The sequence below is a fragment of the Blautia marasmi genome (assembly GCF_900258535.1).
Classification (GTDB): Bacteria; Bacillota; Clostridia; order Lachnospirales; family Lachnospiraceae; genus Blautia; species Blautia hominis.
Window position 1 is genome coordinate 1065172 of sequence record NZ_OIWX01000001.1, and the last position, 57671, is coordinate 1122842.

Annotated in this window: 48 protein-coding genes and 2 pseudogenes (2 of these 50 only partly in view); 12 read left to right on the forward strand and 38 right to left on the reverse strand. The window is 46.0% G+C overall.

The features are described from left to right. The 3 genes from C6P39_RS04760 to C6P39_RS04770 all read right to left on the reverse strand — a co-directional run. Nucleotides 1–699, reverse strand: partial view of a carbohydrate ABC transporter permease gene (locus tag C6P39_RS04760; protein WP_158661460.1) — the 5' portion only. Its footprint begins 135 nt before the window's first position; 699 of the gene's 834 nt are visible here — the first part of the coding sequence; the start codon lies at nucleotides 697–699; its stop codon lies beyond the left edge, outside the window. Between the two features lie 12 nt (nucleotides 700–711). Then, complete coding sequence (locus C6P39_RS04765; protein ID WP_095176125.1) at nucleotides 712–1602, reverse strand: carbohydrate ABC transporter permease; 891 nt, start codon at nucleotides 1600–1602, stop codon at nucleotides 712–714. 64 nt (nucleotides 1603–1666) lie between these two features. Next, nucleotides 1667–2971 (reverse strand): ABC transporter substrate-binding protein, encoded by a 1305-nt coding sequence (locus C6P39_RS04770; RefSeq protein ID WP_104802991.1) that lies wholly within the window; start codon nucleotides 2969–2971, stop codon nucleotides 1667–1669. A 218-nt stretch (nucleotides 2972–3189) separates the two neighbouring features. Between C6P39_RS04770 and C6P39_RS04775 the strand changes: the two genes are divergently transcribed. Beyond that, the gene (locus C6P39_RS04775; RefSeq protein ID WP_104802992.1) at nucleotides 3190–4959 is read left to right on the forward strand and encodes a sensor histidine kinase; all 1770 of its coding nucleotides are present in this window, start codon (nucleotides 3190–3192) and stop codon (nucleotides 4957–4959) included. Between the two features lie 330 nt (nucleotides 4960–5289). Here the strand turns inward: C6P39_RS04775 and C6P39_RS04785 are convergent, their stop codons facing one another. From C6P39_RS04785 to deoC, 3 genes are read right to left on the reverse strand one after another with little or no spacing between them, the layout of a single operon-like run. Continuing rightward, nucleotides 5290–6108 (reverse strand): purine-nucleoside phosphorylase, encoded by an 819-nt coding sequence (locus tag C6P39_RS04785; protein WP_104802994.1) that lies wholly within the window; start codon nucleotides 6106–6108, stop codon nucleotides 5290–5292. A gap of 16 nt (nucleotides 6109–6124) precedes the next feature. Then, nucleotides 6125–6853, reverse strand: a complete 729-nt coding sequence (locus tag C6P39_RS04790; protein WP_095176120.1) for a Crp/Fnr family transcriptional regulator — start codon at nucleotides 6851–6853, stop codon at nucleotides 6125–6127. Continuing rightward, nucleotides 6853–7518: a deoxyribose-phosphate aldolase gene (deoC, locus tag C6P39_RS04795; RefSeq protein ID WP_095176119.1), complete on the reverse strand. Its 666-nt coding sequence runs from the start codon at nucleotides 7516–7518 to the stop codon at nucleotides 6853–6855. Before deoC ends, C6P39_RS04790 begins: the two co-directional genes overlap by 1 nt. Nucleotides 7519–7883: 365 nt before the next feature. Between deoC and C6P39_RS04800 the strand changes: the two genes are divergently transcribed. The 3 genes from C6P39_RS04800 to C6P39_RS04810 are packed head-to-tail and all read left to right on the forward strand — an operon-like array spanning nucleotide 7884 to nucleotide 8861. Continuing rightward, nucleotides 7884–8117, forward strand: a complete 234-nt coding sequence (locus C6P39_RS04800) for a helix-turn-helix transcriptional regulator (protein WP_104802995.1) — start codon at nucleotides 7884–7886, stop codon at nucleotides 8115–8117. Then, nucleotides 8101–8514, forward strand: coding sequence for a hypothetical protein (locus C6P39_RS04805; RefSeq protein WP_104802996.1), 414 nt, complete (start codon nucleotides 8101–8103; stop codon nucleotides 8512–8514). Before C6P39_RS04800 ends, C6P39_RS04805 begins: the two co-directional genes overlap by 17 nt. A 29-nt stretch (nucleotides 8515–8543) precedes the next feature. Next, nucleotides 8544–8861 (forward strand): DUF6442 family protein, encoded by a 318-nt coding sequence (locus C6P39_RS04810; protein ID WP_242986932.1) that lies wholly within the window; start codon nucleotides 8544–8546, stop codon nucleotides 8859–8861. 32 nt (nucleotides 8862–8893) lie between these two features. On the opposite strand, the gene greA is transcribed toward C6P39_RS04810, so the two are convergent. From greA to C6P39_RS04840, 6 genes are all read right to left on the reverse strand, one after another. Continuing rightward, nucleotides 8894–9397 carry a transcription elongation factor GreA gene (greA, locus tag C6P39_RS04815; protein WP_104802998.1) on the reverse strand — a complete coding sequence of 168 codons (504 nt, stop codon included), beginning with the start codon at nucleotides 9395–9397 and terminating at the stop codon, nucleotides 8894–8896. A gap of 30 nt (nucleotides 9398–9427) precedes the next feature. Then, nucleotides 9428–9952: a transcription repressor NadR gene (locus tag C6P39_RS04820; RefSeq protein ID WP_104802999.1), complete on the reverse strand. Its 525-nt coding sequence runs from the start codon at nucleotides 9950–9952 to the stop codon at nucleotides 9428–9430. 95 nt (nucleotides 9953–10047) lie between these two features. Next, on the reverse strand, nucleotides 10048–10905 hold the full coding sequence (nadC, locus tag C6P39_RS04825; protein ID WP_104803000.1) for a carboxylating nicotinate-nucleotide diphosphorylase: 858 nt from the start codon (nucleotides 10903–10905) through the stop codon (nucleotides 10048–10050). Continuing rightward, nucleotides 10902–12215 carry an L-aspartate oxidase gene (locus tag C6P39_RS04830; RefSeq protein ID WP_104803001.1) on the reverse strand — a complete coding sequence of 438 codons (1314 nt, stop codon included), beginning with the start codon at nucleotides 12213–12215 and terminating at the stop codon, nucleotides 10902–10904. Before C6P39_RS04830 ends, nadC begins: the two co-directional genes overlap by 4 nt. Before the next feature lie 63 nt (nucleotides 12216–12278). Then, complete coding sequence (gene nadA / locus C6P39_RS04835) at nucleotides 12279–13187, reverse strand: quinolinate synthase NadA (RefSeq protein ID WP_095176111.1); 909 nt, start codon at nucleotides 13185–13187, stop codon at nucleotides 12279–12281. Nucleotides 13188–13320: 133 nt separating this feature from the next. After that, nucleotides 13321–13902, reverse strand: a complete 582-nt coding sequence (locus C6P39_RS04840) for a TetR/AcrR family transcriptional regulator (RefSeq protein WP_104803002.1) — start codon at nucleotides 13900–13902, stop codon at nucleotides 13321–13323. Between the two features lie 159 nt (nucleotides 13903–14061). Here C6P39_RS04840 and C6P39_RS04845 point away from each other — a divergent pair, with 159 nt between their 5' ends. Further along, nucleotides 14062–15093, forward strand: coding sequence for an NAD-dependent epimerase/dehydratase family protein (locus tag C6P39_RS04845; RefSeq protein ID WP_104803003.1), 1032 nt, complete (start codon nucleotides 14062–14064; stop codon nucleotides 15091–15093). Between the two features lie 128 nt (nucleotides 15094–15221). Here C6P39_RS04845 and purM read toward each other — a convergent pair whose 3' ends face one another. From purM to C6P39_RS04880, 7 genes are all read right to left on the reverse strand, one after another. Continuing rightward, nucleotides 15222–16472, reverse strand: a complete 1251-nt coding sequence (purM, locus tag C6P39_RS04850) for a phosphoribosylformylglycinamidine cyclo-ligase (RefSeq protein ID WP_104803004.1) — start codon at nucleotides 16470–16472, stop codon at nucleotides 15222–15224. Nucleotides 16473–16608: 136 nt separating this feature from the next. Continuing rightward, the gene (locus C6P39_RS04855; RefSeq protein WP_104803005.1) at nucleotides 16609–17937 is read right to left on the reverse strand and encodes an MATE family efflux transporter; all 1329 of its coding nucleotides are present in this window, start codon (nucleotides 17935–17937) and stop codon (nucleotides 16609–16611) included. A gap of 109 nt (nucleotides 17938–18046) precedes the next feature. Beyond that, nucleotides 18047–18754, reverse strand: a complete 708-nt coding sequence (locus C6P39_RS28235; protein ID WP_330407017.1) for a metallophosphoesterase family protein — start codon at nucleotides 18752–18754, stop codon at nucleotides 18047–18049. Between the two features lie 186 nt (nucleotides 18755–18940). Beyond that, complete coding sequence (locus tag C6P39_RS04865; protein ID WP_104803006.1) at nucleotides 18941–19225, reverse strand: hypothetical protein; 285 nt, start codon at nucleotides 19223–19225, stop codon at nucleotides 18941–18943. 6 nt (nucleotides 19226–19231) lie between these two features. Beyond that, nucleotides 19232–20002, reverse strand: a complete 771-nt coding sequence (locus tag C6P39_RS04870) for an ABC transporter permease (protein ID WP_104803007.1) — start codon at nucleotides 20000–20002, stop codon at nucleotides 19232–19234. After that, nucleotides 19999–20721 (reverse strand): ABC transporter permease, encoded by a 723-nt coding sequence (locus C6P39_RS04875; RefSeq protein ID WP_104803008.1) that lies wholly within the window; start codon nucleotides 20719–20721, stop codon nucleotides 19999–20001. The genes C6P39_RS04870 and C6P39_RS04875 overlap by 4 nt, the downstream gene beginning before the upstream one ends. Next, complete coding sequence (locus tag C6P39_RS04880; protein WP_104803009.1) at nucleotides 20718–21473, reverse strand: ABC transporter ATP-binding protein; 756 nt, start codon at nucleotides 21471–21473, stop codon at nucleotides 20718–20720. Before C6P39_RS04880 ends, C6P39_RS04875 begins: the two co-directional genes overlap by 4 nt. A gap of 180 nt (nucleotides 21474–21653) precedes the next feature. On the opposite strand from C6P39_RS04880, the gene C6P39_RS04885 reads away from it, so the two are divergent. Both C6P39_RS04885 and C6P39_RS04890 read left to right on the forward strand, forming a co-directional pair. Continuing rightward, nucleotides 21654–22361 carry a response regulator transcription factor gene (locus C6P39_RS04885; RefSeq protein WP_104805851.1) on the forward strand — a complete coding sequence of 236 codons (708 nt, stop codon included), beginning with the start codon at nucleotides 21654–21656 and terminating at the stop codon, nucleotides 22359–22361. Then, nucleotides 22358–23752: a sensor histidine kinase gene (locus C6P39_RS04890; protein WP_095176102.1), complete on the forward strand. Its 1395-nt coding sequence runs from the start codon at nucleotides 22358–22360 to the stop codon at nucleotides 23750–23752. Before C6P39_RS04885 ends, C6P39_RS04890 begins: the two co-directional genes overlap by 4 nt. Here the strand turns inward: C6P39_RS04890 and C6P39_RS04895 are convergent. Together C6P39_RS04895 and C6P39_RS04900 are read right to left on the reverse strand one after the other, a co-directional pair. Further along, nucleotides 23740–25485 (reverse strand): hypothetical protein, encoded by a 1746-nt coding sequence (locus C6P39_RS04895; RefSeq protein ID WP_104803010.1) that lies wholly within the window; start codon nucleotides 25483–25485, stop codon nucleotides 23740–23742. The genes C6P39_RS04890 and C6P39_RS04895 overlap by 13 nt on opposite strands. A 166-nt stretch (nucleotides 25486–25651) precedes the next feature. Beyond that, on the reverse strand, nucleotides 25652–26341 hold the full coding sequence (locus tag C6P39_RS04900; protein WP_095176100.1) for a YoaK family protein: 690 nt from the start codon (nucleotides 26339–26341) through the stop codon (nucleotides 25652–25654). Between the two features lie 227 nt (nucleotides 26342–26568). On the opposite strand from C6P39_RS04900, the gene C6P39_RS04905 reads away from it, so the two are divergent. Next, nucleotides 26569–27483, forward strand: coding sequence for a LysR family transcriptional regulator (locus C6P39_RS04905; RefSeq protein ID WP_104803011.1), 915 nt, complete (start codon nucleotides 26569–26571; stop codon nucleotides 27481–27483). Here C6P39_RS04905 and C6P39_RS04910 read toward each other — a convergent pair. The 10 genes and pseudogenes from C6P39_RS04910 to C6P39_RS04955 form a co-directional block, all read right to left on the reverse strand. After that, the gene (locus C6P39_RS04910) at nucleotides 27458–30157 is read right to left on the reverse strand and encodes a translation factor GTPase family protein (RefSeq protein ID WP_104803012.1); all 2700 of its coding nucleotides are present in this window, start codon (nucleotides 30155–30157) and stop codon (nucleotides 27458–27460) included. The genes C6P39_RS04905 and C6P39_RS04910 overlap by 26 nt on opposite strands. 226 nt (nucleotides 30158–30383) lie before the next feature. Then, complete coding sequence (locus C6P39_RS04915; protein ID WP_104803013.1) at nucleotides 30384–31187, reverse strand: helix-turn-helix domain-containing protein; 804 nt, start codon at nucleotides 31185–31187, stop codon at nucleotides 30384–30386. A 90-nt stretch (nucleotides 31188–31277) separates the two neighbouring features. Continuing rightward, nucleotides 31278–33323, reverse strand: coding sequence for a DUF4118 domain-containing protein (locus C6P39_RS04920; protein WP_104805852.1), 2046 nt, complete (start codon nucleotides 33321–33323; stop codon nucleotides 31278–31280). Nucleotides 33324–33333: 10 nt separating this feature from the next. Continuing rightward, complete coding sequence (gene kdpC / locus C6P39_RS04925; protein ID WP_104803014.1) at nucleotides 33334–33981, reverse strand: potassium-transporting ATPase subunit KdpC; 648 nt, start codon at nucleotides 33979–33981, stop codon at nucleotides 33334–33336. 13 nt (nucleotides 33982–33994) lie between these two features. Next, nucleotides 33995–36061: a potassium-transporting ATPase subunit KdpB gene (kdpB, locus tag C6P39_RS04930; protein WP_104803015.1), complete on the reverse strand. Its 2067-nt coding sequence runs from the start codon at nucleotides 36059–36061 to the stop codon at nucleotides 33995–33997. Nucleotides 36062–36088: 27 nt separating this feature from the next. Beyond that, on the reverse strand, nucleotides 36089–37819 hold the full coding sequence (gene kdpA, locus C6P39_RS04935; RefSeq protein WP_104803016.1) for a potassium-transporting ATPase subunit KdpA: 1731 nt from the start codon (nucleotides 37817–37819) through the stop codon (nucleotides 36089–36091). Nucleotides 37820–37924: 105 nt separating this feature from the next. After that, the gene (locus tag C6P39_RS28685; RefSeq protein WP_104805853.1) at nucleotides 37925–38002 is read right to left on the reverse strand and encodes a potassium-transporting ATPase subunit F; all 78 of its coding nucleotides are present in this window, start codon (nucleotides 38000–38002) and stop codon (nucleotides 37925–37927) included. A 343-nt stretch (nucleotides 38003–38345) separates the two neighbouring features. Beyond that, nucleotides 38346–44684: a DUF3320 domain-containing protein gene (locus C6P39_RS04945; protein WP_104805854.1), complete on the reverse strand. Its 6339-nt coding sequence runs from the start codon at nucleotides 44682–44684 to the stop codon at nucleotides 38346–38348. 365 nt (nucleotides 44685–45049) lie between these two features. After that, nucleotides 45050–45235: pseudogene (locus C6P39_RS04950) on the reverse strand (PD-(D/E)XK nuclease domain-containing protein); the annotation flags it as partial. 7 nt (nucleotides 45236–45242) lie between these two features. After that, entirely contained in the window at nucleotides 45243–45827 is a 585-nt protein-coding gene (locus C6P39_RS04955; protein WP_104803017.1) for an AAA family ATPase, read from the reverse strand. A gap of 169 nt (nucleotides 45828–45996) precedes the next feature. On the opposite strand from C6P39_RS04955, the gene C6P39_RS04960 reads away from it, so the two are divergent. The 3 genes from C6P39_RS04960 (at nucleotide 45997) to C6P39_RS04970 (ending at nucleotide 49279) form a co-directional block, all read left to right on the forward strand. Beyond that, nucleotides 45997–47361, forward strand: a complete 1365-nt coding sequence (locus C6P39_RS04960) for a sensor histidine kinase (protein ID WP_104803018.1) — start codon at nucleotides 45997–45999, stop codon at nucleotides 47359–47361. An 18-nt stretch (nucleotides 47362–47379) separates the two neighbouring features. Beyond that, nucleotides 47380–48102, forward strand: a complete 723-nt coding sequence (locus C6P39_RS04965; RefSeq protein WP_095176090.1) for a LytR/AlgR family response regulator transcription factor — start codon at nucleotides 47380–47382, stop codon at nucleotides 48100–48102. 115 nt (nucleotides 48103–48217) lie between these two features. Then, nucleotides 48218–49279 (forward strand): CPBP family intramembrane glutamic endopeptidase, encoded by a 1062-nt coding sequence (locus C6P39_RS04970; RefSeq protein ID WP_104803019.1) that lies wholly within the window; start codon nucleotides 48218–48220, stop codon nucleotides 49277–49279. 718 nt (nucleotides 49280–49997) lie between these two features. Here the strand turns inward: C6P39_RS04970 and C6P39_RS04975 are convergent. The 6 genes and pseudogenes from C6P39_RS04975 to C6P39_RS28420 form a co-directional block, all read right to left on the reverse strand. Further along, on the reverse strand, nucleotides 49998–50273 hold the full coding sequence (locus C6P39_RS04975; protein ID WP_104803020.1) for a DUF2442 domain-containing protein: 276 nt from the start codon (nucleotides 50271–50273) through the stop codon (nucleotides 49998–50000). Nucleotides 50274–50289: 16 nt separating this feature from the next. Then, nucleotides 50290–50550: a DUF4160 domain-containing protein gene (locus C6P39_RS04980; RefSeq protein ID WP_104803021.1), complete on the reverse strand. Its 261-nt coding sequence runs from the start codon at nucleotides 50548–50550 to the stop codon at nucleotides 50290–50292. A gap of 110 nt (nucleotides 50551–50660) precedes the next feature. After that, nucleotides 50661–51980 (reverse strand): group II intron reverse transcriptase/maturase, encoded by a 1320-nt coding sequence (gene ltrA, locus C6P39_RS04985; RefSeq protein ID WP_104803022.1) that lies wholly within the window; start codon nucleotides 51978–51980, stop codon nucleotides 50661–50663. A 536-nt stretch (nucleotides 51981–52516) separates the two neighbouring features. Continuing rightward, nucleotides 52517–53992 (reverse strand): annotated as a pseudogene (locus C6P39_RS04990) (IS1182 family transposase). Between the two features lie 1160 nt (nucleotides 53993–55152). Then, complete coding sequence (locus C6P39_RS04995) at nucleotides 55153–55515, reverse strand: type II toxin-antitoxin system HicB family antitoxin (RefSeq protein ID WP_104803023.1); 363 nt, start codon at nucleotides 55513–55515, stop codon at nucleotides 55153–55155. Then, nucleotides 55451–55747 carry a type II toxin-antitoxin system HicA family toxin gene (locus tag C6P39_RS28420; protein ID WP_104803024.1) on the reverse strand — a complete coding sequence of 99 codons (297 nt, stop codon included), beginning with the start codon at nucleotides 55745–55747 and terminating at the stop codon, nucleotides 55451–55453. Before C6P39_RS28420 ends, C6P39_RS04995 begins: the two co-directional genes overlap by 65 nt. Nucleotides 55748–55987: 240 nt before the next feature. Between C6P39_RS28420 and C6P39_RS05005 the strand changes: the two genes are divergently transcribed. Continuing rightward, the gene (locus tag C6P39_RS05005) at nucleotides 55988–57298 is read left to right on the forward strand and encodes an IS30 family transposase (protein ID WP_104803025.1); all 1311 of its coding nucleotides are present in this window, start codon (nucleotides 55988–55990) and stop codon (nucleotides 57296–57298) included. Nucleotides 57299–57559: 261 nt separating this feature from the next. Here the strand turns inward: C6P39_RS05005 and C6P39_RS27405 are convergent, their stop codons facing one another. Then, nucleotides 57560–57671 carry the 3' portion of a hypothetical protein gene (locus C6P39_RS27405; protein ID WP_158661461.1) on the reverse strand. 71 nt of this gene lie beyond the right edge of the window, so the window shows 112 of its 183 coding nt (coding positions 72–183); its start codon lies beyond the right edge, outside the window; its stop codon occupies nucleotides 57560–57562.

Genomic DNA, 57671 nt, shown 5'->3' on the forward strand with positions numbered 1-57671 from the left:
CTTGGGAATGGACGACATTAAAAGGCTCATTACCTTCACATTTTTAGTAGTAAACATCAGAGGTGTAAAAAATTCATTCAGGCAGGTAATAAAATTAATGATACAAAGGGTTGCCATGATCGGTTTCAGCAGAGGGAGGATGATCCTCACAAATGCGCCCGCCATGGTTGCCCCGTCAATCCTGGCGGCTTCCTCCAGGGAAGAGGGAATCTGGCTGATAAAGCCGGAATACATGATGGTTGAAAATGGGATCAATATGGAAAAGTATAAGATCACCAGCCCTGCAAATGTATCACTCAGCCCCAGATGACGCCATAATGTCATAAGCGGGATCACCGTCACGGTACCGGGGATCATGGTAGAAAACATAATAAATGCGAAAGCCGCGTTCAGTCCCTTTGTCTGACATCTGGAAAACCCATAACCGGCCAAAGCACACAGAAAGACTGAAAGGATCAGGGATACTGCAGTTATGATCACGGTCCCCTTCAGGTATTCCGTCAGCCCTGCCGCCTGAAATAACAGCTTATAATTATCCAGCGTCAGATGGATCGGCCTATATTCTATAGGGGATTTGAACAGATCCACCTGCTGGGTAAAGGATGACTTTATGATCCAGTAAACAGGCCACATAATGATAAATCCCACAACAATTGTCATGATCCATAAAAAGACTTTCTTTTTCCCGGACATTTTCATATTCATCCCCCCTTAATAGTCCACTTTTCGGTAAATGGACAGCCCCACAACCCCATAAACTGCCGTGGCTAAAAACATGACCACCGTAATTGCAGATGCCATTCCATAGTTCATATTCTTTGTTGCTTCCATATACAGCCTGTATGCCAAAAGGGATGTGGAAGTACCCGGTCCTCCTTTTGTCATGGCGTAAACGATCTCAAAACTGTTGATTTGAGACACACCGATGAAAATTATCATGATAATGAAGGTTCTCATAACATAAGGCAGAGACACATGGAACAATATCTTCCAGTCATTTGCCCCGTCAATCTTGGCTGATTCAAACAATTCCCCGGGTATTCCCTGAAAAGCAGCCAGCATGATAATTCCAAAGAAAGAAACGTTCTTCCATATATTTACCATAATAACTGCGATCTGTGCCCCTGACTTATCTGACAGCCAGCTAAAATGGTATCCCGCAAATCCGATCCTTCTGATCAGATCATTTACGATCCCATATGTATCATCAAAAGCCCAGAGTGCCGCTATAGAGACAACGATCATGGACAGGCCCCACGGAATCAGAGATACGGTCCTTATCAGCTTCCGTCCTCCGAAATTCTGTTTCAGCAAAAGAGCCAGGCCGATCCCCAGCACAATAATGGCCAGTATGGACAATACCGTAAAAACTGCCGTGAAAGATAAAGATTCCAAAAACTGTTTATTGGTGGTAAGTTTCTTAAAATTCAGCAGACCTGCAAACTTTTTTGTTCTCCGAATCAGATCATAGTCTAACAGACTATAATAAAACATGGTCACCACCGGATATATGGTTGTCCAGGCCCGGATCAGCAGAACCGGAAGAATGCAGAGCCATGCAAATAAAATTTTCCGCTTTGTCAGCGTCAGTTTTCTCAACATCGCATTCCCCTCCTCCAAATATTTTTCCTATGGAGGCTGCACGCGCTGCAGCCTCCTGTCCGTCTTAGTTTTTTCCTAATAGTTCATCAATCTGCTGCTGTCCTTTTTCCAGACATTCCTCATAACTGATCTCGTCCATAAGATATTCCTGAAGAGTTCCGGTTACTGTATCCATATATTCACTGTGTCTCTCGCTTAAAGTCCTGGCCTCAAACGCATTGTCCTCCACATAGGACTTATGTTCCTCCACAGTCAGAAGGTTCTTCGTCAGCTCCGTATCATCCCATGCACGCAGATTGGCTGTAGGGGAGAATTTACCTGTTGCCTTCATATAAGCTGCCTGTGCCTCAGGCGTTGCCATGAATTTTACATATTCTTTGGCGGCCTCTTTCTTGGAGGAGTTTTTATTCACCACCCACATCCAGGAACTCATTGGCGTCTTGTTGGTGACAAACGCAGGCATTGGCGCACAGATGATCTCATCCCCGTATTTTCCTGCCTCAGCAAAAGAGGAGGAAGCTGATGCCCACTGAAAATACATAGCCGCATTTCCATCCGTAAACTTCTGGTTGCCGGTCTCATAATCCACGCTGAGATTGTCAATACTGGTCACACCGTAGGTATGTACCAGATTATACATAAATTTAATCGCTTCTTTTGTCCCGTCCAGTGTCCAGTCATAGAAATTCCCGCCAAACATGAGACACCAGCGGTTCAGGTTATCCTGAAGATGGGAAGCCTTATCCCATGCCTCAAGAAGCCCGTATTTTCCGTCCTTTGTCAGAGCCTTTGCTGCCTCAATAAATTCTTCCTGATTCGTAGGCACAGCGATCCCCGCCTCATCAAACATCTTCTTATTCACAAAGAAAAGGATACCACCGAAATCGGCAGGTACTCCATACACATGACCGTCCTTTTTCAAGAACTTATCTGCATACCCATCCATGAACTCATTCAAATCTTCTTCTGTGATCACATCATCTACAGGCTCCAAAAAATCAGCACTCATAAAAGATAACTGCATGATCTCATCAATAAAATACACATCCACAGAATCATCACCGGAAGCCAGCATCGTAGTGGCCTTATTGACTGTATCCGCATACAACAGAGGTTCCGCCTCAAAATTAACTTTAAACTCCAGGTTGTCCTCCACCATTTTCTTAAACGCCTGCCCATACTCATCATCATTAATAGCTGAAGTATAGACGGTTATCTCCGTATCCTGAGTGGTTTCCTCCTGTTTTGTCTCCTGTTTTCCGGCACCGGCATCTTCTTCTGCGGATGTACATCCTGATAAAAACATAGTCCCTGTCATAAATACAGCAGTCCCTGCTGCCAATTTACTTCTCCAATTTCTTTTCTTCATACCTTACTCCTTTTTTCAGCTCTTAGAATCTCCTGCGCAAAAGAATCTGTAAATAGTACCGCTTGTTCAGCTAATATTAAGATATCACATCCATTTAGGAAAATCATACAATTTATTATCTATTTTTTAATATATCATATCCATTTTTACATTAATCGTTTTTATTCCTCCCGGATTTTGCTATAATATTGCCAATACAACAACAATCGGAGGCCATTATGAATACATTCAAAAAAATATTCAACAAACATTTTTCCACCTTCCGTTCCAAACTGACGGCTGCCTTTATTTTAACTTCTATGATCCCTCTGCTCCTCTCCATCACCATAGCCATGTTTATCATAAACAGCTATCTGAGAAAAGAGACTGTCAATCAGCTCACCTCTGATGCCAGCTTGGAAGCACAGCAGATAGAAGCCCGTCTGAGTCAGATCATTGACATGCAGAATGCGCTCTCCTCCCTGTTCTCCTCCTCCCTGACCCCGGACAACGCCTCAAAAGACATTTCCTCCCTGGCCTTGTCGCGCTTTGAATCCCTGCGTGCCAATGTCACCAGCCTGGAATACGTCTATAATGTTAAAAAAATAAGAATCTACTCCGACTATTTCCCATTCACAGATGGGGACAGCTTTCATTTTTTCCCTCTCGAAAACCTGGACCCCTCTGCCCTCCGTCAGATAACAAACGAATCCTCCGGTGTCAACCGCCTGAAAACCTTCACTACAGCCGGCACGTCCTCTGCAGACACTGCCAGCTTCTACAAAGCCATCAAAAACATAAACGGGACCATCATTGCCGTTTACTTCATAGACATAGATCTGCCCAGTACCCTGAAAAGCATCCTGTCCCCAGGCTCCAATACCACTGCCCTTGCGCTCCTGAACCCCCAATCCGGTCTTTTATACAGCAGCAGCCAGGACATGACCCTTCCCGGTTCCCCGGCCTCCTGCAAAATAAATGAAGTCTTCTCCACGGAAAACGCCCGCTGCCAAATACTTAAAAAAAGCAAATACACAGACTGGTATTATCTGTTTGAGTCCTTAAAAGGCAGTTCCAAGATAGTAAACCAGGCCTTGCTGACAGGATATCTGCTGGTATTTTCACTGACCGTACTTTTATGCATCATTGCAGTCATCATCTTCCCCATCACCCTGTCCAAACGCATAAAACACTTTTCAAACACCATCAACAATATCTCCGACAAGGACCTGACATCCGCCAGTGCTGCTGAAGCCATCCTGGATACCCTTGTCAAAGACGACACTACCGGTGACGAAATAGACGCCATCATCATCACCTTCAGCAACCTGTTCAAAAAAAACACCCAGCTCAACACATCCATAAGAGAACATGAGCTGGAGATTGAAAAATCAAGATTCACCATACTCCAGGAACAGATAAACCCCCATTTCCTATACAACTCCCTGGACACCATACGCATATGCATGCTCATGGACAAAAAAGAGACAGCCTGCCGTCTGATCCAGTCACTGTCCCAATTTTACCGCATCTCCCTAAGCAAAGGAAAAGACATCATCACCATAGACCAGGAGCTGCGCATGATAGAGGCCTACCTCCAGATCGAGCAGGCCGGCTACGACGGAAAGATCACATGGCAAATAAGCTGCAGCGACCGGATATCCTCCTTCGGAATCCCCAAATTCACCCTGCAGCCCATAGTAGAAAACTCCATCATACACGGAGATTTCATCTCAGCGCCAACGCCTCTAACCATCACAATAAACGTGGAATACACAGAAATCATCAAGATAACCCTAAAAGACAACGGCCCCGGAATCCCCCAAGACCGTCAAAAAGAACTCAATCAACTATTAACATCCAACACCCTAATCCCCACAACCGGCTACGGCCTCCAAAACTGCTGCCAACGCATCCGCCTCCACTACGGCCCCGCCTACGGCCTCCAAATAAACAGCACCCCCAAAGGCACCCAAACCACCCTAACCCTCCCCCCCATCCACCCCTAAGGGCAAGGCAGCCTTATGTCCCGCATTCCAGTCCCTATCATCCCCGCATCCTTATGTCCCGCATTCCAACCCCAGGCAGGCGAGGCGGCGCAGCAGGGGCGGGAGGCAGAGATACAGGCTGGCGAGTGTCAAGCGGAGCGAGCCGAAGATCCACTTGCCGCAGCTGATTAATGAGGAGGCCATTGCCGACGAATTTAGCAGCTGGGAGCAAGTTAGCTGAGGGGAGCGCAGCCAGGAGCCAGGCTGTATCTCTGCCTCCCGCCCCTGCTGCGCCGCCTCGCCTGCCGTCCACCATCCGCCATAATCCGCCCCCATATAACATTGCCCTGTCTAAATCCCCCCTATAACCTCCGTAACAAGCCCCGCAAACTCCCGCGAAACCCTATCCGCCGTCTCCTGCACCTCCGCATGATCCAACTTCTTCCCCATCCCCGCAGCCTGATTCGTAATACAGGAAATCCCGCACACTTCCATCCCCATATGCCGTGCAGCCATAGCCTCACATGCGGTACTCATCCCAGCCGCATCCGCCCCCCACACTCTGCACATACGGATTTCTGCCGGAGTCTCATAATTCGGTCCGCTAAACTGCATATAAACCCCTTCTTTCAGAGAAATCCCCAGCTTACATGCCGCCTCCTTCACCACATTCTGCATCCGCACACTGTAAACCTCACTCATATCCGGAAATCTCGGCCCCAATTTATCCATATTTGCCCCAATCAAAGGACTGGGCACCGCCGTGGTGATATGGTCACGGATCAGCATAAAATCCCCGGGTTCAAAATCAAAATTCACTCCCCCTGCCGCATTGGTGAGAATCAGTTTTTTCGCCCCCAAAAGCCCCATCAGTCTCACAGGAAGCACCACATCCGTCATAGGATACCCTTCATAATAATGAACACGTCCCTGCATGATCACAACCGGCACCTTCCCCACATATCCGAACACAAATCTTCCCTTATGCCCCTCCACTGTGGAGGTTGGAAATCCCTCAATATCCTTATAATCCACGGTATCCTCGATCCGGATCCCATCCGCATAATCTCCCAGTCCGGACCCCAGGACCAGCGCCACCTCCGGCTTAAATCCTGTTCTCTTCTTAACACTTTCCAAACACCTGAATAACTTTTCTTCTGCCTGATTCATAATTTCACCCTTCCTTTCATTCCTGTTCAACCACGGAGGAAACCATGGCCTGCATCCTCTCATACTGTTCTCTGCTTATCAAGATAGAATTACCTTCCCTGGATATCAGTCCCTCATCCTGAAACTTCTTAACCGCACGGTTGATCGTCTTCACACACAGGCCCGAAGCCTCTGCCAATTCCTGTCTCGTGCTTCTGATCCGGTAAACATCCTGCTTCGCATAACGCTGATACCGCTCTGTAAAAAGCATGGCCAGCCTGTCAGCTCCCTGCAGGAACAAATACGCCCTGCTGTTCCGCCCCTGCTCCAGCAAATACTCTCCCATAAGCTTTGCCTCCTGTTTTAAGGCACGGATATCCGTTTTCAGCCATCGCTCAAATTTTGCTCTGGGAATCTTTATCACTGTGCACTCTGTCACTGTCTCCAGTGTTGTCCGGTATTCACTCAAATCCATGATCACTTCCATACCGCCCATGGCATACACACCGTCAAACCGCATAAAATCATAGGCAATGCCATAGATCCGGTAGTCCACTGCCCGAATACTTCCCTGCCCCACAATATAAACCGTCTCTACAGGTGTGTTCTCCCGGACAAAAGTGACGCCCTTCTCCAGCACCTCTATCTGAAAAGAATCCATGAGCCAAACCGGTGCCGTCTCGAAATACGCCTCAAAAAGTTCCCGCCTTCTCTTATCCAGCTCCCGCAGAAAAGGCAGCGCCTGATACAGATACTTCTGTTCCATTAATATCCCTTTGTCTCCTGTCCCTGAATCAGTTTGACCGCAGAGCTTGTACCGATCCTGTCACATCCCGCTTCCAAAAATGCCTCCATGTCCTCCACACTTCTCACACCGCCGGCTGCTTTTATTTTTACATTTCTGCCAATGTGCTCTTTGAAGAGCAGGATATCCTCCAGAACCGCACCCCCGGTCCCAAATCCTGTGGAGGTCTTGATATAATCCGCGCCTGCCTCTGTCACAGCATGACACATGGCTGTCTTCTCTTCTTTTGTGAGATAACAGGTTTCAATGATCACCTTTAGGATCTTATCACCTGCAATTTCTTTTAATGTGCGGATTTCCCTCTTCACAGCATCAAAATCCCCGTTCTTAACATCCGTGATATTGATCACCATATCCACCTCTGCCGCACCGTCCTGAAGCGCCTGTTCTGTCTCCGCTGCCTTTGCCTTTGTGGTACTGTAGCCCAGGGGAAAACCGATAACGGTGCAGATATTGATCTTCTCCCCGTAGGTATCATGAATTCTTTTTACATAACAGGGTGGAACGCAGACCGAGGCAGTCTGGTAGCAGACAGCCTCATCGCACAATCTCTGTATTTCCTCCCAGGAAGCATATGCTTTTAAAAGCGTATGATCCACATGCCTTAAAATTTCTCTCTCTGTCATTTTGCTTTCCTCACTTTCACTATTGCCGGTATACTGACACGATGGCTTACAGGCAAACCTGCTTATCCATATTACTGCAAAGTCCTACCGGAGATCCATCATGCCGGTATCCGGTACACCTCTGGACAGATAACCAAATCCCAAGCTCATCCTGCTGTATAAGTTACCGGATGCTCTTCAGGGTATGTTTTATATTATAATGCATTTTCCACTCCGAAAAAAGGACTAAAGTCTTTTTTACGTTTACTTTTGCCGTTATGTCTATGTGAAGTTCATTTCACATTTGTATTGACATTCTTTTCCTCCTGTTATATTATGAAGTTAGCTTCATACGAAGTTAACTTCACATAGATGGTGGGTGGAATATGAAAACAAAAGTACGGGAATTACGAATATCCAGAGGATTAACCCAACAGCAGCTCGCTGAGCTTGTTCATGTGTCCAACCGGACGGTCATTTCTATTGAAAAGGAACAATATAGTCCGTCCCTTATGCTTGCCTACCGAATGGCCCAAGTATTTGGCACAACAGTTGAGGATTTATGCTGTCTAAAGGAAAATAAAGAAATGGAGGATTTGGAATATGAAAATAAAGAATAGGCGTGGATTTGCTGCAGGTATTATAACTTTTTTACTGGGTATGGCAAGTATCATCTTTTATGTTATTTCAAAAGAACAGAGATTTTTTATCTCATCCATACTCCTGATCGTATTCTCATTAACGAATTTAAATAACGCTTTTACTAAAAAAGGGATTTTAGAAGAACTGGAAGATACTGCTGACGAAAGAGATCTGTATCTGACCATGAGAACCAGCCATGTATTATTAAAAATTACTAACTATGTATTATGCACTTTTACATTTCTATTTCTGATCGCTTATAGTGCATGGAAAGCATCCTCTTTACTAATTATCTCCATGACTCTTTGTGCAGTTACCGTTTTCATTTTTATTGCTTTTCTGTGTATTAATATCTATTATGAAAAAAACGAATAGGTATACGTCACCGAAGGGGGCCAAATAAAATGATAGGAAGGAACGATAGTATGAGAAAACCACCAAGACCGCGTCCCATAAAGGACGAACGCGATAAAATGATCGAGACACAGTCAAAAAGTTATGCGCTTGAATATGTTGCCACAGTAACCCAGATTTTTACAATTATATGTCTTATCAAAGGCAATTCCGCCTGGATCGGTAGTCTATCCATCTTATTTTTCGCCCTTGCCTTTGAAATGTTTTATCAGCATACGCAGTATGAAGAAAAACCGTATATGCAGGTCGGTATCGGTTCCCTGGTGATAGGGATCCTGTTGATCCTCTGGTTTATCGTTACCGGTTAGAAAAAGGCCGGCCCTCAATTGGCCGGCCAGCCTTAAAAACTCCTGATCTGGTCATCCTCATCTTCTGTTGTCTTTACAATAGATTTGATCACCACCGGATAACTTACCGTGTCATTGACCTTCACCATGACCCGGTCGCCCTCCCGGTGACCCCGGATGGCTTTTCCAAGAGGCGATTCTATACTGATCTTATTGTTAAGAGAGTTGCCTCGGATGGACGTTACCAATTTATATGTCTCTGTCTCGTCATCCTCCTCATAGAAAATTTCCACCACATTGTTGATTCCCACCTGGTCATTTCCGGAATTGTCCTTCACAATGGCAGCGGTCTTCAGCATTCTTTCCAGATACCGGATACGGCTCTCGTTCTTGTTCTTATCTTTTTTTGCCGCATAGTATTCAAAATTTTCACTCAGGTCTCCCTGAGCCCTGGCCTCTTTCACAGCCTCTATGGCTTCTTTTCTGACCACCAGCTTCCGGTATTCGATCTCCTCCTGAATTTTCTTTACATCACTCTCAGTGAGCTGTTCACGCATATCTCTCTGCCCCTTTTCCTATATTCCCGGTTATGATATTTTGGTTCCCGCCTTAGCTAGAAAACCGCGTTTCATAAGTTCTGCCCCTATCTCGTCCAGAGTCTGCTCACTATCCGCTAGGACCGTGTGATAATGATAGCCGGATGTTATGTTCTTCAAAGGGCTGGATTTTCCGCCCTGAATGCCTTTTACAAACTCTGCAGCTTTTTTTCTGGAGTCAACAGACAGCTCAGCCCGAAGCTGGCCGTAAACCTCATGGCATATGAACACATCCTCCACCTTGCCTCCGCAGTCTACGATCAGATTCAGCTCTTCCAAAATCTCACTGTCCTTATGGCATACATAAAACACACGGCTGGCAAACACCGGTGCGTGAAATACATAACCCCGGTGTGTGGAAAGAATATCCTGATTCTGCGCCCGTAAAAGTGCAATATCCTGCACGATCACCTGGCGGCTGACCTGGAACCGCTGTGCCAGCTTTGTGCCGGAAACAGGTTCCGGGCTGCGCCTGATATATGCTAAAATTTCCTGTCTGCGTTTTTCGCCGTTCATCCTCCACTAATCCTTTCTCACTGTCCTTTTGCGGTGCTTATCCCATATCTTTTCCACATCCTCTGATTCCATACTCCCGGGCAGCACTGGTCGGCTTAACAGGACACGGGATGCAGATTTTTCAAAGAAATATCCAGGATCGGCGCGGAATGGGTCAAGGCCCCGCTGGAAATATAATCCACACCGATAGATACCAGCCGCTCCACATTTTCCCTGGTCACATTGCCGGAACACTCGGTTTCTGCTTTTCCGTCAATGATCCGGATCGCTTCCATCATCATCTCCGGGGTCATATTGTCTAGCATGATGATATCAGCTCCTGCTTCCACGGCCTCCTTCACCATATCCAGATTCTCTACTTCCACCTCGATCTTGCGCACAAAAGGAGCATACTCCTTTGCCATCTCCACGGCTTTTGTCACACTCCCTGCTGCCCCGATATGATTGTCCTTTAATAAAATCCCATCAGACAAATTGTATCTGTGATTATAGCCGCCGCCCACTTTGACTGCATACTTTTCAAAGACACGCATATTCGGCGTTGTCTTTCTGGTATCGAGGAGCTTTGTCTTGCTTCCCGCAAGCAGATCGGCAATCTGTCTTGTGTAGCTGGCAATTCCGCTCATTCTCTGCAGATAGTTCAAAGCCACACGTTCCCCGGAGAGAAGCACACGGATATCCCCGTGCAGTGTTGCCATAAGCTGGCCGCTCTTCACCCGTTCTCCGTCTTTTACATAGAATTCCACTTCTGTCTTTTCATCCAGCAGCTCAAATACTCGTTTAAAAACATCAAGTCCGGCAACCACTCCGTCCTGTTTACAGATAAGCTGTACCTCGCCCGGACACGCTTCCCGCATCACCGCATTGGTGGTAATATCCTCATTTGTGATATCCTCCTGCAGAGCCTGCATAATAAGATGGTCTGCATTTAATTTCATTGTAATCTGATTCATCCCGCTTTTTTCACCCTTTCGATTTCTTTCAAAACACTCTCGCCATACATTCTCTGAAGCTCTTCCTGCCTTGGAAAACCTTCTCTCTCTGCTTTTGTCAGAAGCATAGCTGCCCTTTCCTGGCACATCTCTCCATTTTCCTGCGCCTCACGGGCAGAAATACGCAGAGCCGCACGTTTTGCGAATACCAGACTTTCCAGCAGGGAATTACTGGCCAGACGGTTGGCCCCGTGAACACCGTTACAGCTTGTCTCTCCTGCTGCGTAGAGATTTTCCATCGTGGTCCTGCTGTCCAGGTCCACTTTCACGCCGCCCATAAAATAATGCTGTGCAGGTACCACAGGAATGCACTCTTTCCGCACATCGTACCCTTCCTCCAGGCACCGTTCAAAAATATTCGGAAAATGTGACATGATCTCTTCTTCCCCAAGAGGGCGCATGTCCAGCCACACATAAGGCTTGTGGTCTATTTCCATCTGTCTGTGGATCGCGTCCGCAAGGACATCCCGCGGCAGAACCTCATTGGCAAAACGTTCCATATTGGCATTGTACAATCTGGCACCTTCCCCGCGCACGGATTCGGATATAAGGAATCGGCGCCCCGGTTTCCTGGAATATAAGGTTGTAGGGTGAATCTGCACGTAATCCGGATGCTCCAGCTCGATATCATGTTTCAGTGCAATTGCCAGGGCGTCACCGGTCAAGTGTGGGAAATTGGTGGAATGCTCATAAAGTCCGCCGATTCCCCCGCAAGCCCAGATCGTATCCTGGGCAGTGACTCCAAACACACTGCCGTCCTCTTTCCGGGCCACAATACCATAACACCGGTTATTCTCCTCCAGTATATCAATCATCGTTGTCTGTGTCAAAATTTTTACATTGGGGAGTTTCTGAACAGCCTCCAGCAGTCTGGTGGTGATCTCTTTTCCTGTGATATCCTTGTGATACAAGATCCTGGGCTGGGAATGGGCCCCTTCCCTGGTATAGGCAAGCTCTCCTTCCCTGCGGTTAAAATCCACACCACAGGCGATCAGTTCCTCGATCACCTCTCTGGAGGAACGGATCATCACATCCACGGATTCCCTCCGGTTCTCGTAATGCCCGGCCTTCAGGGTATCCTCCATGAACAGATCATAGTCCTTTTCATCCCGCAGGACACAGATGCCCCCCTGCGCCAGAAAAGAATCGCTGTTCTCCAGGTCATCCTTTGTCAGCATCAGAATCTGTTTCTCTTTTGGCAGATGAAGCGCTGCAAACAGCCCCGCAACACCTGTACCAACGATCACGATATCTGTTTTTTTTCTTTCCATTTTCTCCTAAACCTTCTTTCCTTCCGCAGCCTGCCCCTCCTTAAAGGAACGTGCAGGTTCCATCTACTTTGCAGTCTCCAGCATCCGGTTCAAAGGCACATTTGCCCGGCTTCGGAGGCTGTCATCCACGCTTACCTCTCCTTTATTATATTTCAGGCAGTCACGGACCTTTTCCAGCGTCACTTTTTTCATGGAAGCGCAGGTCTGTCCGCCGGGAACGGTATAGAACTTCTTGTCCGGGTTCTTCTGCTGCAGTTCATACAGTACGCCGTTCTCTGTTCCGATCATAAATTCCTTTCTTTCACTCTTTGTGGCATAATCAATGATACCTGATGTGCTGCCGATATAATCTGCAAGCTCCAGAACTTCCTTGGTGCACTCAGGATGCACTAAAAACTCCACACCTGGATGCAGGCGTTTCATTTCCTCCACCTGCTCCTTCTTCACTTCTTTATGTACATAGCAGTAACCGTCATTGAGAATCACATTTTTTTCCGGTACCTGCTTCGCCACGTAACTTCCCAGGTTTTCATCCGGAATAAAAAAGATATTTTTGTTAGGCAGCTTCTTTACGATCTCCACTGCATTGGAGGAAGTCACACATACATCCGAATATGTCTTTAACGCAGCACTGGAATTGATATAGCAGACAACTGCCAGGTCTTCATATTCTTCTCTCATTTTTTCAATCTTATGAACATCCGCCATATGGGCCATAGGGCAATCTGCTGTGGTATCCGGCATAAGTACGGTCTTCTCTGGATTCAGTATTTTTGCACTCTCCCCCATGAAGGTCACACCGGCAAAAACCAGGGTGCTGGCTTCCAGCTTTGTGGCAATCTTGCTCAGATAAAAAGAATCTCCAATATAATCTGCACATGCCTGCACCTCTCCCGGCACATAGTAATGGGCAAGGATCACTGCGTCCTTCTCTTTCTTCAGTTCCTCGATTTCCCGATAAATGGAATCCACGGTTTCTCCTCCTCAATTTTACGAATTTTTAACATTATACAACTTTCCTTTACATCTGACAAGACAGTTGTAAAATTGTACTGTAATTCATACAAAAAGAGACTGCACCGTGTACAATCTCCTCCTTAACACATTATCTTTTTTTCAGGCATCCAACCCCATACATCATCATATCTTCAGCCATGGCCGCGATCTCCTCTGCCCCTGTCACCATGCCCTCTCTGAGCCATTCCTCCAAAAGGCCGATACACCCCGCACTTGCAAATGCATAGAAATACTCTATTTCCTTAGGTGTGGCCAGAGCAAAGAACCGGGAATAAGCTTCCACGCATTTCTCCCGTCCCAGACTGAGCAGCCGTACCGCAAAGGATTTATCCCCGTAATCCCCCAAAGTCACAGTGCATAAATCCGCGTTTTCCTTTAGGCAGCGGAAAATTTCCGTAGTGATCTTCAGTGGGGTCAGTTCCTTATTTCCCTCTGACAGAAGCGGTTCCAACGCTTTTTCAATCTCTCTGGTCATCTCCTCCTCAATCTGCTCCAGCAGATCATAGATATCTTTATAATGCGTGTAAAATGTACCCCTGTTTATACCGGCGATCGCACACAATTCTCTGATGGAAATACTTTGTATGGGTTTCCTGCTGAGAAGATCCATAAATGCATTTCTGATAAGCTGTTTCGTCATTCTGGTCCGCTGGTCACCTGATTTTCCCATAGAAAGACCTCCTTATTATCATACCCGACACTTTCGCCAATTCTGTTCAATAACTATCCAAATGGCCGAAATCTGCCGATTGTTTTCCTGTTATCCCCTCATTATAATAAATAGTAGAAAGAGATACAATATCTGTATCTAAAAAGGAGATGTTTCCTTATGAAAACACTATATCTTGTCACAGGAGCGGACGGTCACCTGGGCAGTACCATTATCCGCCTGTTAAGAAAACAAAACCGAACGGTGCGGGGACTTCTTATTCCCGGAAAAAACGCACCGGATATTCCCGGTGTCCGGTATTTCCACGGTGATGTAAGAGATCTGGAAAGTATGCGGCCCCTTTTTGAAAATGCCGGATGCCGGGAGCTGGCTGTCATACACACTGCAGGCATGATTTCCATTGCTGAGAATGTCACACCGGAATTATACGAAGTTAATGTAAACGGAACAAAAAATATCATCTCCCTCTGCTTCCAATACAAAGTAAAGAGGCTTCTCTATGTAAGCTCCGTACATGCGATCCCGGAGCAGAATAAGCTGAAAGTTCTGCATGAGACAACAGACTTTTCCCCTGATCTGGTGGAAGGCGCCTATGCCAAAACAAAAGCCGAGGCCACAAAAGCGGTACTGGATGCTGTACAAAAAGGCCTGGATGCCGTGGTTGTCCATCCGTCGGGAATCCTGGGACCCTTTGACACCTCCGGCAATCATCTGGTGCAGATGGTCACAGATTATATCGAAGGACGCCTTCCGGCCTGTGTAAACGGCGGTTACGATTTTGTGGATGTCCGGGATGTAGCTGACGGGTGCCTGGCAGCCCTGGAACGTGGAAAGAAAGGAGAATGTTACATTCTCTCAAACCGCCACTATGAGATAAAAGATGTACTTAGAATGGTTAAAATGTTAAGCGGCGGCAGACGCCTGCCGGTCCTCCCCATGTGGATGGCAAAAATGGCGGCACCTCTGATCGGCGTTATCTGCCGGATCCGGAAACGGCGCCCTCTGTACACCCGGTACTCTCTGTATACCTTACAGAGCAATGACCGTTTTGACCACACAAAAGCCACCTCTGAACTGGGTTTCAAACCAAGAGACCTGTTTCAGACCATTGCAGACACTATAACCTGGCTGAAAAAGAAAGGCCACAGCGACTGTGAGGGTACTGAACAGTTACAAAATTCCAATATCTGAAAAGGCGGACGGCCTCCCTAACCCCTTGGGAGGATACCGTCCGCCTTATATCATATTGCATGGATCTCAAAGTGATCATAACTCCCAGCCAGCAGCCGAATATTCCTTTGGCAGTTACACGAGCCATATCACTGCCAGTTCAGTCTGTGCTCCATTACAACCTTCTGTTCCCCTGTCCGGATTCGGCCAATCTCATAGCATTCACAATAATTGTTCATATGGACAGCGATCTGTGCTACCGCCTCTGCCTGCACTACCATTATAAATCCCACGCCGCAGTTAAATGTGGAAAGCATTTCTCTGTCACTGATATTTCCGCACTGCCTGATAAAACGGAATACAGGCAGTGTCTTGATCTTGTCCAGGTCTATGACAGCGCTTAACCCATCCGGAATCACCCGGCACAGGTTGCCTTCTATTCCGCCGCCTGTAATATGGGCCATGCCATGGATGCAGTCCTTCCCCAATATCCCTTTCAGGGCTTTATAGTAAGGGGTATGAGGCTTCATGATCTGTTCTATGAATGTCTCTCCCTCCACTTTTTCCAGCTTGATCTCCGGCATCCGGTCCATGAGCATACGGACCAGGGAATATCCGTTGGTATGCAGCCCGTTTGATGCCAGAGCCAGCACCACATCTCCCTCCCCCGCAGCAGACCCGTCAATGATCCTGTTTTTTTCCACAATCCCGGCAATGCTGGACGTAAGTACATACACGCCCTTTTCCACCACCTGGGGCTGCACGCTGGTCTCTCCCCCCACAAGAGAGCATTCATTTTCCCGGCAGGCCTCCGACACGCCTTTGACCAGGGCGCCTATGGTATCCTTCTCCGCATTTCCGCAAACAATGGTATCCAGCACAGCAAGGGGCTTTGCCCCCATGACCACAATGTCATTGACCAAATGGTTGATCATGTCATGGCAGATGGAACCTGTATAGCCATATTCCATGGCAAGCTTCTGTTTGGAACCAGGCTCCTCTGATTTCAGCACCAGTACAGGGTTCTTTATCTCCGGAAAAGAAATATCGTAGAGGGAAGCAAAAGGTCCAAGTCCATTTAAGACTCTTCTGTCCCCTGTCTCCAGATGCTTTGCCATCTCTTTTTTGATCGTGTCCGTATAAGCAATGTCCACACCGGCTTTGCTGTATGACAATTCCTCCCCGTCCTTTTCGCAGCCTGCCAGCAGTTCATCCACTGTCACTTCCATGACCTTGGAAAGTTCCGGGAGCAGCTCTACATTTGGAAATGTACTGCCGTTTTCCCACTTGGAAACTGCCTGAAAAGAAATATTCAGACGGTCGGCAAGCTGCTGCTGTGTCATCCCAAGTTCTTTTCTCTTTCCGGAAATAAAACCTCCGATTTTTACACTGTCCAGCATGATGAATCCTCCTCATTTTCCCTGCCAAGAGTCACGCATAGTTTTACCAATTTTCAAGCAAGCTCCGGGCCTTTTTCTGTCTTAATCATACCTCGGCTTATCGGCGGCAGCAATAACGGGATATTTGAGTTTCTTTTTATTTTTCAACCGGCGGTAGAACCGGGTTTTTATATCTTTTTAAAAACCATGCGGTCAGCAGCAATGTGGAAATCTCCGCAGCCGGAAATGCCAGCCAGATACCGTCCATCTTCCAGATAAAAGACAAAAGAAACGCAAAAAACAGTATGGCTGCGACGCCCCTTACAAAGGCGATGGCAAAGGACTCTCTTCCCTTTTCCACTGCCCCCATATAAGCGGCTGCCACAATGTTAACACCAGCCGGGCAAAAGCCCAGAAAATACAGCCTCAGTCCCCAAAATGCGATCTCTGCCAGCTCACGATTTCCTTCCCCGTTAAAAATGCCAACCAGGTTTCCGGTAAAAGCAAACGCAGCAACACTGAAGAAAATCCCCACAGCTCCCGCCAATATGGCGGCACGAACAAACACAGCGGCACTCTCCTTCTTCCTGCCCTCCCCATAAAAACGGCTGATAAGCGGCTGACTGCCCTGAGAGATCCCGGTAAACACAGACACAGCCACCAGTGCCAGATTAGCAACGATCCCGTAAGCTGCCACCCCTGTATTCCCTGCCAGATGCAGGATCAGCAGATTAAACACAATGAGCACAACAGCGGAGGACAATTCATTGATAAACGCAGATATCCCCAGACTGCAGATATCACGTACCCGGCAGCACAGTGCCCCCATAGGCGAACTCCAGGTAAACTGATTTTTCCCCCTGATAAAATGCAGGGACAAAAGCCCTATACTGATAACCGGTGCAAAACCGGTTGCAAGGGCAGCCCCAAATATCCCCATATTACAGGGAAATAAAAACACATAATCCAGCACAATATTAGAAAAACTCCCGGTCAGCATAGCAGCCATGGAGAGACGGGGGCTGCCATCGTTCCTGACAAAGGCGATGAGTATGTTGTTCATAATGAAAAATGGGGCGAATCCCAAAATTGTCTTCAGATAACTCCCTGTCATCTTCTGTATATTCCCCTCAGCCCCCAGCATTCCTGCCACGGCATCCGAGCCTGCAAGCCCAATGAGCAAGAGAACGATCCCCACGGTGATCCCAGCCACGGCTGAGGCAGCGAAGACCTGGTTTCCCTTCTCTTTCTCCCCCTGTGCCCGGCAGATGGCAAAACGGGTGGCCCCTCCGATTCCCAGCATCAGCCCCAGCCCGTTAATAATACTGTATACAGATATAGCCAGGTTCAAAGCGGTCAGGCCATCTGCTCCCAGCCGTTTTGAGATGAAAAAAGTATCTGCCAGAATGTAACAGGACAGTCCCAGCATTCCCAGAACGTTCAGGGATATGTATTTATAAAATTCTCTGTTTATTTGTTTCTGCATAACCTGTCTCCTTATATTTTAAGATAAAAAAATGCCCCAATACATTCCTTCCATGACCTACCGGAATGTATTCAGGCATTTTTCCGTCTACCCGGTGGCAGACGGATGCTTATGCTATTGTATCATCAATAAGGGAGGTTTGGCAAGGGGGATTTTGTATCCTGTTCACCTCCATTTTATTCAGTATCCCCTCCCCCGTCACACCGGGGTGTGTGGCGATGATACGGCAGACCTGTTCCGTAAACTCCAAAGTACAGCCGTATTTTTCTGCCATATATTTTATGGTTTCCCCTTTTTTCATACCTTTGCTGATATTTTCCACCGTTTTTCGGATATCCTTTTCCCGGGGCGCATGGATAGCCGGTTCCGTATGGGAGATATCTATCCGCTGTACCTCTATCTCTCCGCCTTTTAACTCCAAAACTGCCATGGTAATCTCCTGATTAAACCGCCGCTTTCCACAGCTTCCCGGATTGAGAAAAAGACGTCCGTCTTTTCGTTCCTCCAGATATTTGTGGGAATGCCCAAAGACCACCACGTCCACACCTGTCAAATCAAGGGGAATCTCTTTTTTGTTGTGTACCATATAGAAACCGATGCCGTCCAGTTCAAAACGAAGGGACACCGGTATATGTTCCGCCCATTCCTTGTCATTGTTGCCTCTGACAATATAGATGGGCTTATCTTTAGACAGTTCATCCGCAATTTTCTGCGTGTTGATATCCCCGCCGTGGAGAACCACATCACAGGTATTCACAATTTCCATCACCTCAGGGCGAAGAAGCCCGTGGGTATCAGATAAAACGGCTATTCTCATTTGACTGCTCCCGATCATTTAAGCTTTTTCAACTGTATGGTTATTCGTAAGGATTCGGCAGGCCTGCGCATTCACTGCACGGACCGCCAGAACGCATTACAAAGTCAAGCAAAATTCCTATCGCCAAAGGCGGTTTTCTTTTATCTTATCTGAAACTGTCCTGTTTGTAAAGGACCTGCCTGCTGCCTATGAAAATTTGGTCACACCCATCATGCCAAGCAGCACCATGCCCCCTGCCACATAAATACTATGGACTACCAGGCATATTTTCATAAGATTGTTCTTAACCTTTCCTCTGTTGTAGGCGATAATGGTGAAAATACCACCCAGCAGCATTACCGCTATATATATCAGTATGATGGTTTCCGCTGCTGGCGACTCCAATGCCCAAGGATTTGACCGGACAGGGAAAATTGTGAACGGGAAAATCAGCAAAACAGTGCTTATGGCAGTAAATAATTTTTCTTTCATTATCATTTATCTCCTTTCCGCCTGTCCGAAACGGACGCAGGCGATCAGCAGGCAGACAACCGTAAGGCCCGCCGCCACCGGTATGAACGGTATCAGATCAAAACCAAATGTCCCCATATTGGCTGCCAGTTCATGCATCCTGGACGCAGTCATGAGAAAGGGGTAACACATGGGATATGCAAACCAAAATTTCGTATTGATCAAAAGCACAGACGGCACTATGGACGCCATCCCCATACCCATAGAAAAAATAGGTGTCTGTATACATACAGCAAGCATCCAGAAAAACGCTGCCATAGGAATGGATGAAAGGTAAATCCTTCCCGCCTCTCTTGCTATGTCAAGGACAGGAAGCATGAAAGGATAATTCTGCATGTGGGACGCAATGGCTGCACTTGGAAAATACGCCAGTGTCATGACCAGGATCTGTACGGCCGCCAGCAGCAGAAGAACGAAAAACTTCACCAGGCAGAGCTGTGCTGCGGAGACAGGCAGGGCCAGCATTTTCAGGATTCCTTTATTCTTCCTCTCCGTCTGCACCATCATTACCGTACTGATGACAATACTTGCCGGGTACATAAACCAGGCATACCCCATAAAACTTTGAATAAAAAAATTGTTTTCCGGTGATATCCCCTCATTCCCCATGGTGAAGTTTATATCAGCGTTGCTCACGCTTGTCAGCCATATCAAACATACAGGAATCAACAGGATCCAGAGGATACCTGAGCGGCGTATTTTCTTCAATTCTACTGCCGTTAAGGATAAAAAGTTCATGTAAAGTTCCCCCTTATTTTGATATAGATCATTTCCAGCAGTCCCAGTCCTGCTGTTTCCCCGCAGGATATCATAATACATTTCATTATCTGCGCCTCCTTTAGCGCCGGGTATACCTTAAACGGCATCATAAAAGGCAGATAGGCTAATATCCCTTCCGCGTTTTGTAGGATGGATGTCATAAACAATCCGATGGTTCCGATCCCAAGGGCTATCCACATGTTTCTGCAGATGGAAGACACCGCTGCCATGAAGACAAGCAAAGGCAGAAACATGACCAGGGAAAATCCCATACTTTTCAATATCTCCGCCGCAAATGTCCCGTCCGCCAAAAACCATTTCCATCCGCAGAACAGAAGGGCCGCACCTCCCAGCATCAATGCCCCCAATGCCAAGACTGCCAGCACAATGCATTTGCCCAAAAACAGATTCTTAGGCTGCACAGGCAGGGTATCCATGCGCTGCATGGCATTATCCGCAAATTCTGTGTGATACATGATACATGCACCTATGATGAGAAGAAACGACAGCAGCATGGACATCACCTGCCAGTTGGCATCCATCAGAATTGCCCCGGGGGATTTTGGCAGGTTTACGAAGTTCTCAGAACGGACCGTCATATTTACCACCGGGACTGCTGCAGTCAAAAGACCTCCCGCCAAAAAGGCAGGAAAGAAACCGGTCCGCCTCATTTTTTTCCACTCCAATGCAAGTGTCATTGTCCGGCACCTCTCTTTCGGTTATCTTCCTCCACCATTGCCAGAAAGGTATCCTCCAGATTGTCTGAAGGGTAACCCTCAAAATCTGCTTTCTGCCTCAGTTCCTGCAAGTCGCCCTCAAAAAGCAGGCGTCCGTGATTCAGGATGCCGATGTCATCAGCCATCAGTTCCACCTCCGGGAGCAGATGGGAGGAAACCAGGATGGTACAGTCATATTTCTTTGGCAGGGATCGAATCAGGGTTCGGATCTCATGGATCCCCACCGGGTCAAGACCATTGGTAGGTTCATCCAGGAACAAAATGGGAGGACGGCCGATCAGGGCAGAGGCCAGACCCAGCCTTTGTTTCATACCAAGAGAATATTTTCTGGCCAGGCGGGTGCGGTACTGGGTCAGTCCTACCAGCTCCAGGGCATCCGCTACACTGGACTTTGGAAGCCCGAGTATCTTTCTTATGATCTCCAAATTCTCCTGGCCTGACAGGTTTCCGTAAAAAGCAGGTGCCTCAATAAAAGACCCCACCTCCCTGAGAATTTTCATCCTGTCTCTCGGAAAGGTGCCGTTATGAATGGTAAAACGGCCTTTGGTGGGTTTTGTAAGTCCCAAAAACATTTTCATTGTGGTAGATTTGCCCGCCCCGTTTGGTCCCAGAAATCCGTAGACACTCCCCTTGCGTATATGCATATTCAAATCTGAGACGGCTGTAAAGTCAGCGTATTCTTTTGTCAGATGATGGGTTTCAATAATATTCATGATCCTTTCTCCTTTTGCGGCTCTTTTACTTTGTTTCTGTCTTTATTATAGAAACCCAACCTTACAGCAGCATTCTCATAACCTTACATTTACCTTACATTTTTGTTTTATGCCATCCGGCGGGATGATTTCCTGATATAATAAGGACAGGGAAATTTGCGTTTACAGGAGGTATGGATGATGGCGAATGAATATTTGAAAAGAAAAAGAATTCTTCTTGTGGATGACGAACCGGAGCTGCTCCATATGGTTCTCTCTATCTTGCAGGACGAAGGCTATTCACAGATAAAAACAGCAAAGAATGCGGCGGAGGCGCTGGCGGCCTGTCAGGAGTGGAATCCTGAGCTTGGCATCTTTGATGTGATGCTGCCGGATGGGGACGGTTTCTCCCTGTTCCGGAAGGTTCGGGATCTTTCTGACTTTCCTATTCTTTTTTTAACGGCCAGAGGGGAGGATGAAGATAAATTTACCGGTCTGGGACTGGGCGCCGATGATTATATGGTAAAGCCGTTTCTGCCCAGGGAACTGATCCTGCGGCTTCATGTGATCCTAAAAAGAAGCTATAAAAATCAGTCAAACCTGGTGCATTTGAAGGCCTGCGCCCTGGACTTTGACCGGGCAGAAGTGATCCGGAACGGATTACCTGTGGCTCTGACTGCCAAAGAATTTGATCTTCTTCAGGTATTGAGCCGAAATGCAGGCAGGATTGTGACCATTGATATGCTCTGCGAGGCAGTGTGGGGGGACAATCCCTTCGGATATGAAAATTCCCTTATGGCACATATCCGGCGGATACGGGAAAAAATTGAGGAGAACCCTTCCAAACCCCAGTCTTTGCTGACTGTGAAAGGACTTGGTTATAAACTGGTCACGGAGGATGGACAATGAAGAGTATTCTGAAGCTGATAAAACGGTTCATTGTAACCATGCTGTTTTCTCTGGTGCTGCTGGTCTTTCTGAATTTATTTCTTCTGATCCTTATTTCTTATAAGCAGGCTGCCAACCATGGTGCATGGTCCACCGCAGATCAGGTGGCATCTGCTCTTACCGGAAAGGATGACGGGACTTATGAATTGTCTGCTCAGGGAGAGGAAGCCCTATCCAGGACAAAAGCCTGGGCCGTTTTGGTTGACAATGAAACCGGATCTATTCTCTGGAACAGCAGCAATCTTCCGGAGGGAATACCCACCCAGTATTCTGCCGCCAGCATAGCCACAGCGGTCAGAGGGTACATCAATGACTATCCCGTGGCTTCCAGCGGATATGGCGACGATCTGCTCCTGTTGGGATTTCCCAAAAAATCTTATTGGAAATTAATGTACAATACTTTTGATTATGATCTTATCAAAAATATGCCCCAAACGATCCTGTTATTTTTGAGCTGTAATCTGCTTTTTATATTTTTTGTCTATCTAATAGTAACTTCCGGGGTCCTGCGCTCTGTAAAACCGGTCATCCATGGGATTGAAGCACTGCCTGCTGACAGAAATGTGTATGTAAAGGAAAAAGGGCTGCTTTCAGACCTGGCCGTTTCCATTAATAAGGCGGCGGAGAAGCTGCGCAGCCAGGATTATCAGCTCAAAAAAAAGGAGACTGCCAGGGCAAACTGGATAGCTGGGGTCTCACATGATATCCGGACTCCTCTTTCCATGGTTCTGGGTTATGCCAGCCAGATTGAGGAGAACCGAAATGTACCAAAAAGAGACAGGAATAAAGCGCGGATCATCCGGCAGCAGAGCCTGCGGATGAAAAATCTGGTCAATGACCTGAACCTGGCTTCAAAGCTGGAGTATAACGTACAGCCGCTCCATATGGATACCGTAAATCTGGTACCGCTTGTCAGGCAGACAGCCGTGGACTTTCTGAATCTGGATCTGGAAGGGAAATTTCCTATTGAATGGGCTGCCGGGGAGGATATGCAGAACTGTTATGTGAAGGCGGATAAGGGACTTTTGTCACGGGCGGTCTCCAATTTGATAACCAACAGCCAGGTGCATAATCCGGATGGATGTACCTTATTTATCTCTGTGGGGAAGGCAGGGGAAACCTGCCAGATCGCAGTGGAGGACAACGGTGCCGGGGTAACGGATGAAGAGCTTGAGCGGATCCGGAAGGCGCCGCACTATATGGTCTGCGACAGGGAGACAGGAAATCAGAGGCATGGGCTGGGGCTGATGCTGGTGAGACAGATCGCCGAGGTGCATGGGGGAGGCATGGAGGTTTCACACGGGGAAAGAGGGGGATTCCGGGTTGTTATCCGGCTGCCCTATGGTAACTGACGCTTTAGCTCCTGCAGACTTTTGGTTATGTTATTTCCGTGGACATAGAGGATTTTCTGCCCTTTTTTTCTTTGACCTGTGATCTTATAGTATAATCCATGCTTCATCATGTCTGTGTTGAATACAAGATATTTCTTGCAGTATAGTACAGAATTGTCAAAATGCAGATTGTCGGAAGATAAAAACTGGCTGTGGGGTAGGTATTGTTTCATCTTTTTCTGCCAATTTGCATGTCCCCCGATGATAAGCATTTTTTCACCTTTCATCAGCTCTGCATACTCATCATTGCTGAGGGCCTCCTCCTGTTTTGGCTTTTCTTCTGCCTGTACGCACTGAAAAATATAGTTGCGCAGACTGATGAGCTCATCCCGCTCCAACGCATTGTTTTCCTCCGCGCTTTGGAGTCGGGCCCTCAGCTTTGCGTTCTCTGTTTCGCTTTGCTCCAGATGTTTTTCCAGCTCTTTTTTCTTTTGTTCCAGGTATTCTGTCCTGCTTTGCAGGTTTTCTATTTCACTGAGCATAGTATCCCTGTCTTTTTCAGCTCTGCGCTGCAGGTAGCGGCGTTCCTTAGGATCCTGCTCTTCACATAACTTATGCAGCCTGTGGATATATTTGCACAGGGTTGCGGTAAGCAGTATTTGTATATAGTCCTCCCATTTTATGTCCTCTGCCAGAGAACAGAGAAAATCCACATCTTTCTGCTCCAGCGCAATTCCCGTCAGCATTCTCAGATTCAGATGAAAATATGCAAAGACCAGCTCCAGATCCAACTCGTTTTCTTTCGCTGCTGCCCCATCAAGATAATAACAGGTATAGTAGGATTCCATCTGCAGGTGTTCTTTCTGAAGTTGTCTGTGCAGTCTTCTTCCCCTATTATCCGTGTTTTCCAATTCCGGCAATCTTTCCAGATCCCCTTCATAAGTCAAGAGCATCTGAAGCCCCAGATAGAAATCATAATCCTCATGTACCGGAACTTCCGAATCTTCGGCCATTGTCAAAAGCACCATCATTTCCGCTGCTGCCAATACCATATCATTGCTGTTTTTAACTATTTTTTGAAACATGCTGCCATCTATGTAGTCTGCCTTTTTTAACTGGTTTTTCAAATTTCTGTAACCTTCTTCCAGGATTTCCATAAGACTTTTGTACAGCTTGTTTTCCCTGAGTACACAGCACTGCTGTGTCTTATATTCCTGACGTATCCGCTCTATCAGTCCGACTGCCATGCTTGCCGGAAGTCTGTCATCCACGAGAAACCAGGATGGGAAGGCGGACTCTCTAAACTTGGACTCTCTGTAAGCTTCATAGCATTTTTCCCCTTCCTTTTTGGCATATTCCATCATCGCTTTTCTGCAGGCCTCATTTCTCACAACTGCATATGCCAGAAAGAGGATACTCTCCACATGGACTTCCTCATGATCCAGGTTCAGCGCAGGTCCCATTGCAACTGCCAATCTCTGGGGCACTTCCTCCTGCTGGCGCCTCCGCAGCTTTTTCCTGATAATGGCATCAAACACATGCTCTTTTTGTTCTTGGTTCCACCGGATCTGCATTTTAACAACACTGCCCATCTGGGAGGACTCAAAAAACCCCTCTCTGCGGTCTGCCTCCATCATGGCCTGTATCAGCATACCACGGGACTCTTTGGAAGATTCCATACACCAGTCAATAAATGCAGACTTGGAGCGCACATAACAACGAAGCCCTTCACACACCATGTTTTTTTGCACCATAAAAAAACCTCCTTCAGATATGAATTAAGATGAATTGATAATTTGGCGAAATGCCTGATTTTGTTGAATAGATAAATAGATATTTAAGAAAGGCAGTGACACTGCCTTTTGTAGTGGACTAACAATATCATATTTTCTGAGGAAATGCAAGGATGAAATCATTTTTTTATGGCTCCGGCTGTTCTTTCATAAACATAAGTACAAAACCTGCCAGAAGAAGACACGCGGCTGTCCAGATGGCGGGGCTGCCAAGAACTGATGTGATCAGTGCTCCTGCAGTTGCACCTATGGCGAAGATCAGGATCACAAAATAATAGTGGATGCTTTTCCGTCTTAGTGTTTTGTCTTTTGTTATGTGATATCTGCAGAGCATTTCCGTGGCGCTGCGGATGTTGCCGATGCACATGGTGGTGGCACAGGGCAGGCCGTGAAATTTTCGGAAGCTGTTGACCTGCATGGCACAGGCAAAGGACATAAGGGCATTGGCACTTATATTCAGGGTCTGCGGAAGAAAACCGGTAATGACCAGCAGGAGCGATTCTATCAGAAGGATCACCTGCCTCCAGTGGATTTTTTCGTTTGCCCGGAAACGGTGGTGTACACGTTCTGTGATGTAAACACCCAGAAGGAATGCGCAGAGGGGAATAAAATAGCGAAATGCTGCTCCCCAATGTCCCTGAGCCAGGTTTTGCCCCAGCAGGACAATGTTTCCGGTTTGGGCATTGGCAAAGACCCTGCCGCGGCAGTTGTAGGAATAAGCATCCTGGAAACCACCGGCCAGGGTTAGAAATATGGCAAGTGGCATGGATTCTGACATTTGACGGGATTTGATCACTGGTTTGACTGCCGGCTTCATAGTTCCTCCTGTTGACTGCTGCTGATTTGCATTGTTTTTTATTCTTTTCTATATTATACTTTTGAGGTGTAAGATGTAAAATATATATATGTTATTATTTCTATATCATATTTATATATCAGATGAGAGCATTGTCTATTGCAGCAGAGATTGGCGGAGATGTGCGGCAGGGAATAAGCTTTTATCACAAGGAGTTTAAAACAGAACCGTAATGTGGGGGAAAAATGATGAATGTGACTTACGATTATTATAAAATTTTTTATTATGTGGCTAAGTATCATAGCTTTACAAAGGCAGCCTCTGTTTTGATGAACAGCCAGCCCAATATTACCCGGTCTATGAATAACCTGGAGCATGAACTGGGATGCAGACTTTTGCTGCGCTCTAACAGGGGCGTTAAACTCACGCCGGAGGGGGAAAAGCTTTTCAGACATGTAGCCTTGGCTGTGGAACAGATCCAGGCCGGGGAGGAAGAATTGAGAATGGAGCAGTCTCTTAAAAGCGGTCAGGTTTCTATTGGAGCCAGTGAAACGGCACTGCATGGACTGCTTTTACATAAACTGGGAGAGTTCCACAGGGAATACCCGGGCGTAAGGATACGGATATCAAATCAGACAACACCTCAAGCCATACTTGCTTTAAAAAATGGCACGGTAGATTTTGCGGTTATCACAAATCCGTCCGGTATCCGCATACCTTTAAAAGAAACACCACTGAAACAGTTCAGGGAGATCCTTGTGGGGGGACCGCAGTTTTCAGGGCTTTCAGAAAAAACATGGGATCTTGGGGAACTGGAACCTTACTCTTTTGTCTGTATGGATAAGAAATCCAGAAGCTATGAATTGTATGGGGACTTTTTTCTGGAACATGGGCTGACCCTGGAACCAGATCTGGAGGCGGCTACTATGGATCAGGTACTCCTGATGGTAAAAAACGGGCTTGGGATCGGCTTTCTCCCTGAGGAATTTGCCAGAGATGCATTGGATAAACATGAAATCTTCCGGATTCCTCTGCATGGGGAACCGCCGAAACGCTCCATATGCCTGATACAGGATATGGAGCGCCCACTCAGTGTTGCAGCCAAAAAGCTGACAGAACTTTTGTGCGGCCCGGATACTACAGCTTCTTCCTCCCCATTCTGACGTCCTCCATCAATCCCTGCAGTTCATCTGATAGATGGTCAAATAAATAGTTTTTCCCATTCTGGCCCTGGTTCAGATAGTTGCTCCTGATTTCAATATTTGCGGCCTGGATCTCCTCTTTTAGTCCCGCGGCTGAAAGGCGGCTTGCACCCTGTCCCAGAATGATGATCTGCTCCAAGGCGTCAGAGGTTGCTACTGTGACCCGGTGTTTCCTTCCAATCTCGTGTACGGTCTTTTCAATATACTGGTCTGCGGTCTCCGCTTCTTTTGTGTAAACCACATAGATATTGTGATATTTCATCACCTCACCTGTATTGCCTTCCACTTTGTAGGCGTCGTATACGAGGATCAGTGTATTTTTCTTATATCCCTGATAATTGCTGAGAATATCCATGAGTTTGTTCCTGGCTGCTTCGATGCTGGCATTGGCAAGGTCTCTTAATCCTTCCCACGCAAATATGATATTGTAGCCGTCCACCAGCAGATATTCTTCCTCTGTCCCCTGCTTTTTCGGTTTGTATTCCCTGAGGGAAGAAGTTTCCGCACTGACCGTTCGCTTTCTGTTAAATGGATTTCTCTCTTTCTTGGCGGTTCCATACGTGCGGGTAAATATTTCTTCCAGCTCTTTTTCATCTGCCGGACCGCCCCTTTGGATTGTCTGGCTAAATGTCGGGAGGGATTGTTCCTGTATGGGTTTTACCTTTTTTTCCAGACGAATCCCACTGTCCAGGTGCATATAATCCCGCACCTTGTCCCAGCTTACCACAAAACCGGCGCCGTGGGAACAGAATACAGAGCCTGTGGGGTTTTCTGTATCTTTTTCCGGATCATAGGCTATTTCCCGGATCACTTCCTCCGCATTGTGACAGGGTTCGTACCCTTTCAGTGTACAGGAGAGCCGTCCGTGGCCTTTGGTGTAGGCAACCACCTCTGTCTGGTAATCCCGCATGGCAGCTACAGGAGCAGTACCTGTCAATATAGTCATATCTCCCTCTATGACCGGCTCAGAAAATGTACCATACATTTTCTGGATGTCCGAAAGTGCCCTGCCCACCTTATCGGAAGGGATCTCCAGCCTGTATTCATAAACCGGTTCCAACAGGAGGCTGTTTGTGCATTTCAGTCCATGACGCACGGCTCGATAAGTGGCCTGTCTAAAGTCTCCGCCCTCTGTATGTTTCAGATGGGCGCGTCCTGTGACCAGCGTGATCTTCATATCCGTGATCTCTGAACCTGTCAGTACACCTCTGTGGCGTTTTTCCTCCAGATGTGTCAGCACCAGGCGCTGCCAGTTCCGTTCCAGGATATCCTCACTGCAGGCAGCCTCAAACTGAAGGCCGCTGCCCCGCTCCCCCGGCTCCATCAGAAGATGCACCTCCGCATAGTGGCGGAGGGGTTCAAAATGCCCCACACCTTCCACCGGTTCTGTAATGGTTTCTTTATAGACGATGCTTCCTGCGCCAAATTCCACCTCTGTGTCAAAACGTTCCGCGATGAGACGCTTCAATATCTCTATCTGTACCTCTCCCATGACCTGGGCATGGATCTCATTGGATTGCTCCTCCCAGACAATGTGCAGTTCCGGTTCCTCCTCCTCCAGCTGGCGGAGCTTCAAATACATCCGGTGCACATCACATTCCGGCGGGATTTGGATTTGATAAGTGAGGACCGGCTCCAGAAGTGGCAGCTCCGCCTCAGTCTCAGCGCCCAGTCCCTGACCGCAGAACGTCCATGAAAGCCCTGTCACCGCACAGACCGTACCTGCCGGGGCCTCGCTGATGGTGCGGAAACCGGCACCGGAGTAGATACGGAGCTGATCTGCTTTTTCCTCCCAAATCTCCTCACTGCTTTCCTTTCCTTCCCGGCGGTTTGTCAGCATCTGCTTTACTTTCAGGATACCGCCCGTGATCTTCATATACGTCAGACGGGCCCCCTGGGTATCCCTGGCTATCTTGTAAACCCTGGCACCGAAATCCTCCGGGTAATCCGGACAGGCTGTATAAGTGTCCAGTCCCTGCAAAAACTCCTCCACCCCATCTATTTTAAGGGCAGAACCAAAATAGCAGGGGAATACTTTCCGTTCCCGGATCAGCCTTATGATCTCTCCCGGCTCCACCGTGCCGTCAGACAGGTATTTTTCCAATACAGCCTCATCACTCATGGCCAGATTCTCGAAAAAAGTTTCTCTGTCCTCCTTATCATCAAAGGCTATACATCTTTCATCCAGGCGTTTCTGCAGTTCCACCAGAAGTTTCCGTCTGTCAGTTCCTTCCTGGTCCATTTTATTGATAAACAGGAATACAGGGATTTTGTATCTTGTCAGAAGCCTCCACAGAGTCTGCACGTGTCCCTGCACACCGTCCGCACCGCTGATGACCAGCACCGCATAGTCCAGCACCTGCAGGGTCCGCTCCATCTCCGCAGAAAAATCCACATGCCCGGGTGTGTCCAGAAGTGTCACTTCTTTTTCTCCCAGCCTCACTTCCGCCTGCTTGGAAAAAATAGTGATCCCCCGCTCCCGCTCCAAGTCGTAAGTGTCCAAAAACGCATCCTGATGGTCTACACGTCCCAGCTTTCTGATGCTGCCTGTCAAATAGAGGATGCTTTCAGACAGGGTTGTCTTGCCGGCATCCACGTGGGCCAGAATGCCGACTGCTAATTTATTTGTTTTCATATTGCGTTCTTCCTATTCTATTGTTTTCTACCCTTTTCTTCTAAAACTGTATTCCTTATTCATCATAACATAAAAGAATCCCCCGGAAAAGTCCCTGGAGATCCTCTGTCTTTGAATCTTTCTTATTCATTTGTAACAGTTCAGACAAGCTGAACTGTTACGCATCCAGCCATTAAAAATGGCTTCGCCATGGGCTGGATAAAGTTGGCACTACTTTTTCATACGGTCAGCGCAGTAAATGCGCAGATCTGTCTGAACTGTTACATTCATTTTTCTTTGCCGCTACAACAAGGGGAATAAATGTACACAGCACCACCGCCAGGCTGACATATCCCCTATATCTCCCCCACCATGCTGCCCCCAGGATCTTAAAGAGCAGAAAGCTGAACAAGGGATTAAAAACCACAATTCCCATCATGACGATTCTGCCCGCCCTCAACACATGAGGCCAGTTTTTGTTGTTAAAATGCACTCCTGCAATATGTATCCGAAACGGACCCTGACTGTAATAATTGATCTTATTCTCATCATAAAAAGACGGGAGTGTCTCCCTTGCAAATAATAAAAACCATGCCCCAAACAAAAGGCACATTCCCTCAATAGTAAAAAATTCGGCAGAAAATATCTCTTTACCGCCGCCTGTGCACATCACCCCCCATGTTTCCAAAGCTGCAGCCACTGTGCAGAGCAGAAAACAAATCATGCGTTTTCTCTGTCTTACCCTTTTTTCTTCCTGCTCCTCCACAGATAAGTGGATGGAACCTGAAACCAGATCATCCACCTCCAGCTTTGTCATGGTTTTTTCCTCACTGATGCGGCGGGCCTGCAGTAATTCCGTTACTGTCACGCCCAGGATATCTGCCAGCGGGCCCAGAAGGGTGATATCCGGCAGACTCAGCCCCCGTTCCCACTTGCTTACCGCTTTATCAGAAACAAATAATTTTTCGGCAAGCTGTTTCTGGGTATATCCCTTTTCTTTCCGCAGTTCTAAAAGAAATGCTCCGAATCGCTCTTTGTCAATCTCAAACATTTTATTCGCCTCCTGCTTTCTTAATCAAAAGCTTATCTTAAAATGCATGATTTGGCAATCGACTGACAGTAGAATCCTGTATTCTCCGCGCTATGATGTGTTTTTAGATATGGACTTTGCCAAATCCTCCATCTTCTGGATCCTCTCCAGCACAAGCGCGGCCTCATCCAGCATAGCGGATATGAGATTGTATTCAAATACGGCAATTTCCCTGCGCTCTTCCAGCACCATACCCACCACGGCAGAAACCTTATCATCCTCCATGACCGGAAGATAAATAGCCTTGGCATTTGGAAGGGTATGGGTAGTGCATCCGGCTCTGTGGCCGTTTTCAAATACCCATTTGACCACAGCCTGCTCTGACCGGGAGGTATAATCTGCCCTCAGGCCTTCCTCCCCGCCATTCTCAATTCCGCTGCGCAGATATATGGAAGGCATCTGTATCACACCATCTTTCTTCATATATATGATCACGGTAAACTGCATCAGCTTTTGTATCTGGACAGCCAGATCATCACTGACCTGCTGTCTGGATTTGGCACGCCTCAGTTTTTTGCTGTTCACCAGAAGGATTTCCGTGCGGTAGGCCCGCTTTGCATTTTCCTCATTCTGCTTTTGTATCTTTGACATATTCCAGGATGTGAGAAGGCTGACCGTAAACATCATGGCAAATGTTACCGGATAACTTGCGTCATATGCCTGAAGGCTGTGGACCGGCACAGTAAAGAAATAGTTGAACAATATCACACTGAGGATGGAGGCCAGCACAGAACACACATACCCCTGGGTAAAGATCGCAGTCAGCATCACCCCCAGCAGATATGCCATGATAATATTTGCTTCCGTCATCTGAAAATGTGCCAGCAGTAAACCGCCCGCTGTACTGACCGCCATCATGCCCAGCATGATCCAAAAATCGGTTCCTTTCATACCCTGCAGAAATTTCCCGGCCTTTATTATGGTATAGGGCCGCTGACCGATACCGCTCTGCAGATCAGGTATGACATACACATCGAGATTGGGGGCATATTGATTCAGGCTCTCAACCAGGGTTTTTCTTGTCTGCCCAAACAAAATCCGGTGAGCCGTTCTGCCCATAACGATTTTTGTCACATTGCTGACCTTGGCATATTCCGCGATCTGCCTGGACACATCCTCCCCGTTAACTGTGGCAACTTTTGCCCCCAGGCTTCTGGCAAGCCGCATATTTTCGTCCCTTCGTTTTTTCACCTTTTCATCCGCATTCTGCAGATACCTGGTCTCCACATACAGCGCAGTGAATTCTGCATGAAATGCATAGGCCAGACGGGCTGCTGTGCGGATCACCTTTGCGTTGGAGGGTGCGGGCGAAATGCAGGTGAGAACATGCTCACCGGTGGAGTATTCTCCTGCGCCAAAGATCTTTTTCTCCTCCTCAGCAAGATGGTTCACACGGTCCGCCATACGGCGCAAAGCAATCTCCCGAAGGGCAATCAGCTTATCTCTGGTAAAAAAATTCTGAAGAGCCCTCTGTGCCTGCGCGCCCTGATAGATCTTCCCTTCCTTCATGCGCTCGATCAGCTCTTCCGGCTCGATATCCACAAGTTTCACCTGGCTGGCCCGGTCAAACACACGGTCAGGTATGGTTTCCCTGACCATAACGGAAGTGATACTCGCTACATTGTCATTGAGACTCTCCAAGTGCTGGATATTGACGGTGGTGTACACATTGATCCCGTGTTCCAGCAGTTCCTCTATATCCTGGTACCGTTTGCTGTGGCGGCAGCCCGGGATATTGGTGTGCGCCAGTTCATCCACCAGGATCACTTTCGGATGACGCTCCAGGGCAGCATCCAGATCAAATTCCCGTATTTTTACACCCTTATAATCCACCATCAAAAACGGAAGCTGCTCCAGCCCCTCCAGCAATGCCGTGGTTTCCGGCCGCGCATGGGGCTCCACATATCCGGCAACTACATCTATCTTCTGCTTTTTCAGTTCACCTGCTGCCTGCAGCATGGCATATGTCTTCCCTGTTCCGGCTGCATATCCCAGAAAAATTTTGAGCTGCCCCATCTCCTTTTTCCGGGCTATTTCCTCCTCCACCTGAATCTTTTCAAGCATTTCCCGGGAACTTGGCCTTTCCTCTCCTCCCATGGCATACTCCTCAGATTTCTCCAATGGCTTTTGCTATCTCCAGATTGCATTTCAGGATATTGACTCTCTCATGTCCGAACACGCCAAGGACTTTGCCTTCTGTGTTGTTCTCAACTATTTTCTCCAGTTCTTCCTCACTCAGTCCTGTATTTTCAGCAATGGCAGGAATCTGTATCTTGGCTGACTGAGGTGTGATATCCGGGTCCATACCCGAACCGGAAGCGGTGAGGAGGTCAGCAGGAATATCTCCTTTTTCCACACCCGGATTTTTTTCCAGGAATTCATCCACAGACTTTTCCACCCGTTCTTTCAGCTCTTCGTTGGACGGAGCCAGATTGGATCCGCCGGAGCCTATACCGCCGTAACTATTATCTTCCTTTTCTTCCTCTGTATAAGTGTTATAATTCACACCGGATACACGGCCTTGAAAATACCTTGGATTTCCTGAAAAATCCTGCCCTACAATGGCAGACCCTATGGCCTCTTCCGGTTCTGTTGTCTTCTCTCCCTCTGCAGTGATCAGACTTCCGTTTGCCTGATGCGGGAATATCAACTGCCCAAGTCCGGTCAAAGCTGCCGGATAGGCAAACCCACAGAGGATCAGCATGAGAACAGTCAGGATCAGGGCACTCTTAAAATATTTAAAAAATGATTTCATAAAATCTTCCTCCCTACATTCCCAGCACTGCCAAAAGCGGTGCTACCAGACAGTCTATGATCTTAATTCCAGCAAATGGTACAATAATACCGCCCAGACCGTAAATACCCATATTTTTCAGAAGCATACGCTCCGCACTCATAGGCTTGTATTTCACACCTCGCATGGCAATGGGAATCAGGCACGGGATTATGATCGCATTGAAAATAAGTGCTGATAAGATAGCGGACATAGGTGTCGCCAGCTTCATAATATTCAGCATCTGCATCTGCGGGATCACCAAAGTGAACATGGCCGGTATAATGGCGAAATACTTCGCCACGTCGTTGGCTATACTGAATGTGGTAAGGGAGCCTCTTGTGATCAGAAGCTGTTTTCCGATTTCCACTACTTCCAATATCTTTGTGGGATCAGAATCAAGATCCACCATATTTGCAGCCTCTTTTGCCGCCGCCGTACCGGAATTCATAGCCAGACCCACATCTGCCTGGGCAAGGGCCGGGGCGTCGTTAGTACCGTCACCTGTCATGGCTACCAGTTTTCCCTCTGCCTGTTCTTTTTTGATCGCCCGTATCTTATCTTCAGGCCTGCATTCCGCAATAAAGCCATCCACACCGGCTTCTTTCGCAATGGTGGCCGCTGTCAGCGGATTGTCGCCGGTACACATAATGGTCTTGATCCCGATTTCCCTAAGTCTCTGAAAGCGTTCCACCAACCCCGGTTTTACTGTATCTTTCAAATAAATAACACCGTAGATCACAGCATCTGCTTCCACCACAAGGGGAGTTCCTCCAAGGCCCGCGATCTTTTCCACAATGGTGTCCAGATCATCCGGCACGCTGCCTCCATTTTTCAGGACTCTCTCCTTGATGGCATCTGCCGCTCCTTTTCTGATCTGAGAGCCGCCTGCCAGGTTTACCCCTGACATTTTGGACTGGGCTGTGAATTCCACAAACTCCATCTGATCAGCAGCACTGTCATCTATTCTGCTTCCCATACTTTTTGCCAGTTCTGCTGTTGATTTTCCCTCAGGCGTAGGGTCACAGAGAGAAGTAAGCGCCGCATAGTCCATTAAGTCCTCTTTGCTCTTTCCGGCGACAGGATAAAACTCCGCTGCCAGACGATTTCCAAAGGTAATGGTACCTGTCTTATCAAGTATCATGGTGTCCACATCCCCGCAGGCCTCTACTGCCTTTCCCGACATGGCGATCACATTAAACCTGGTAACTCTGTCCATTCCCGCAATACCGATGGCGGAAAGCAGGCCGCCGATCGTAGTGGGGATCAGGCAGACCAACAGGGCTATCATTGTGGAGACAGGTATCTGCACCCCTGAGTAAGTAGCAAAAGGATACAGGCATACCACAACAATCAGGAAAATAATCGTAAGACCTACCAGCAGGGTGTTCAACGCGATCTCATTGGGCGTCTTCTGGCGGGATGCCCCCTCCACCAGGGCGATCATTTTATCCAGGAAAGACTCTCCCGGTTTTGATGTGATCCTGATCTTCAGCCAGTCGCTGACCACCGTTGTTCCTCCTGTGACAGATGAAAAATCGGTTCCCGCCTCACGTGTTACAGGCGCGGATTCCCCTGTTATGGCTGATTCATCCACAGACGCGATCCCCTCTATGACCTCCCCGTCATTTGGGATTATCTCTCCCGCTTTTACCAGGACCACATCATCCATTTTCAGGTCAGAAGCATTTACGGTCAATTCCGTACCGTCTTTGTCTATAAGACGTGATCTTGTATCCTGTTTTGTCTTTTTCAGTGTGGCAGCCTGGGCCTTTCCCCGCCCTTCCGCTACAGACTCCGCAAAATTGGCAAATAATACGGTTATAAAAAGTATTACACACACGATCCCGTTATAGACTCTCAGATAACCAAGTGACGCATCATCCCCAAACAGGGTTGGAACAATAGTCATGAGCAGCGTGAGCACAAAGCCCACCTCCACTACAAACATGACAGGGTTTTTCACCATATATTTCGGACTCAGTTTCTGAAATGCACCTATAACAGAACTTTTTAAAATGTCCTTTGTCACGAACTTTGTTTGTTGTTGTTTTTTAGACATTCTTCTTTTACATCCCTTTCTCAAATTTTATGCAAACCACAAGGTCAGATGCTCCGCAATCGGCCCCAAAGCCAGTGCCGGGAAGAAGGTCAGAGCTGCAAAAATGTATACAATGAATACCAGTAAAATGGTAAATACCGCATTATCCGTACGCATGGTACCAACGGAAGCCTTTGTCGTCTTCTTCGCAAACAGAGATCCCGCAATGGCAAGTTGGGCAATAATAGCTATATAACGGCCAAAGAACATTGCAAGTCCTGTTGTGATATTCCAGAAATAGCTGTTGTCAGACAGTCCCTCAAAACCGGAGCCGTTGTTGGCCGACGCGGATGAAAACTCATACAACACCTGCGACAACCCGTGAAAACCAGGATTGCTTATGCCCTCCAGACCTGCCTGGGTGGAAACTGCCAGCGCGGAAAATCCCAGGATCAGCAGCGGATGCACGATCAGCACCAGCGCCACCAGTTTCATTTCTTTTCCCTCTATCTTCTTCCCAAGATATTCCGGTGTACGTCCCACCATCAGCCCGCAGATGAACACTGCCAATATCGCATACATCAGCATATTCATAAGGCCAACGCCTTTGCCGCCGAAGACACAGTTCAGCATCATATGTAAAAGCGGCACCATTCCGCCCAGAGGCGTCAGTGTGTCATGCATATTGTTGACCGTACCTGTGGTGAAGGATGTCGTGACAGTGGTAAACAGGGCAGATTGGTCAATCCCGAATCTTACTTCCTTTCCTTCCATGCTGCCCATTTCCTGGCTGATCCCCGCGGTCTCAAGGACAGGATTTCCGGCCTTTTCAGACACAAAGCACAGAGTCAGGCCCACCAGGAAGATAACGGACATGGCTGCAAAAATAGTTCTTCCCTGTTTTCCGAATAATGGTTCTTTTGTTTTGACTTCTTTTGTTTTAACTTCCGCTTTCTTTCTCTCCTGGCACATCTTTCCGAAGGTCAGTACACATGCACCCGGAAGGATCATCATGGAGATCAGTTCCACGATATCCGTGATAACGGTAGGGTTTTCAAAGGGTGTGGAAGAGTTAGCTCCAAGGAAACCGCCTCCGTTTGTTCCCAGATGTTTGATGATCTCAAGTGCCGCTATGGGACCCATGGCAAAATCCTGAAGTTTTCCGTGGATCGTCTCTACGGTGATATTCGAGCCAAAGGTCTCCGGACAGCCCTGCCAGATCAAAACAAGGCCGAATATCAGGGACCATGGGATCAGGATACGTGTGGTGATACGCACCATATCTTCGTAGAAGTTTCCCAAGTCCTTTCTCTTTCCTGCAAGCCCCCGGCAAAATGCCATACAGGCCGCATACCCGGATGCCGCGGAAGTGAACATCATGAAAATGATCACGAGCATCTGGCTTAAATAAGAAAGTCCGGATTCACCGGAATAATGCTGCAGGTTGGTATTTGTCATAAAGCTTATAATTGTATTGAAGGAAAGGGTGGGCTCCATTCCATCGATTCCGTTGGGATTCAGAAACAGCCCATGCTGTAGTCTCAACACCATATATCCCACAAAGATCATAACTGCATTTGCCATGAGCAGGCTTAATGCATAAGTCTTCCAGTTCATTCCGTTTCTGTCAATACGGCAGATTTTATATATCCCGTTATCCACCCTGTCAAAAAATGGGTCTGCAAATGTTTTCTTTTTGGCTGCAATGTGATACATATATCTTCCCATTGGAATAACTGCCAAAATGAAAATTGCCAAAGTCAGCGTTATCTGTAACATGACTTTTATATCCTCCTGTCATTTTCTTTATTCCTGTCACTGATTTTTTATATCTGCGGGCAACGAGCCAAGCAGCCATGCCTGCAGACAGTAACACTTTGTTTTCTATAATTTTTCGGGATAGACCAGGGCATAGAGCAAATAAGCCGCTGTCAGCAGAATTACAATTCCCAATAATATCATGTTGTTCCCTCCTGTCGTCGTTCTGCACTTTTCCTTTACTCCTTATTTTCGTCGCTGCCTGTATCCACCTGCCTGCTGCACCATCCGGTAAACAGCTTCATGAAACCAAAACAGGCAAGCAGTACAGCCACCATAGCTAAGTCCATCATATCAGGTCCCCTCCTTTATCTTTCAGGATGTAACTGATGTTACCACGTAATATCCTAAATGCGCATAAGGGAAACCGCTTTTGTATTAAGATTGGATAAATAACAGAAGGATTGTAAGGAACTGATGCAGCAGGAACGCAAAAACCCCCTGAAAGCGCTGTGCTTTCAAGGGGTTTATGAGTCCTCTTCTATTTTCATTTATCCGTATTCAAAACAAATCTCTTCTCTGTATCCTGCCCAATCTCTCCTGTCTTCCTTCCATATTTCAGCCCTCGTTCTACAGCAGCGATCAAGGCCGTTCCACTCCTTGCGTATCCCATTGTCCGAATGGTTTCTTTCATAAGTATGTCCTTATTGAGTGCGCCTTTTTCCTGCAGTGTGAAGCAGACTGCATTCTTAAGCTCCTGCTGGCATATCTCGTCGACAGTTCTTTTCTCCGCAGAAACAATATCCATTCTGTACACTCTGTACATATCCGGCTCCTGATCCTTCCGCCAGTAAAACCTGACGCCGGCCTGCTTATTTAACTTAGTCAGAGCTTTCTTTAACGCCTTGTCTGTTGTTTCCAGTGTCTGGGGACTGGAACGCGCAATATTGAATGCTCGAAGCGTTTTTTTCATGAGCCTGTCATATGCAATAGGCGCTTCAGCATCTAGGATCTGCTGTATCTTTGCGGTGATCTGTTCCAAATTTTCCTTTTTGTTATAATCAGCAGCAGTAAGATCTATCCCCTCTTCCGAAGCATATACATAATCCTCGACACGGTACTCCAACACTCCCTGTAATACTTGTTTGACTACGGCCGAAGTATTCTGTTTCCCGGCAGCAACCTTTTTATCAAATTCCTCTGCTATCCGATTTTTAGGAGCAAAACGATTTTCAATATCAATTGCAAACTTAGGTTCCGACTTTTCATCCATTTCCGGTCCGGCCTTCGTCTGCTCTGAAACATTCCCTTCATTCTCCACAGCAGCCTCAACATTTCCGGTAACTTTACTGGATAAATCTTCTGCTGTCTCATCCTGTTTCACTGCGGCCTCCGACTCATCGGCAAAAACTTCAACCGTTTCTTTTTCCCCTGCTGCCGCCTCCGCAACACTAACCGACTGCGCTTCAAGAAATGTCTGATATGCCTTTTCCCTCTTTTCTTCCAACACCTGCATCAGCTTAGACAATTCTTTATCCCTGTTATCCCACCAGTCCATAGTCCAGATACGATGCAGTTCCCAGCCAAGTCCGTTCAGAACACTGCTCTGCGCCACCTCGCGGTCTTTGGTATTCGACGACTGGCGATAGGACTCTCCATCCAGCATAATACCAAGCAGATACTCCTCCTCATTGTAAGGATTGGCCACTGCAATATCAATCTTAAACTTTGAATGCCCTACAGCCTTCTGGTATCTGTATCCGCCATCAGAGATCACCTGACAGATGTGCTCCATAATTCCCTGATCTCTCCGCACTCTGGTCTCCACATATTCTCCCTGCAGTCTGCCCTTCTGCGCAAACTCCAGGAAATCCTTCAGAGCCTCAACCCCCTTTGATTTCGTTCTCCTCAGATCGATCATATCGGCAGTCATGACAGTAAACACCACCATTTCAAGTCTGGCACGGGATACGGCCACATTCAGCCGCTTCCAACCGCCGTCCTTATTCAATGGTCCAAAATTCAATGACAGTTTACCATCTGCATCAGGACCGAAGGCAATCGAGAACAGAATAACGTCACGCTCATCTCCCTGTACATTCTCCAGATTCTTGACAAACAGAGTCTCTTCACCAACATTTGCCCATCTGTCAAATGCCGCATCCTTTTGGTACTCTTCCTGCAGCAGATCCTCAATCAGCGTCTGCTGGCTTATATTGAAGGTAACAACGCCAATGGTCTGATTCGTCAGCTCCGTACTCTGATATCTTCTCTTTATTTCAGCAACAATCGCTTTTGCCTCCCCTTCATTGACGCGGCCCTTTCCACGGTCAAAAAAGCCGTCCGCCTTCACCAGGTTTACCCTCTTTTCCCGGTCATTTACAGACGGGAAGGTAAGCATGGAGTTTTCATAAAACTCCTGATTACTGAAAGCGATGAGGCTCTCATGCCTGCTTCGATAATGCCAATGCAGATAAGCGGATGGCATCCCAAGTGCCAGACAGTCATCCAGAATGCTGTCCAAATCCTCAATATCCAGGTTATCTTCATCTACTGTATTCCCCGCAAAGAAGCTGGTAGGCGGCATTTGATTGGGATCACCTACGATAACCGCATTTTTGCCTCTTGCCAGTACACCCACGGCTTTACAGGTGGGGAGCTGTGAGGCCTCATCGAAAATCACAATATCAAACAGATCATTTTGGGCCTTCAGATACTGTGCCGCGGAGATTGGGCTCATGAGCATACACGGACATAATCTTGTCAGGATATGCGGAATCTGCTCAAACAGCGTCCTGATGGATATCCCCCTGCCATTACTGCTGATCGCTCTTCGTAAAATATTCAATTCCCTGCTGATATCTACAGACTCATAAGATGTGGGCAGTTGATGCGTCAGCTTGTAAAACATCTCATCCTTGGTCAGTTCCATGAACTCCTGGTCCAGCTTCTTAAATTGTGCGATTTTTTCATTGAACCCGATACCCGTGAATCCGTTCAATACCGGTTCCTTTTCAATCACCGACAAAATGATGGTTCTGTATATAGACCGCAGATATACGGTCATAACCTCATCATGGGGAATCCCTGCTTCATATGCATCACAGATGGGGCCCAGTCCTCTCTGTCTGCACTCCGCGGCAAATTGCCGGTAGACGATCCAATCCTTTATGGAAGAAGCATTTTCCAGAATGCCTGCACAAAGCTTTAATCTGCTGTCCATCCAATTTTCTTCCGTGTTTTCAAAAGTCAGCTCCAGCAATTCTGCTGCTTGGGTTTCTGCTGCCTTCACAGACTCCAGGCTTGTTATCAGATTTTCTGCCTTCCGGATACAGCCTTTCAAGGCTCCTTCATTCTCCAGTATCTGTATCTGATCCGAGAAGTGTGATATGATCTGCAGTTGTCCCTTCACATGGTCTTTGTATACCTGCAGAGCCTCCCCTGTGGGATGATCTTTGAGAATTTCTTTCCACTCATAGGACAATGCCGCCTCGGCTTCTGCTATTTCCTTAGCTTCTTTTTGATAAAAAGAAATATCTGTAAGGTACACTAAGATCCGGTCTGTCTCCACTGTAAAAGATGCAAATGCCTGCATTTCAGATGTCAGTGCTGCCAGTGCTTTTCCTTTGCCAAAAAATTTCTTATTCGCCTGCTCATACTTTTCACGATATGTATCCATCTCCATACGGAGAAAGTTTTCATTCCAATTTGCCAGGAACCCGGCCTTCTTAGCCTCAAATGCCTGCCGCATGGACAAATAGGTCTCCGGTGCTGCAAATTCACGTTCCACACTGCCGGACCGCCGTAAAAATGCCGGAATCCTCTCTATAGCAATGACGCTGCGGGCATAATTGCAGATATCTCTCCACTCATCCTCTGTAACGGGGGCCTTTATTTCCATGGATTCCACGAAGCCAAGCATATCCTTCCGGAATACTTCCAGGGACTCTCTATAGGAGCGGATGATAGTTTCAAGCTCAAACTTCAGCCTCTGGCTGTATTCTGTCTTGTGTACCACCTGCAGCGGATGATCATGAGGATGACCGATTCCTTTTCCTGCTGCGATCAAACGCTCCAGGCTATGAGCCTGATGATCCAGGTCACTCTCTGTCAGGGAACCTGCATATGTATGATCAAAACGCACGCTCTTATTCAACTCCGGGATCATTTCATAGATATCCATTAGCTGGCGAAGGCTCTTACCAAACGGTCTTTTCACATGCAGCGCTTTCGCATAGGCATCCAGATCAGCACGCATTTTGCGAATGTCCTGAATCTTTTTATCGTAATCTGTCTTCTGTCCCCAGACGCCAATCTCCAGCCCCCTTTTCAACTGATCCAGAACTGCCTTCTTTGTTGCCTTATTGGAATGCACCTCCAGACAAAAATCGCGGATTCCCAAAGCCGAAAGCCTCTTTTGTACCACTTCAAGAGCTGCCATCTTCTCCGCAACAAAAAGAACCGTCTTCCCCTTCGTAAGGGCATTGGCCACCATTGCTGTGATCGTCTGTGATTTCCCGGTACCGGGGGGACCATGTAATACAAAACTCACCCCGGCTGCCGCCATATTGATCGCCCGAAGCTGAGAAGAATCAACAGTCACCGGCAGATAAGCTTCATCCGTGTCCACACCCTCCGGAATTGTACAATCCCAATCCACAGCTCCCATCATCAGGCTGTGAACGATTTTGTTGTTTTCAAGAAATGTGCAGTTGCTGTGAACATCATTCCACATCACAAACTGCGAGAAGGAGAAGTTTCCAATGAATCCTGCCTCTACCACATCCCACATGGGAAGGTTCATCACCCCATGGCGGATGATCGCAAATATCTTAGGCAGATCCAGGCCATGCTCATCCATCGGCGGCGGGTTCAATCCATAAATCTCCGTATCATAATTTTGTTTCAGGAATTCCAACAGTGTGATATTGATCTGTGCATCCTCATCGCGCATACGCATAGCATATCCTTTACTGGCCGATTTCCGGATGATATCAATGGGTACCAACACAATGGGCGCATACCTTGCCGCAGCACTTTTCTTACCCTCAAACCACCGAAGCAGACCCAGTGCCAGATATAATGTACTTGCTCCGTTCTCTTCCATAGAAGTTTTTGCAGAGCGGTACATTTTTGTCAGGGAGCTGTTCAATTCTTTCTCCGCATACAGAGAGTGCAGTCTGCGGTGTTTGCTCTCCAGTGCAATAAAATCCGCAAACAGCCCCAGATCCCCCAATGCTTCCACCGTGACGCCGCCATCTCCTGCAATTGACATATCTGCCGGCCGAGGCATAACCCGGAATTCTTCCCCTTCCGACAATGCATCCTCCAAAATACTTACATCGGAAGACAAAAGCGGAACTACTGCTTTTGTCATACGCATATTGATCAGCATATTGCGAAGGCTCAGATCCAAAAGCTTGCGTTCCCACTGTGTCAGCTTTGTGACCGTTCCTTTTTGGGAAGGATCCGGGAGATTGAAAATCTCGACTTTATTTTTAGTGGCATTTGTGATATCCTTCTCTTCCCTGTCCTCATGCTGAACCTGAAATCCTTCTGCTGTCTTTACACGTACCGGAAGCGGACGGATCCCCATGCTTCTGGCACGCTTCACATCAATGGCAAAAGCAAAATTGCCATAGTCGGACACGTTACGCTCTGCCAGCGTAACGGCCTCATCAAAGCATCTTCCCTTTCCGGCACACATGGCTGTACATTCCACAACGATCATCTCACGAATACCTTTTGACATACGCTTTTCCATCTGAGAGGGATCATCCATGATCATATCGGAGAAGGATTCCTCAACCAGCCACACACCGGCAAAGATATGCCCCCTCATCATGACCATAACAGGATTAAGCCCCATGGCTTCCAGGCACGCCACATAAAGCAGTGTCATATCCATGCAGGTTCCCAGACGCTGATCCAGGACTGTATCTGCCAGACGGATTCTCTGCCCAAACTCTTCAAAGCTTGAAGGCGGCTCCGCATAGGTGATATTTTTCTGCTGGATTGCCGCATAGGCTGCGGCAGCCATATGCACAACCCGATTGGGGTCTTCAAATTGATACCCCGCCAATGACGGATCTCCGGTCCACTTTTCCATATATTTAGCAGCAAGCTGAATCAAACTTGTCACTACAGGATGATTCGGCATGGAAAATGCTGCTAACAGCTCCGGTGTATACTGTAGGCCCGGCCATTGTTCAAAGGCCAATGCGGTAATATTTATGGTTTCCGATAGCAACCGGTCTTCTTTAGAATAAATTCCTACTGTAAGCTGACACGAACTTCTCTCTGTAAGAGATGCCAGGTATCCTGCATTAATGGAAACATTCAGATTTTTAAGATGAAACTCTTCTCCAGGCTTTATCTTCTCAATACCCTGCTCAAAATCCATAATGAGTTCATTTCCGGAACTGATCCTAACCATCAGATCATCCAAATCGGCTTCCGATATATTTTTGATACAAATATCTCTGACTATATGTACACCGTTGTGAACAATCGCATAGGTCAGCACATCATCGATATCGCAGGTCAGCTGCAAAACATTCTTAGATGCGATTTCCGCTTTCTCCCTACCTTTTGTGTTGTTCTCTCCCGCTGCATGATCTGGGTCAGCCTTGGTATCGTTTTCCCATGCCAAAAGAACGGCAGCCATATGTTCACAATTGCAGCCAGAACCTGCATAAGAGCAGGTGCATTTCATTGAAGACACCGTATTCTCCGCAAGGCGAATCTCCACATTAAAATTTTCTATACCGCTCACACGGGCAGTAAGCCGTTTCTCATCCACAGTCAAATTTTGGATCGAACCGCTCCTAATATATTTCTCCGCGGCATTTAATACATTTTGATCAAAAAGTGCTCTCCATTCCACTTTCATGCCCCCTGTCTTATTATACACTGCCGGTTTATCTGTTATATACAGTCTATAATCTTTGATTTACCATCTCATTATCAAAAACTCTTTTTCAGCTAACGAAAGATCGTTTTTTACATATATAATATCATTATACTCAAATACTATATTCACAGCAATCTCTTTGTGCAGGTTATTGCGGCGAAAATCGACCAAGCATCAGGGTGGTTATTGAAATAACTCCTTTACAAACCGCCTACTGTTGTAATTTTATCTTTGCACAATCCAAAGCTATAATAATCATTTTAATCCAGTTTAATCATAAAAAAAAGAACACTTACTTTAAGAAAATGTTCTTACTTTTTTAATTTCACAGACCATTATCATATCTTTTCAGCCAGCATAACCTTACACCGCTTTTTATAACATGCAATACCGTATTTCAGGATATCCTTCACCCCATCATCCTGTAAGTCATCTTCGTATCCGGTATGTTCTATTTGTTTTAACGCTTCTCCGCAGGCAGCATCCAGATTACCGTCATGGGCATATTTCACTTCAATGATAATTCAATTATCAATGCCAATAGGAAGTTTCTTCTTTAGCATTTCCATTCCCCCTCAGTAAACGCGTTTTACTCTCAACCACTTCTATTATCATAGACGCTGTTTCTTCAACAGAGCAATCTGTTATGTCCATAACATAAGGTTCATAACACCCCAGATCATTGAATTGCTTCCACATTATTTCCACCAGTTCCATGTTGGTTTCCCTGTCCAGTTTATCCCGTCCAACAGCGCGTTTCATAGTTTCCTCTTTATTGGCTCTCAATATAATGTAATGCACCTCGTAGCCATCCTGCACGGCTTTTAACCATGGCTCTAAAAACCAGGGGCCTATGATTCCGTCCACAATCACATCATAGCCTCCGCGCACATAACGTTTTGCAGCTTCCAGGAAAGCTTCCATAACGATTACATTTTGTCCATTGGATCCTGGTAAATGCGGAGGTATTGCTCCTTTGCTAAGATAATGATAAAAGTCATCTGTATGCATATGTACTGACTTTTCCAGACTGGATTCTTTGGCAGTCATCGATGCCGTTGTCGTTTTCCCGGTTCCGGGGGCTCCTGTGATTATGACAATCCTTCCCTTTTTCATATGGCTTCCGCCCTTTCAATAAATTCCTGTAATTCTCTCTGTTCTTTTAATTTATTCTAACACACCCCTACGTCAAAAAAAGTTTTCATTGGATAAAAATACACTTTTATTTCATGTTTATCTGTGGTTTACTTATTACATAACGTAAGACAAACGAAAGGAAGTAGAAATGTTTGATTTTATTTTCGTCTGGGGTACACTTCTCTTTATGTCGACTTGCTACTCTCTGGGCATATATGTTCTGACTGTACATATGTTGGGTGAAAAAATACACAAGAAGAACGCCGTACTATTCTGTACCATTTATTACTTAATCCAGATAGTCGCCAATCAACTTCTGATACAGGGTGTAATTGATGATGAATCCTTTATCATCAGTTGGAATATTTACTTATATACCCTTCACGTAGTTATCCTGATATTTCTGCTCATCTGGACTTACCGGCAGAATGTGCTTCGGACGATTACGGCTGCGGCGCTGGCACATTTTGTGGTTTTCACCCTTGGCTCTCTGGCAGAAGAAGTATTTACGAATTATACTCCTGAAATGGACAATATTTATCTGTACAGCATAATCGTGTCTGTTATTCCTCATGCCATAATGATGATATCTTCTCTGTCAATTGCATTGCTGCTGAGGAAGTTAGAATTTAGTGGTTACTTGGGGGTTTTGTTCACAAACCGCATCCGGGCAGCCATTACTTTCATCATCAGTCTGCTGCTGATGCACATCTATACCATAATCCGGCTGCTGTTTCCAGTGGAAAAGGTTTCACTGCTCACCGCGTCTTATTCCGTTGCCCTGATTGCACTGGCACTGTTTTTTCTTCAGTTTACAGCCATGTATCAAGCCAACAAGGAACGTGTAAAAGCCCAGGAAAATATTATTCTCCAGCAGCAGTCCCATCTGGCTCTGCTGGAAGAACTTCAGCAGGAAATGCGCTCTTTCCGCCATGATTTCATTAATCTGATGGCTGGAATGTCATTACAGGCCAGAGATGGGGATCTGAAAGGGATTCAGGATTTTATGCGCAATACCAGCAGCTATTTTGATGAAAGGCTGGGGGATGAGATAAAGAATCTGGAAGCGGTTAATCGAATACAGCTCCCGCCTCTTCGGAGTCTGGTAACTTCCAAGCTTGCCCGAATGCAGCAGGCTGGTATTTCGACCAATGTAGAAGTTCTCTACCCGGTCGTTTCAGAAGGGATGCAGCAGCAGGACTTGCTGCGGAGTCTGGGGATTTTGCTGGATAATGCCTTTGAGGCGGCGAAAATAAGTAAAAAGCCACGTATCAGCCTGGTATTGCTGCAGACGGAGACACAGCTTCTTGCTGCTGTTGCCAATTCCTATGCAGAACAGCCTGATCTGGTTAAAATGAGCCATGACAACTATACAACCAAAGGAGACAGCCGCGGCACTGGGCTGATGAGCCTTCGGAAAATCACACGGAAGTACCCCGGCTGCATTACCAACATGAATCTGAAAGATGATATGTTCTATTACGAAATCAGGATTCCGCTAAATGAATACTGAAATAAGGAGGCAACACCGATGATACCAATCTACATATGTGATGATGAAACTTTGCTGTTATCCCAGTTGAAAAAGCTGGTTTCGGACCAGGTCATGATTGCCGCTTACGACATGGGCCCCATACAGACTTTCACAGCTCCGGAAGAACTGCTGGTGGAAATAAGCGGTAAATGCCACCGGGGCATCTACTTTCTGGACGTTGACTTTCCCGGCTCAATGAACGGATTTGAACTGGCCCGTAAAATCCGCAGTCTGGACTCCCGGGGATTTATTATCTTTATCACCGCACATGAGGACTTAGCCGCCGAAACATTTCGCTATCAATTAGAAGCAATGGATTATGTGGTAAAAGGAGATGAGGATCGAATCAAAAGCCGGATCCAGAGCTGCCTTGCAAACGCTGAGAAACGGATTTTGGCTGAACCAAAGGAGGACACACCTTATTACCCCCTGAAAATGGCAGATACTATCCGGCATATCCCCCTTTCTCAGATTCTCTATTTGGAAGCAATCGGGAGAAAGCATCTGGTGCTTCTGCGCCTGCTTAACGAAACCGTAGAATTCTATGGCTGCCTTACAGCTATCGAAGAAGAATTGGGAAAAGGATTCTGGCGCTGCCACCGTGGTTATCTGGTCAACCGGGAGCATATTCACAAGATTCATCTAAAAGAAAATTTTGTAGAATTGACCAACGGGGAACATTGCCTGCTATCCCGCAGGGCGAAACTGAATCTGCCATAACAGATATTTTGATTCCGTTTGCGAAGCATTCTATACCATTTACGAAACATTTATCATTCTTCTCCTTATCTGTGTTAGAGTAACGGCAACAAATAAAATGTAAGAGGAGAAGATAATGAAAACGAAAGAACAAACCAAAAAACAGATTATTATTTTTCTGGCAGTTGCCTATTTGCTGCCATTTATTCTTGGAATTTTTATGGGCTTTGGATATAGTAAAGGTGCCAGCCTCTCCATATTTCCCAATGCCCAAATGTATTATCCTGCGGCAGGTGTTATGCTGGCGGCATTGATCACACGAAAAGGAGATGCTTTGCTGCCGCGCCGCTTTTTTATTGGATTTATTCTGCTTACTGCTGCGCTGGTAGTTGCTGCTATTGGAAGTGTTCTCTCCTCTTCCACTATCTGGGCAATCATGAGCCAGTGGCTGATGATAGGCGGTTCCCTTGTACTGTGGATCCTGTATTTTATCGAAGGTTCCGCGCGGCGCAAGGCTTACGGCATGAAAGGCGGCAAATGGAAGCTGACATTCCTTATGTCTCTGCTCTTTCTGGCGCTGTATATACTCAGACTGGCTGTCTCTTACGGCATCAGCGGCCAGATTGGCTACTTTGCAGATATCTTCAAGAATCCAACCGCCTGGATTGTAATGGCTACCTTCATACCCAGCTTTTACCTCAGTTTCTCTGCATTCTTCGGCGAGGAATACGGATGGCGCTATTATCTCCAGCCGCTTTTACAGAAGAAATTCGGTATGAGAAAAGGTGTTATACTGCTGGGACTTATCTGGGGCTTCTGGCATCTGCCCCTAAATTTCTTTTACTATACTTCCCCATCCATGGGAATTATCAGTGTAGCTTCCCAGCTCATTACCTGTGTAACATTGGGAGTATTCTTTGCCTATGCCTATATGAAGACAAATAATATTTGGGTGGTTGTAATTGCCCATTACTTAAACAACAATATGGCCCTGGTTGCCACAGGCACCTTTTCAGCAGAAGTAATCTCCAACCAGACAATCACCTGGAATGACGTTGTATTCCTGCTGATCGTGAATTCTCTTCTGTTTCTGGGCTTTCTGGCCTCAAAGGTTTTCAGGGACCGCAAGAACAGAATACCGACTATGGATGAACGGGCAGATGCTGCGGCGGCGGAAGCAGCGAATTCTGTTCAATAGAAGACATGCAAAAGGGGCTGTGAAAAAAGCCCCTTCCCCACAGATTACTGCTTCTTCTTTTTAGGCTGCTTTCTGTAGTCTCTTCTGCTTATTATGATATTTATAGAATTATGGCCTATGGAAACCAAAAATATCTCCATTCGTACTGATTCTATTCCTCTTCTTACGATTTGATACTGCTTTATATCTCAATTTTGTGTTGAATTAAATGAACCCTTATGTTATATTATAGATAGAAAAGGAACAACCGCCCACAAGGGGTTGACCCAGAAGTTTAGTTAAAGAACCGCCCTTACTCGCCAAAGTACAAGGGCGGTTTTGCTATGTAGAACTACTTACAAAACGAAAAAACGAATGTAAGTAATGCCAAAAGGAACAGACCAAAAGTCATTATATCCTTAAAATCAAAATGATTTTTCATAAGCATTACCCCCATTCTATAAGAATAGGAGTCAACTCACCCTGCAACACGATTGTCCTTGCGTCCATTTTATCATATGGAGTATCTCAATAACAATCTATAAATTGTATTGATTTTCGCAAAAATCAAAAACCCACAAATCTGATGTTTGTGGGTTTCCATACACGCATATATACAATTCGATTAACGCTTGCAGAACTCCGAACGCCGTACTACGCTATTTTTAAACTGTTTGTCAGTTACGTGTTCGTTACCCATATACGCTCATATGTGCGCATACTGTCTCCAAACCATATATTATGCTATCTTTTCCACCGCCATCGGTAATTCATACAGTGTATCCGGGTCAATATCCAAACATTTCGTATTATCTCGGTTCCCACCGATATCCCATGCCAATGTATCATTCATCACTGTACAGGCCTCTTTAAAAACAGTGATATCTTTCAATGGACGAAATACCTCTTTCTCAATCATTTGAGTCATATCATAACATACGATTTTACCGTCTTCAAAGTATACATATACCGAATAATTTTCCATTGGTATTACCTGCACAACCTTCGGAAACATAACATTCACCTCACTTTTAAACTAACGGATTGATTCGGTTCATCGGTTTTCCATCCTTTGATAATTCCCAATTCTGCATCAGTTCATCCTGATGTAAAACACACCATGCTAAAATCAATTTAAGTTGCCGGGATGGCAATGCGCCTTTTATACACCTTGCTGCATCAATTTCAATAATCGCCTTATTTCCATTATATTCCGCATAGAAATGTGGAGGATTATGGTGATCATAATACATTGTAACTCTGATTCCATAAAACAACGATATTTCTGGCATTATATTTACCTCCTCATTTCATTCTATAGCATATATAGTTGACTATATATACTTGACAATATAAGTTTACCACAGTTATCACATCGAGTAGGGGGAATTTAATCCCCCTCTCACACCACCGTACATGCCGTTCGGCATACGGCGGTACAACATAACTTCAAAGCATGGCGTTCCATGTAATAGTCATAGCAACTTACAAGCCCCGCCTGTAACAGTTTTTCTTTTGAGATTGCCCTGACTACACACGTTTTGGTCACTATCCATTGGTAGCGGTTACCGCAGTATGCTGTCACTCTTGCCAGGTCTTTTCCTATTCCCAGCTTCTGCAATCCCCATTGCCGTTTTGACGGTACTTTCCATTGCTTCCAGATGATCACTCTTAACCTTGTACGCAAATGAGCGTCTATGTCGTTCATTGCCGTTTTCATTGAGCCTAACGCAAAGTAGTTTATCCACCCTCTGATTACCCTGTTCAGCTTCTGCACCCTTTCCGCAAATGCCATGCTCTGGCTTCTGTTTGTCAGTTTCTTTAGTGTTCGTCTGAATTTTGCCACGGATTCACCGTGCGGTCTGCATTTCCATTCCTTTGCCTTTGGGTCTTTGTAAAACCCAAAGCCCAGATACTTCAGCTTGCCCGGTCTTGTGATATGCGTCTTTTCCGCATTTACCTTTAGTGCGAGTTTCCTCTCTATCCAGTCTGTAATGGAATACATGACACGTTTGGCGCTTGCTTCGCTTCTGACTGCTATCACACAGTCATCTGCATATCTTACGAATCGCAGTCCTCTCTTTTCCAACTCTTTGTCCAGTTCACTCAGCATGATGTTTGACAGCAGCGGTGACAGATTTCCGCCTTGCGGCGTTCCTCTGTCCGTCTTTTCATATCTGCCCTGAATCATGACGCCTGCTTTCAGGTATTTTCGTATCAGCGATTCCGTGTCTCCGTCATTTATGATGTTGTGTACGAGGCTCATCAGTTTATCCTGCGGTACATTGTCAAAGAATTTCTCCAGGTCAATGTCCACTATCCACTCATATCCCTCTTTTAAGAATACAAGCATTTCCCTGATTGCCATTTCACAGCTTCGATTCGGACGGAATCCATAACTGTTCTCTGAAAACAGCGGTTCACACATCGGGCTTATGACCTGCGCTATCCCCTGCTGGATTACCCTGTCCATGACTGTCGGTATTCCGAGTTTCCGCTTACTTCCGTTAGACTTGGGTATCTCTACCCGCCTTACCGGTTGGGGTGTGTAACTTCTTTTTCTGATTTGCTCTTTGATACTTTCCCAGTTCCCACGGATATATCCGTCGAGTTCATCAATCTCCATGCCGTCCACGCCGCCTGCGCCTTTGTTGGCACAAACTTTCTTATACGCTTCGTTCATGTTCCTCTTGTCCAGTATCTTTTCCAACAATTCTGACATACTTTGTGTGCTTCGCTCCTTTCCGCCCCCTGTGATTATTCTTATGTTGTGCGTTTACGGCTCCTATACGTTTTGCCTACATCCGCCTGTCAGACATTCACAGGTACATACATTCGTCTGCACGGTTACGTTGTTCAGCCCTTCGGTTTATCTCTGGCTTTCAGAGTTTGCCTACTATGGCTTCTGCTGACTTCTCACAGTTCGTTGTTACTACGGCTAATGGAACCGCCTATGAGACCTCACGGGATAAGTCTGTGTTCTTTCCTCGTCTACCCTCCTGATCTACGCCTATGGGTTACGGCTACCTTTGGGGCCTCATTGTCTTAGGCCAATTTACCCGCCATAAACGCCTTATTATCAGGTTTCTGTCCGTAGGGCTACGATTTCGCTATCTCTTCTTCTCGCCTGCACCTCACGATGCAAACCTTGAGAGTCGCTATGAAGTTCGTCGGTAGCTACGCCTATGTGGACTTTCACCACAGAACACGGACATGCCCGTCATACCTAAAAAAACCCACAAACACGATGTTTGTGGGTCAGACTGTAGACAAAACGGTTCGCGATATCATGTCCGCGAACCGTTTTTTTGCCCATTTCCAGTTTTCAAATCTAAATTTTATGCTGGAAAAGAAAAATTGCAATGATGAAGAGCGGTATTTCGCTCCCCATTTTATCCGCCATTTCCAAATTGCCAGCTTCTTTAGATTCATGCAGCCAAATAAGAGGTTTAGCTCCATTTTTATCTTAGCCAGACCTCTGTACTGCGTATATCTCATTCCGTGTTTTTCCTTTGCATCTGCAAAGACTCTCTCTATAGTTTCCTTGCGTTTTTTGTATCGTTCTTTCATTCCGATTGTATGACGGATTTCTTCGACCTGCTCCATGTAGTCTTCCCATACATGACGCGTAATTACTTTTACGGAATCTTTACTGTTTGTGCAACGATCACGGTGAGGACAGCTTTGGCAAACAAGCCAGTCACTTTTATACTCCCGATACCCTTCACGGTTTGTTGTGGTGTAATGAAGCACTTTGTGATCCGGGCATAGATAGCAGTCAAAGAATTCATCGTATACATAATCATATTTTGTGAAAAAACCAGCTTGAGTCATAGGCCTTTTATATGGCATGACCGGAGTCTTTCCATCTTTTATCAGCTGGCGGGCGATTGACGGTATCTTATATCCTGCATCCATTACATAGTAGATCCCATATTTCCAATCCTGTTTTAATCGTCGGTATAAAGATCAGAATAAGACACTGTCATGGAAATTCCCCGCAGTCACTTCAAAATCCAAAACATAATTATTCTTGTCACAGCAGGTGTTGGCAGCGTAGGCAAAGACCTGCTTATGCTCACCTTTATGGAACCAGCCGCGGTCAGGGTCAGTGGTGCTGACCTTCTGTGTGATCATTTCCGGTTCCTTTTCTTTTTCTTTCAGTGGCTTCTTTCCGTGTTCCTGACGATCCCTTTTGATTTCTTCCTGCAGTTCCTTTTCATAACTGCGTGCTTCTTTTCGGATAACCTCATTATGATATTTATGAGAATTGGCACTGTCTTTGATGTGAGTGTCGTCAATAAACAGGCTTTCTGTATCAAGAAAATCATTCGCTGCAACCTCGGACAGTATCTTTGAGAAGATCTTCTCAAACAGATCCGTGTCTTTGAAACGTCTGGAATAGTTTTTGCCAAAGGTGGAGAAATGAGGGATCTCCTCATGCATTCCATAGCCCAGATACCACCTGTAAGCAAAATTCACTTCAATTTCACGAATTGTTTTGCGCATGGAAGGGATCCCGAAAATGTACTGGATCATGGCAATTTTAATCAATACAACCGGATCGATACTTTCACGTCCAAAATCACTGTATAAATCTTTCACTTCCTCATATATAAAACGCATGTCAATTGCTTCATCCAGCTTCCGTACCAGATGGTTTCTAGGTACAAGATCCTCCAGACTTGCGATTTCCATCTGTGTTCTTTCTGCGTTATCTTTTTTCCCCATCATAAAGAAAAACCTGCCTTTCCTGATGATCCTATTATACCATCTGGAAAGGACAGGTTAAACTAAAAATAGACAACCGCCTCCAAAAAGAGGGCGATTGTCTACAGTCTGACCCACAAACACGATGTTTGTGGGTTTACCATGCAATAGAATATCCAATTTCCTATCGTTTGCATAACTCCGAACGCCCATAAATAAAGCATTCTCAAGCCTTCTGTCAGTTACGTGTTAGTTACCCGCAGCTTCTTACGGCACCCGATGCTGCTTTATATCTCAATTTTGTGTTGAATTGAATGAACCCTTATGTTATATTATAGATAGAAAAGGAACAACCGCCCACAAGGTGGTTGACCGATTAATGAGATAGCAAAGCCACCCGAACCGACCAAGTATCAGGGTGGTTTTTGCTATGTATAGCTACTTACAAAACGTAAAAACGAATGTAAGTAATGCCAAAAGGAAAAGACCGAAGGTCATTAAATCCTTAAAATCAAAATGATTTTTCATAGGCATCACCCCCATTCTTTTAGAATGAGGTCAACACACCCTGTAACACGATTGTTCCATAGTCGAATTTTATCATATTATCCAATTTCATACAATTCTTTATTTCTTTTCATTAAATATCTTTTTATGTCTTATGCTCAGTCTTACATAAGACATGATAAAAACTTTTTTCTGTTTGTCACTTACGTGTTAGTTACCTGTCAGTTACCCACATATTTCCATATCTTTCTATATTGCTTTATGACCATCCGAAATATAAAAGAACCCTTGAAAATACTGCATTTTCAAGGGTTCTGACAATTCTCTTATAAAGTTCTTTATTATCGTTTGCAGAACTTTGAAGCCTTGATTTTACTGGATTCTTGGAATGTGGTGTTGCAAACACGTTACAAACGCAGGACTTCTCATTGCTCCTCACCACATCTCTGAATTATCAAAGTGGGAGATGGATCAAGAAAATGTGTGTCTCCCTCTTTTTCTCTCAACATCATTCAAACTCGGCAAGTCCAAAGATATTATTAAATATATTTGTTTAAGTTTTATATCCTTTTTGCCGTTATTTTATTTCTGTTGCATATATTATTTTGACTCGCTGATTTTCTGTTGCCAATTTGTTGCCAGCTTATTGTAAATGGTGTAAATAAGTTTGACTACATTTATTTTGAGAACACTGCATCATTTTTGGAAAGAAGGTACACACAATACTGATTCATGCTGATTCCTTCTCTCTGAGAATGCTCTGCCAGTGATCTGTGCAGGCTTCTCGGAATTCTCAATTTAAACTGTCCAGAATAGTCTTCCAGACTGTCTGGCTCATGAATCTCTACACCATCTTCTAGTGCAGCTTCAATCCATGCTTTTTTTGCATCCAGCGCATTTGCTACCGCACTCTCCACTGTCTCACCACAAGTAATGCAACCAGGCAAATCCGGATAAGAAACTACAAATCCGCCTTCATCTTTGTCTTCCACAATTTCCATACGATAGGACATTGCCATATAATCGTTCAGCGTCTTCATCATTCTTCGCCTCGCTTTCTACAATCTGCCTTACCATTTCTACATATACTTTTTTGATTGGTTCATGCTTTGGTATTGTAATTGGCATACACCCTTGTTTTCTGAAAGTATAATGGCTACTTCCGCTTCTTGGTACATTCATTTCGTATCCATAACTTTCCAATACCTTCCGTAACTCATCAAACCGGAGGTCTTTCGATAAATTGCATATAAATGTTATCGTTTTATCCATTTTGACATTTGTTATGCCTCCTATCTATATTATATATGGTGTCATATGTGGTGTCAATCAATTTATTATATTATTCCATGATGATCTCAATTGAAAAAGTAAATTCCGTTCGGGAGTGGAATTTACTCCTTCCTAACCTCACTCATTTCGGATATGGAATTTAATCTTTCCGAAATTTCTGGTATCCTGTTCTTACAAATATGACTTCTTCTTCTGGCTTTATCATAGGAGGAAATTTTCATGAGTAAAAATAAACATATGACTTTAGATAACAGGATCACCATTCAAGGGGAACTTGACAAAGGTTCTACATTTAAACAGATTGCCGTACTTCTGGGTAAAGACTGTACTACCATCTCCAAAGAGGTCCGTAAACATATCCTCAAACAAAAAACAGGCTCCATGGGCAGAGCTTTTAACGACTGTCTGATAAATTTCAAACGCCAGTGCAGGATACACTCTTCTTGTTCTCATTGCACTGCCAGATCGAACAGGCCCTGCTGGTCCTGTGGTAAATGTATGGAAGATTGTCTTTCTTATGTCTCTTATCCCTGTAAAGAGCTGCTAAAACCTCCTTATGTCTGCAATCCCTGCAGAGAACGCTCACGCTGCTCTTTAGAAAAATCTTTCTATCGTGCTGCCCATGCACAAAAAGAATACGATATGTTAAAGTCAGAATCCCGGTCCGGTTTTGCAGTCTCTGAAAAAGAACTGCTCCATCTTGACAGCATCATTTCTCCCCTTCTTCGCAATGGACAATCTCTTCATCATATAGCGGTCCATCACGGGGATGAGACTATGCTGTCTGAAAGGACCTTGTATACCTATGTCAAGCACGGCCTCTTTTCAGCCCGGAACCTGGATATGCCCAGGATCGTCCGGATGCGTCCGAGAAAAGGTAAAAAGAGTCCCTTCAAGGTAGACAAAGCATGCCGGATCGGGCGCACTTTTGAAGACTATCAGGCTTTTATGGCTGAAAATCCGCTTTATCCTGTGATACAGCTCGATTCTGTGGAAGGTATAAAGGGCGGAGCTGTCCTTCTCACAATACACTTTGTACAGCAGGAACTCCAGATCGCCTTCTTGCGCGCAGCCAATGATTCCCGGTCTGTCATTGATATATTTGAGAAACTGTATATGGAGCTCCGCCCTGATATCTTTCTTGATCTGTTCCCAGTGCTGCTGACAGACAATGGCGGTGAATTCACGAATCCTGCAGCGATCGAATACGACAGACAGGGGAATCAAAGGACCCGTATGTTCTACTGTGATCCAGGCGTCCCTTCCCAGAAAGGCAGCTGTGAAAACAACCATGAGATGATACGCCGCTGTATTCCCAAAGGTATAGACATCGGTCAATATACCCAGGAACAGATAAGCCTCATGATGAGCCACATCAATTCTTATACAAGACCAAATCTTGGAAACAAAAGCCCTTACGATGTTTTTGCATTTCAGTATGGGCAGAAGATATTAGATGTATTTGGCTTAAAAAGGATCCCGGCAGACGAGATCATCCTGACACCAAAAATTTTAAACAACAATAAATAAAAAAACAGCCAGGAGTTTGTGATCGCGCACAGTCATCATAGTCTTCTCCCCAGGGGTGGAATTTACAGCTTCCGAACAAAGACAAGTAAATCCGACTTCTGATCTTAATGCACAAAAATATCAAAATCCTGCTGTTTTATCTTAATTATATCAGTAAAACGCGCCTATGGATAGTATATTTTACTTTATAGCAAAAGTAAATTTCACCCAAGATACTCCAAGTGGAATTTACCCCTGCAAAACGGAAGTTACTTTTTCAACTCACCTATTCCATGATGATTCTACGCTCCTAACAACTTCTATTGGTTTTCCCTGAATCATAGTCTCTCCACCTTTATTTCCTGCATTTCTTCCTACATCTACAAGATAATCT

Bases quoted from the DNA above. Each gene is read 5' to 3' on its own strand.
- C6P39_RS04900 (WP_095176100.1), bottom strand. From the start codon at position 26,341: ATGAAGCCGGCAGTCAAACCAGTGATCAAATCCCGTCAAATGTCAGAA.
- ltrA (WP_104803022.1), bottom strand. From the start codon at position 51,980: ATGTCAGAATTGTTGGAAAAGATACTGGACAAGAGGAACATGAACGAA.
- C6P39_RS04915 (WP_104803013.1), bottom strand. From the start codon at position 31,187: ATGTTTGAGATTGACAAAGAGCGATTCGGAGCATTTCTTTTAGAACTG.
- C6P39_RS04995 (WP_104803023.1), bottom strand. From the start codon at position 55,515: ATGAAGACGCTGAACGATTATATGGCAATGTCCTATCGTATGGAAATT.
- C6P39_RS04855 (WP_104803005.1), bottom strand. From the start codon at position 17,937: ATGCAGAAACAAATAAACAGAGAATTTTATAAATACATATCCCTGAAC.
- C6P39_RS28235 (WP_330407017.1), bottom strand. From the start codon at position 18,754: ATGAGAATAGCCGTTTTATCTGATACCCACGGGCTTCTTCGCCCTGAG.
- C6P39_RS04830 (WP_104803001.1), bottom strand. From the start codon at position 12,215: ATGGAAAGAAAAAAAACAGATATCGTGATCGTTGGTACAGGTGTTGCG.
- C6P39_RS04845 (WP_104803003.1), top strand. From the start codon at position 14,062: ATGAAAACACTATATCTTGTCACAGGAGCGGACGGTCACCTGGGCAGT.
- C6P39_RS04955 (WP_104803017.1), bottom strand. From the start codon at position 45,827: ATGAAAAAGGGAAGGATTGTCATAATCACAGGAGCCCCCGGAACCGGG.
- C6P39_RS04965 (WP_095176090.1), top strand. From the start codon at position 47,380: ATGATACCAATCTACATATGTGATGATGAAACTTTGCTGTTATCCCAG.
- C6P39_RS04875 (WP_104803008.1), bottom strand. From the start codon at position 20,721: ATGACACTTGCATTGGAGTGGAAAAAAATGAGGCGGACCGGTTTCTTT.
- C6P39_RS28420 (WP_104803024.1), bottom strand. From the start codon at position 55,747: ATGGATAAAACGATAACATTTATATGCAATTTATCGAAAGACCTCCGG.
- C6P39_RS04910 (WP_104803012.1), bottom strand. From the start codon at position 30,157: ATGAAAACAAATAAATTAGCAGTCGGCATTCTGGCCCACGTGGATGCC.
- purM (WP_104803004.1), bottom strand. From the start codon at position 16,472: ATGCTGGACAGTGTAAAAATCGGAGGTTTTATTTCCGGAAAGAGAAAA.
- C6P39_RS04980 (WP_104803021.1), bottom strand. From the start codon at position 50,550: ATGCCAGAAATATCGTTGTTTTATGGAATCAGAGTTACAATGTATTAT.
- C6P39_RS04870 (WP_104803007.1), bottom strand. From the start codon at position 20,002: ATGAACTTTTTATCCTTAACGGCAGTAGAATTGAAGAAAATACGCCGC.
- C6P39_RS04865 (WP_104803006.1), bottom strand. From the start codon at position 19,225: ATGAAAGAAAAATTATTTACTGCCATAAGCACTGTTTTGCTGATTTTC.
- C6P39_RS04970 (WP_104803019.1), top strand. From the start codon at position 48,218: ATGAAAACGAAAGAACAAACCAAAAAACAGATTATTATTTTTCTGGCA.
- C6P39_RS04790 (WP_095176120.1), bottom strand. From the start codon at position 6,853: ATGGAACAGAAGTATCTGTATCAGGCGCTGCCTTTTCTGCGGGAGCTG.
- C6P39_RS04785 (WP_104802994.1), bottom strand. From the start codon at position 6,108: ATGAATCAGGCAGAAGAAAAGTTATTCAGGTGTTTGGAAAGTGTTAAG.
- C6P39_RS04810 (WP_242986932.1), top strand. From the start codon at position 8,544: ATGATAGGAAGGAACGATAGTATGAGAAAACCACCAAGACCGCGTCCC.
- C6P39_RS04905 (WP_104803011.1), top strand. From the start codon at position 26,569: ATGAATGTGACTTACGATTATTATAAAATTTTTTATTATGTGGCTAAG.
- C6P39_RS04960 (WP_104803018.1), top strand. From the start codon at position 45,997: ATGTTTGATTTTATTTTCGTCTGGGGTACACTTCTCTTTATGTCGACT.
- kdpC (WP_104803014.1), bottom strand. From the start codon at position 33,981: ATGAAATCATTTTTTAAATATTTTAAGAGTGCCCTGATCCTGACTGTT.
- C6P39_RS04820 (WP_104802999.1), bottom strand. From the start codon at position 9,952: ATGAACGGCGAAAAACGCAGACAGGAAATTTTAGCATATATCAGGCGC.
- C6P39_RS28685 (WP_104805853.1), bottom strand. From the start codon at position 38,002: ATGATATTATTGGGAATTGTAATTCTGCTGACAGCGGCTTATTTGCTC.
- nadC (WP_104803000.1), bottom strand. From the start codon at position 10,905: ATGAATCAGATTACAATGAAATTAAATGCAGACCATCTTATTATGCAG.
- C6P39_RS04800 (WP_104802995.1), top strand. From the start codon at position 7,884: ATGAAAACAAAAGTACGGGAATTACGAATATCCAGAGGATTAACCCAA.
- C6P39_RS04775 (WP_104802992.1), top strand. From the start codon at position 3,190: ATGAATACATTCAAAAAAATATTCAACAAACATTTTTCCACCTTCCGT.
- kdpA (WP_104803016.1), bottom strand. From the start codon at position 37,819: ATGTTACAGATAACGCTGACTTTGGCAATTTTCATTTTGGCAGTTATT.
- kdpB (WP_104803015.1), bottom strand. From the start codon at position 36,061: ATGTCTAAAAAACAACAACAAACAAAGTTCGTGACAAAGGACATTTTA.
- C6P39_RS04885 (WP_104805851.1), top strand. From the start codon at position 21,654: ATGGCGAATGAATATTTGAAAAGAAAAAGAATTCTTCTTGTGGATGAC.
- C6P39_RS04880 (WP_104803009.1), bottom strand. From the start codon at position 21,473: ATGAATATTATTGAAACCCATCATCTGACAAAAGAATACGCTGACTTT.
- C6P39_RS04770 (WP_104802991.1), bottom strand. From the start codon at position 2,971: ATGAAGAAAAGAAATTGGAGAAGTAAATTGGCAGCAGGGACTGCTGTA.
- C6P39_RS04890 (WP_095176102.1), top strand. From the start codon at position 22,358: ATGAAGAGTATTCTGAAGCTGATAAAACGGTTCATTGTAACCATGCTG.
- C6P39_RS04895 (WP_104803010.1), bottom strand. From the start codon at position 25,485: ATGGTGCAAAAAAACATGGTGTGTGAAGGGCTTCGTTGTTATGTGCGC.
- greA (WP_104802998.1), bottom strand. From the start codon at position 9,397: ATGCGTGAACAGCTCACTGAGAGTGATGTAAAGAAAATTCAGGAGGAG.
- C6P39_RS04805 (WP_104802996.1), top strand. From the start codon at position 8,101: ATGAAAATAAAGAATAGGCGTGGATTTGCTGCAGGTATTATAACTTTT.
- deoC (WP_095176119.1), bottom strand. From the start codon at position 7,518: ATGACAGAGAGAGAAATTTTAAGGCATGTGGATCATACGCTTTTAAAA.
- C6P39_RS04975 (WP_104803020.1), bottom strand. From the start codon at position 50,273: ATGTTTCCGAAGGTTGTGCAGGTAATACCAATGGAAAATTATTCGGTA.
- C6P39_RS04920 (WP_104805852.1), bottom strand. From the start codon at position 33,323: ATGGGAGGAGAGGAAAGGCCAAGTTCCCGGGAAATGCTTGAAAAGATT.
- C6P39_RS04840 (WP_104803002.1), bottom strand. From the start codon at position 13,902: ATGGGAAAATCAGGTGACCAGCGGACCAGAATGACGAAACAGCTTATC.
- C6P39_RS04765 (WP_095176125.1), bottom strand. From the start codon at position 1,602: ATGTTGAGAAAACTGACGCTGACAAAGCGGAAAATTTTATTTGCATGG.
- C6P39_RS05005 (WP_104803025.1), top strand. From the start codon at position 55,988: ATGAGTAAAAATAAACATATGACTTTAGATAACAGGATCACCATTCAA.